We start from the raw sequence: 57,671 nt of genomic DNA, 5'->3' as shown, positions 1-57,671 counted from the left end.
TGCCGGCGCGTCGCCGCTCGGTGGTGATTTCGGGCGCGGGAGATCGTCGCGACGAAGACATTCGCCGTCAGACGGAGATTCTGGGTGACGCGTTCGACGACGTGCTGCTCTATCAGGACCAGTGCCAGCGCGGCCGTGAAGACGGTGAAGTCATCAAGCTCCTGCGCGACGGTCTGGTAGGCGCCACCCGTACCCGCCATATCGACGAGATCAACGGCGAGTTCGTCGCCATCGACACGGCGCTGGCTCGCCTGCAACCGGGCGACCTGTGCCTGATCCTCATCGATCAGGTCGACGAAGCGCTGGCGCACATCGGCCAGCGCGTTGCTGAGGCCAGCGCCCGCTGAGTCTTCTGATACACCGGTCAGTCTGACCCGACCAAGCCTTGTCCGGGAGCCAACGTCGGCTCCCGGCACGTCCGATGCCTTCAGGCACTTGCCATCAGCGCACGCCCCTGGGGAAGTGTCATCGCGTTCCAGCTATCTGAGATGCCGATGCCGACAGCGGGCTGGAGGGTGCTTTCGAACCGGCACCCGACACGACCGATGCGTCGACAGGTCGCGCCGAGAGCAGCAGTTCCAATGCCTGCGCCCCGTCAATGAAGTCCGACGCATCGAGGGGACGCTCACGCTGCGGATGCATCGTCGTATGCGCGAGCATCTCCCGCTTTGCGTGTTCGCTGACGACGTGGTACGTCGTCTCGTCCGTGCCATCGCGGGAGACTCGCAGCAGCAACCACCGACTGTCGAAGGGCTCATTCAGGAACATTGCCTGAGCCGCATCCAGGTGGATGACGTAATTCGGCCCTGCGAGACGCTCCTGCGGCATGAGCGTCTGGACACGCGCGTGAACGACCGAGCGGATCAGCGTCGACACGTTGTCCGGCGCTGCCCCCAAGCCCCCCGATCCGTAATGTTGCCGCACTTGCCTCAAGTGAAACGCCTGTGCGCGCTGCATGGCTTGCACATCGGCATCGATGCCCGACTCAAGCGTGCCCGGCAGGCACGCGACGACGGCGTCATGGATGCTCGCGGCACTGAGCATTCGCCCCTGACTCTCGAATACCGTCGCACAGAACCTTGAGATGCGCTCAATCGCGACGTAGTCTGCGCGGCAGGCGTCGATCAACGGCCTCACGATGTCTCCGACGTCCTGATAACGCGCCGCCCCAAGCACGCTCAGCAGTTGCGCCTCACCGCGCATCATCAGTTCATCGGCAATGGCAGCGTCACCCGCCTCACGCAGACGTATGCCCGCGCTGATGTACTGTATGGCCGCCTCCATCGGCGCGTTGGCATCCCGGAAATGCAGCGCGGCCAGCGAGTGCTGTATGCCGACTTTGTACGAATGCTGCACCCGCATGTCGTCCGGCGCCACGATGTTGCCGTCGTGCACGCGAATGGCTTGTGGGGCAAGGTCGCCTGCCTGGTCGGCGAGAATCCGCGCCATCTCCTTGCGCAGCGCCGCCGCACTTGCATCGTCCCTCAGCCAGTTGAATAGTCGCGCGAAAGGCTCACGAAACGCCACGCTTCTGGCTTCGGGCCTGAGGGTCTCGAGAATCGACGCAACGAGGGGACGAATTTCGGCGGCGTCCAGCTCGGGCAGCAGGCTGCCATCCGCACCGATCACGGCGTGTAGCAACTGCCCTGCGGTGACCGGATTTCGCCCGGCGACGCGGCGCAGCGCCTGCAATACCGTCGTGGCACCGTCACCCAGATGCGCGAGCAGCAGATCCGTCGCCTCGCGCTGCGTCAGACACAGAGCTCCTGGCCCGAACACGTTGCCGATCAGCGCGCAACGAAACCCCGTGCCCGGCACTTCCATGGCGAAGTACTGCTTGTCGGTCACTTCCAACGCGGCCGCGTCTCCCGCGGACCAACGCCCCACGATGCCGTCGCGAACGTCTTGGGTCAATGCGCCGAGCAGACGCGGCGCCAGGGTGCCGAGTTGTGCGCTGAATGCACTGTCCTGCAGATGCTCGACACCGACGGCAAATGTCGCCAGATGCGCCCGTGCCAGATGCTCTGCAATCGATCGCCGTGCTTCACCGTCTTTGAAACCGAGGCGAAGATACCGCCAGTTCTCGGGATGCAGCACCGCCATCTCCAACCAGTCGACGAGTCGCGTCAGTTGCGCCGAGCCCGGTGCGCTTCGCTGCACCTCAGCCTCGAACTCGGCCAATACCGACGTCAACCGCTGCCCCGGCGCAATGCCGCTTGCCGTCTCCGTCGTCGCGCCGATGCGCGACCCACTGATGCCTGGAATCAACGTATTTCTCCTTCACAAGCCTCGTTTGCGTCGGTTACCTCGACAGCAACGCGAGTGCCTCGTCACCATCGATGAAGTCATTGCGCGTCACCGTCCTGTCGAAATAAGGATGTCGACTCCCGGTCTTGCAGAGTTGCTCACGCGTCTCGTCGATCACGAGATGGTAGACACCGGTGCCATCGCCCTGCTCCCCCATGTGCCAAAGCAGCCATTCGGTGTCCGCGTCCGGATCGAACGCCTCGAACAGAATCGGATCCTGCCGGGCGTCGAATCGAATGACGGCGCCGATGACCTTCAGCCCATCCGCCGAACTCAACGCGTGCAGACGTGCCGCGATGGCCGACCGAATGCGCGCCGGGACATCTGACTGGGCGCGCACGAAATGTCGCTCGTAGCACGCCAATGCACCGGCCACGTCGATATCCGCATGCCGTTCAATCCTCTCGCGCATGAACCCGGCTGCCAACGCGTGCGTTTTCGCCGCGGCATGGTGATGACCACGCCGGTCGAACGCCTCGGCACAGCGCGCGCAAATCCGGCTCAGTGCGTCCCAGTCGGCGCCATAAGCCCCAGCGGCATCTTTCAACGTCGACCGAACCTCCGAAAACGCACCGCAACTCGCCAGCTTTTCAGCGGCAGCGGCATACATTGCTGCAGCCAACGGACGCTCTCCGGCGGACGAAAAGCTGCTCGCCGACGCCAGCAGTTCGGTCGCGGCCAGGCGCGGCTCGATCGCCCTGTCATAGTGGAATGCCGCCAGTTGACGCTCGATGGCTGCACGGGTGTGATTGATCCTTGACACCTCGTCTGCCCGCTCCCGTCCGCTCAGGTTCGGGTCAAGCGCGAGTCCGCCGCCCTGCTCGGCGTGCAGGGACCGAACGCTTGCCGTCAGCGCGTGCGCTTGCGCCGCACGTTTTTCGTCTCCCATCCAACGGAAAAATCTGGCGAACGGTGCGCGAAGCTCGACAGTCCCGTCCTCGCACTTCAACTTGTCATGCACGGCCGCCGCCAAGGCATGGATCTCGTCACGATCGAGTTCGGGCGGCAGACTGCCGTCCGGGCCGATGACCGCACCGAGCAGTGTATAAACGACGCCGGGATGGAGGACAGCCATTGCGGGAAGGACCGTGAGCACGGGACCGCTCGCAAAGTCACCGTCGACCTGCGCCAGCAGCAGCCGTGTAGCCTCATGTTGCGTGAGACGCAGCCCGCTCTGCGACAGGCCCTTAGCCGTCAATGCGCAGCGAAAATCGGTGCCGGGCAAGTCCACCGCAAAGAGCCCCTCCCTCGTGACGTACAGCCGAGACCCGTTGGGTTCGGACCAGCGCCGCACGATCTCGTCCCGGACATCCGGCGCCAACACGCCGAACACCTTTTCGTTCAACTCGTCGAACACGCGCATGCTGCACGCCCCCAGCACATGCCGCAGTCCGCCGGGCAACGCGGCCAGATGGCTGCGCGCGAGTTCTCTGACGGTATCCGTACGGTCGACGCCACGCTCAAAGCAAGGCCCGATAACGTTCCATCCATGATCCGCACTCCCGGCCTTCAGGAGTTCCGCACCGGCGACGAACAACTCTCTGGACGTCGCCGAACACGTCTCGGCAAGCGCCGCGATGACGCGCATCGCCTTCGGCAAGCGCGCCTCGGGATTGGCAATAGGGAAGTAAGGCGATATCACGCTCTTGAGCGTGTGCAGCAATTGCGACGTCATTGGACAAGGAAGACGCGGACTGTGTGTCCCCGCACATGGCATGGCGATAGCCCAGTGTCCCACCATGCCTTTGTGCAGGCGTGCACAAATCGCTCAGACCGAAGCGCCTGCAGGTGCCGCTGCGCCGGCGACCGGCGGTTTCGCCGTGAGCAGATCGAGGGCCTCGATCCCTTCAACGAAATCGGTCGCGACCAGTGTGCGATGCATACCGCACATTCACTTGCGCCATATCGACGTCTGCAGGCTTCTTCTCCAGCCAGTCAAGCAGGCGATGCGACGAGATCGTGCGTCATCGCCGCACTGACGTACAGGCCCTGCTTCATCAATGCCTCGGCACATCGCGTGCCGATCCTGCTCACGGCACCCACATCGTTTTCGTACGCGGTGATCGCGTCGGTGAGCGCCTGCGAAATGTCTCTGAAAGTTTCAAAGCCTGCTAGTTTTTCGGCGGCATTCGCGTACATGCTGGCGGCCATCCGATCGTCTCCGGCGCTCGCATAGAGCTATGCCGACGCAAGATACTGCTCGGCGGCCGACTGCGGCGCGGCGTCGCGATCGAGCGCGGGCGACACACCGATCCACGATGTCGGCGCGGATCTCGGGGCGCATTGCCCGCACCAGTTGTGTCGCGAAATTGTCGAGTTGTGCGTTGCCCACGACACGATGCACGTGTGCCATTCCGGTCGAGGTCGTCGTCACGTGATTTCTGACGACAGCCTTGACGAAGGCACTGCGGCCGACATGCCGCTCGAAGCAATGTTTGAGGCACTGCCAGGCGTCATTTTTCGTGAACGCCGCCTCGACCCGCTCGATCGCCCGGGTCAGTTCGGCAGCACCCGGCGAGCAGGTTTGCAGGCACGACTGGAGTGCCTGCATCGCGGCGGCCGCTTGCGCAGACTGCGGCTCGTGAGGACGGCACGATTGAATTGCGCTTCTGAGCGCACCGAGGGCGCCCGAAATCATGATGCGTCTCCGCCTGATGGCGGCACCGAGGGCATCGAGGCATTGTCCGATGTCTCGGCGTCGCTGGCCCGGCGGAACATTTCGACGCAGACGGCCCCCAGCGCAAAGTCCCGGTCGGCGAGCGGGCGCGTCAGGTACGGGTGCCGACGCGTCTGATTCGGCAGTGCCACTCCTCGCTCGTCGGTCACCCGCTTGGTCAGCATGCGCCAGGACGCTTTCGTAATCGGCGTATAGATTTCGACCCCATCGGTGCGCTGACCACTCATCAACAGTAGCCACTCGGTCGGTTCTTCCTTGTCGAAAGTCTCCGCCAGGAACGGATCGGTCAGGTCCTCGAATTTGATGATGTACCCGTCGCCCACCAGCACTTTCCCGGCACCAAGGGACGCGCTGTTCGTTTCGATCGCCCGACGGACCAGCCCGGCGAAGTCACGGTCCTTGGCTGCAGCCGGCAGACCGCCCTTTACGAAACACGCGTCAGCGGTGTCCCGGTGCGTGGAAGCCAGCGTTGCCATGGTCTCGCGATCAATGCGACTGTCCAGACCGGCCATGAGGTAGTCTGCGACCACCTCGTGCGTCGCGGCCGCACTCAAATACAGCCCTCGCGCCTCGAACGCTTCGGCACATAGCGACGCGATACGACTCGACCTCTGCAAATAGGGACCGTAGTTGCCGAAGGCGTTGAACATCGCCTCGCCCACGCTCGGGAACAATGCGAAACCGGCGAGTTTTTCGGCCGCCAGCGCATATTTTCCGGCAGCAGCAAGCGGATCGTGCGCATCTTCAAAAGCTTTCGCCGACGCCAGCAGCGCATCGACCGCCGCGCGTGGTGTGGTCTGGTTCATCGCGCGGACCTGCGCCTGCAAGGTCAGCTCACGCGCGGTAGCGCTCGAAATGGGGGCCGCGCTCGATGCATCGTTCGTCGCCGGGCGGACCACCGTCGACGCGCCGCCGCGCAACCAGTTGGCCGGTATCGTCAGTCTGACGACGCCGCCCGATTGATCCGCACGCTGCGTGTCGCCCATCCGACGAAACAGTCTGGCGAACGGCGCCCGGCCCCGGGCGTCCCCGCGGCTCATCAGCGCATCGTGCGCCGCATTCGCAACGGCACGCACATCCTCCTGATTCAATTCCGGTAACACGTCGCCGTTCGCGTCGATGGCGGCACTCAACAGGGCGTAATTTTCGGCCGATCGGTCCGCGATCCCGTCGCGCAGCGCGCGAAGCACCGTCCCACCGGGTGGCGCCCCTTCCGGTCTCGCGAGCAGCAGTTGCGTGGCTTCGCGCTGCGTCAGCGCAAGCCCCTCGCTACCGAAACACCCCCCAAACAAGGCGCAGCGCAGATCCGTTCCGGGGATCTCCAGGGCGATGAATCCCTGCTCGGTCATATGTACCGCCGTGCTGTCCGGATTCGACCAGCCGTCGACGATGGCATCCCGGACAGTCGGCTTGAGCGCCTTGACGACGCTGGCGGCCTCCGAATCCAGCACCGCGTAGGGAAACGTCTGGCGCACGTGGGCCAGTCCGGTGTCAGTCGTCGCGAGATGCGTTCGTACCAGTCGTTCGACGAACACCTTGCGGCCCGATTCCGGCGAAAAGCGCTGTTTGAGCGCGTGCCAACCGTCGCGCTTCAAACAGGCATTTTCGACGGTCTCGGCGGCTTCGGTGATATCGGAAGCGCCCGGAGAGCCGCCGCGCAAACTGTCATGCAAGACATCCAGCGATTGATTCAGCCGCGCCGAGGAAGACTCGAGATTCCGGCAGGGATGGATGGCGCTTCGCAGCGCATCGAGCGCGCCGGTAATCATTGCGTGCCTCTGTGCGGCGGGTTCGATGCCGTCGACGAGCCGTGGAATTGCGGGAGTTCAGGCCCGCCGGCAGCGCCCGCGCGGCCGAGGCAAAGACAGTGATGAAACGGCAGACGTTGCGTGATCGATATCGTCATGGTGGGGTTGGCGAGAGGCGGTCGGTGCCGCCCCCCTCTGCGCGTGGTGAAAGTGCCCAATTTTTCCATTAGGCCATTTCACACGCGCGCAGAAATCGCTCAAACCACTACTTCCTGCGGTGCCATCTCCGTGCCGTACGTCGCCCAGCGTTGATCCCCGTCGGCCACGGCCACGGTCGGCTTGCACTGCCCGGCGGTCTCGTCGAGTCCCTGCAATAACGGGCAGCGCTCGAAGATTTCGGCGATGAAATCCACAAATACGCGCACCTTCGGAGACAGATGGCGGTTGTGCGGGTACACCGCCGAAATCGGCATGGGAGGCGGCTTCCACTGATGCAGGATCTCGACCAGTTGCCCCGATTGCAGATAGGGCAGCGCCATGAAGCGCGCCAACTGCACAGTTCCGAAGCCTGACAAGCCGAGTTGCAGGTAGGCCTCGGCATCGTTCACGGCGACCGAGCCCTGCATGTGAATTTCGACTTCCTTGCCATCGACGACGAATTGCTCCTCGATGATGCGTCCCGTGCGACTCGAGAAGTAATGCACCGCCGTGTGACGTTGCAGGTCGTCTAGCGTATGGGGCATGCCCATGCGCTCCAGATAGGACGGCGACGCGCACGTCAGGCTTTGAAACATGCCGACCCGGCGCGCGACGAGGCTCGAATCCTGTAGCGTGCCCACGCGCAACACGCAATCGACACCCTCCTGAATCAGATCGACAGGCTTGTCGCCCATGCCGACCATCAGTTCGATTTCCGGATAGCGGTCGTGAAATTCGCACAGCGACGGCAGCACCACCAGTTTGCCGAGCGAGCCCGGCATGTCGATGCGCAATTTGCCGCGCACACGCTGACTGCTCTCGCGGAACGACGATTCCGTCTCCTCGATGTCCGCGAGAATGCGCAGGCATCGCTCGTAATACGCCGCGCCGTCAGGCGTGAGATTGAGCCGACGGGTCGTTCGCTGAAGCAAACGCGTGCCCAGATGCGACTCCAGGTTCTGAATGATCGTGGTCACCGAGGTGCGCGGCAACCCGAGGTTGTCGGCGGCACGCGAGAAGCTGTTCGCCTCGACCACTCGCGTGAAGACCTGCATCGCTTGCAAGCGATCCATGATATTTCCCCATTGAAAACACTGTTGCACTGGCCGGTCCGGCGAAATTTCGCTCCCACCGCAACTGCATATGCTTATTGGTCGGCGGCATAAGCCAATACCTATAAGGCTGAGACCGATTAGTCGAGCTGGCCGAACAGTGTTGCCAAATTATAGGCGTTTATCCCAATGTCCGTGGCCTCTAGACTTCGCTCCATCCAATGTCATCAGAGGGGTATCGCTCGCGCGAGCCCAAAGCCATATGTCAGTCAATGCCAAGTCGAAGCCAGGGCAATCGGGAAAACCGGGGGCAAGCGCCAAGACTTCCCGCACCGAGGACGGACTGCGCATCGAAGAGGTGAGCATCCCGGGCCATGTTGCCCCGGTGACGCTGCGGCTATATCGGCCCGTCGGCCTTAATTTGTCCGGCGCGGCCGCCGAGCACGCAGGCCAGCCCGGCGTGGTCGTGCCGCTCGAAGCCCATCTGCCCGCCGTGCTGTACTTCCATGGCGGCGGCTTTTGCAAGGGCTCACTCGACGACGGCGACGCCGCAGCGCGCTACCTCGCCGCGCACGTGCCGGCACTGGTGGTCTCGGTCGGCTACTCACTCGCGCCCGAGCATCCGTTTCCTGCGGCCCCGGAAGACGCCTGGTGCGCCGCCCTCTGGCTGCATCGCCATGCCCGCCGCTACGGGGCGAGCACGCGCCGGCTGGCCGTCGTGGGTCACGACGCGGGCGGCAACATTGCGGCCGCGCTCACGATGATCGCCCGCGACCGCGGCGAGATCAGCGTGGCCGCGCAGGCGCTGCTCGCACCGTTGCTCGATCCCAGCATGACGCGCCTGGCGGACGGTCGCACGCCGAGCGACATCGAAGCCAGCGAGTGCGCCCGCTGCTATCGCGCCTATCTGCCGCATGCCACACAACGCCTGCATCCGTATGCCGCACCGCTCGAATCACGCCGTCTCGCGGGCCTGCCGCCCACGCTGATCGCCTCCGCCGAACACGACCTGTTGCACGTCGAAGCTGAAAAATACGCTGCCGAGCTCATTGCGGCCGGCGTGCCGACACAAGTGACGCGCCATCGCAGCGCCTCCCATTACGGCCTGGCCGCCCTTCCCGCCGCGCTGCGGGAGGTGGCCACGTTCCTGACACGCCGGCTGGCACCGCCTGTTACCGGCTCTACCCAGTGAGTCCATCCGATCCCGGAGATTTGAAAAAATGACCACCCTCGCTCGCAAACCCGTCCTTATCGCCGCTGCCGCCACCGCCGCGCTGCTGGCCATCGGCACACTCACCGTCGTGCGCGTCGACGCCAGCACACCCGCCGCGCAGGTCATGCCTTCCGTGGAAGTCGACGTTGCCAATGTGCTCTCGCGAACCGTCACCGATTGGCAGAGCTATTCGGGTCGACTCGACGCGGTCGACCACGTCGATATCAAGCCGCTCGTATCAGGCACCATCACCGCCGTGCATTTCAAGGACGGTCAGCTCGTGAAGAAGGGAGATCCGCTCTTCACGATCGACCCGCGTCCGTATGCCGCCGAAGTCGACCGCGCGGCGGCACAGCTCGCGTCCGCGCAGGCCCGCGACGTCTTCACCAGCACCGATCTGGCTCGCGCGCAGCGCCTGATCGCGGATAACGCCATCGCGAAGAAGGACTTCGACCAGAAGGAAAACGCGGCGCGCGAGGCCGTCGCCAACGTGAAGGCCGCCAAGGCCGCGCTGGAAACCGCTCGCATCAATCTCGGCTACACGCAAATCGTGGCGCCGGTGGCGGGTCGCGTCTCGCGTGCGGAAATCACGGTCGGCAACACCGTGTCGGCCGGCGCGCAGTCGCCCGCGCTGACCACGGTGGTGTCCGTCTCGCCGATCTACGCCGCCTTCGACGTCGACGAACAGACCTACCTGCGCTACCTCTCGAAGGACACCGCCAAACCGAACGGCGTGCCGGTCGATCTGGGTCTCGCCAACGAATCCGGGTACTCGCGCAAGGGCACGGTGTACTCGGTCGATAACCGTTTCGACACCACGTCCGGCACGATCCGCGTTCGTGCACGCTTCGACAATGCCGACGGCGCGCTGGTCCCCGGCCTGTATGCCCGCATTCGCGTGGGCGGCGGCGAGCCGCACCCTGCGCTGCTGGTGGACGAAGCCGCGGTCGGTACCGACCAGAGCAAGAAGTACGTGATGGTGGTCGACCAGGCGAACAAGGCGCAATACCGCGAAGTCCAGCTCGGTGAACGCCACGGCGGTCTCGTGGAAATCGCCGGCGGCCTGAAGGACGGCGAGCGCATCATCGTGAACGGCCTGCAACGCGTGCGCCCGGGTGACGTCGTCTCGCCGAAGGTCGTGAAGATGGCCGGAGACACCGGCGAAGGCCACGATGTGGCCACGACAGCCGTCGCGGGCGCAGGGAGCAGTGATGCTGCCAAAGTCTCCGCCCAGTCGGAAGCCAGCGCCAACGGTACCCGCAACGCTGAGGACACCAAAGCGACACAGAAAACTTCGCAAAACGGCAGCAAGACACAGTCGGTTGCGACGAGCACGGCGAAGCAAGCCGCTTCGCGCTCGTGATCGACGTCGTACGTCCGTTGCGCGAAATGCGCGTGCAGGCACACAGCAACATTGCACGCTGAACGACACCCCAGAGTTTCGTCATGAACATCTCAAAATTCTTTATCGACCGGCCCATATTTGCGGGCGTGCTTTCGGTCCTCACGCTGCTGGCCGGCCTGATCGCCGTGTTCCAGCTGCCGATTTCGGAATACCCGGAAGTGGTTCCGCCGTCGGTCGTCGTGCATGCCCAATACCCCGGCGCGAACCCGAAGGTGATCGCCGAGACCGTTGCGTCTCCGCTCGAAGAGCAGATCAACGGCGTGGAGAACATGCTGTACATGCAGTCGCAGGCCAATAGCGACGGCAACCTCACCACGACGGTGACCTTCCGTCTGGGCACCGACCCGGACAAGGCACAGCAGCTCGTGCAGAACCGTGTCTCGCAAGCGCTGCCGCGCCTGCCGGACGACGTGCAGCGCCTGGGTGTGACGACGATCAAGTCCTCGCCCACGCTCACGATGGTGGTGCACCTGATCTCGCCGAACGACCGTTACGACATGACGTACCTGCGCAACTACGCGCTCATCAACGTCAAGGATCGCCTCTCGCGCATTCAGGGCGTCGGCGAAGTGCAGTTGTGGGGCGCGGGCGACTACTCGATGCGCGTCTGGCTCGACCCGGCCAAGGTTGCCCAACGTGGCCTCACGGCATCGGACGTGGTCAGAGCCATTCGCGAGCAAAACGTGCAGGTGGCCGCAGGTGTGATCGGCGCGACGCCGGCCGGCCCGAACACGCCGTTGCAACTGAACGTCAACGCACGTGGCCGTCTGAACACGGAAGAAGAGTTCCGCGACATCATTCTGAAGACGTCGCCGGACGGCGCCGTGACCCATCTGAGCGACGTGGCCCGGGTGCAACTTGACGCTTCGTCCTACAGCCTGCGCTCCTTGCTCGACAACAAGCCGGCCGTCGGCCTCGGTATCAACCAGTCTCCCGGCGCCAACTCCCTGCAAATCTCGGACGACGTCCGCGCAGCGATGGCGGACCTGCAAAAGGATATGCCTCCGGGCGTCGAATACCGCATCGAGTACGACCCGACGCAGTTCGTGCGCTCGTCGATCAAGGCAGTGAGCCACACGCTGCTCGAAGCCATCGCCCTCGTGGTGCTGGTGGTGATCGTGTTCCTGCAAACGTGGCGTGCGTCGATCATTCCACTGCTCGCCGTGCCGGTGTCGATCGTCGGTACGTTCGCCCTGCTGCTCGGCTTCGGTTACTCGATCAACGCGTTGTCGCTGTTCGGGATGGTGCTGGCCATCGGTATCGTGGTGGACGACGCCATCGTGGTGGTCGAGAACGTCGAGCGGAACATTGCGGCGGGACTCACGCCCAAGGAAGCCACTTATCAGGCAATGCGGGAGGTGAGCGGTCCGATCATCGCGATTGCGCTCACGCTCGTGGCCGTGTTCGTGCCGCTCGCGTTCATGTCGGGTCTCACGGGGCAGTTCTACAAGCAGTTCGCCATGACCATCGCCATCTCGACGGTGATCTCGGCCTTCAACTCGCTCACCCTCTCGCCGGCCATGGCCGCCCTGCTGCTCCGCGACCATCACGCCAAGCCGGACTGGCTCACGCGCCAGATGAACCGTTATCTTGGCGGCTTCTTCAACGCCTTCAACCGCGTGTTCCATCGCGGGTCGGAGAAGTATGGCAATGGCGTCACCCGCGTGATCGGCCGCAAGGCCGTCATGATGGCGATCTTTGCCGTGCTGCTCGGTGTCACGGTGTTGCTGGGCAAAGTGGTGCCGGGCGGATTCGTGCCCGCGCAGGACAAGGAATACCTCGTCGCGTTTGCACAGTTGCCCAACGGGGCGTCGCTCGACCGCACGGAGAAGGTCATCCGCGACATGACGGACATTGCGCTGAAGATCCCCGGCGTGAAGAGTTCCGTGGCGTTCCCGGGGTTGTCGGTCAACGGCTTCACCAACTCGTCGTCGGCCGGTATCGCGTTCGTCATGCTCAAGCCGTTCTCCGAGCGTAAGGACAAATCGATGTCGGCCGCCGCCATCGCCGCGAAGCTCAATGCCGAATATGCGAAGAACAAGGATTCGTTCATCGCAGTGTTCCCTCCCCCGCCGGTGATGGGTCTGGGTACGCTCGGCGGCTTCAAGCTGCAAGTGGAAGACCGTGGCGCACTCGGCTACGAGGCCCTGAACGACGCGACGCAGGCGTTCATCAAGAAAGCTTCGCAGACGAAGGAGCTGGGCCCGACGTTCTCGTCGTACCAGATCAACGTACCGCAGTTGAACGTCGATCTCGACCGGGTGAAGGCCAAGCAGTTGGGCGTGCCGATCACCGACGTGTTCGACACCATGCAGATCTACCTCGGCTCGCTGTACGTGAACGACTTCAACAAGTTCGGCCGCGTGTATCAGGTCCGTGTGCAGGCCGACGCGCCGTACCGCGCTCATGCGGAAGACATCGGCCTGCTCAAGACGCGCAATACAAGCGGCGACATGGTTCCGCTCTCGTCTCTGGTGAAGGTCTCGCCGACGTACGGTCCGGAAATGGTGGTTCGCTACAACGGCTATACGGCTGCCGACATCAACGGTGGTCCGGCGCCGGGCTATTCGTCCGGGCAGGCGCAGGCCGCAGTGGAGCGCATTGCTGCCGAAACGCTGCCGCGCGGTGTGAAGTTCGAATGGACGGACCTGACGTATCAGCAGATTCTCGCGGGCGACTCGGCGCTGTGGGTGTTCCCGATCTCGGTGTTGCTGGTGTTCCTGGTGCTCGCCGCGCAGTACGAAAGCCTGACGCTGCCGCTGGCCGTGATCATGATCGTGCCGATGAGCATCATGTCCGCGCTGTTCGGTGTGTGGCTGACCCGGGGCGACAACAACATCTTTACGCAGATCGGTTTGATGGTGCTGGTGGGGCTTTCCGCGAAGAACGCGATTCTGATCGTGGAATTTGCGCGAGAACTGGAAATGCAGGGACGCACCGCGATTGCGGCCGCTATCGAAGCCAGCCGTTTGCGTCTGCGCCCGATTCTGATGACGTCCATCGCGTTCATCATGGGTGTGGTGCCGCTGGTGACCTCGACCGGCGCCGGCTCGGAAATGCGTCACGCGATGGGGGTGGCCGTGTTCTTCGGCATGATCGGTGTGACCGGATTCGGTCTGATCCTCACGCCGGTGTTCTACGTGCTGCTCCGTACGCTGGCTGGCAAGAAGCCGCTGCATAGTGCGCACGCGTCGACCATGCCCGCCAACGTCAAGGCCGAAGTCTGAAGGATGCCAATCATGCAATCGCAATGGATGAAACGCAGTCTGGGTGTGTCGGGGTTGCTCGCCACCCTGCTGGTGGTGGCGGGCTGCTCGATGGCCCCCACGTACGAAGTGCCGAAGGTGACCGACAAGGGAACGCCCACCGCATTCAAGGAAGCGTCCGCTCCCTCGCTCGCCCCGGGTGAATCCGGCACGTGGAAGACCGCCGAGCCGTCGGAAGCCATGGCGCGCGGCGAATGGTGGAAGGTGTTCGGCGATGCCGCACTCGACAAGCTGGAAGAAGACGCCCTGTCGGCCAACCAGAACCTGAAGGCCGCCGCCGCGCGCGTGCAGGAAGCCCGCGGCGTGCAGCGTCAGGCCCGCGCAGCGCTGTTCCCGACGCTCGACGCCGGCTTCGGCCCGTCGCGTCAGAAGGTCTCGCCGGCGTCGCAGATGCAACCGGACGGCACGAACATCGCGCCGTACACGCTGTGGCGTGCGCAGGCGAGCGTCGGCTACGAGGTCGATCTGTTCGGCCGTGTGTCGGATAACGTTGCCGCCGCCCGTGCCGATGCCGAACAGAGCGAAGCCCTGTACCGCTCGGTGCAACTGGCGCTGCAAGCGGACGTCGCGCAGAACTACTTCAATTTGCGCGAACTCGACGCCGAACAGGCGTTGTACACGCAAACGGTCACGCTGCGCGAAGAGGCGCTGAAGCTGGTGCAGCGGCGCTTTACCGAAGGCGATATCGGCGAACTGGACGTGGCACGCGCCAAGGCCGAACTGGCCACCGCGCAGTCCGATGCCCTCGCCGTGGCGCGTCTGCGTGCCGCGTCCGAGCACAGCCTGGCGATTCTGCTTGGCAAAACGCCGGCCGAGTTCACGTTCGCGCCGTCGCCGCTGGTGCCGGTCACGGTCCGCATTCCAGCGGGTCTGCCCTCGGCATTGCTGGAGCGCCGCCCCGACATCGCCGCCGCCGAGCGCGCGATGGCTGCGGCGAACTCGCGCATCGGCGTGGCGAAGGCAGCCTTCTTCCCGTCGCTCTCGCTGACCGGCTCGGGTGGCTTCGAAGCCGCCACGCTGGGCGACCTGTTCAACTGGTCGAGCCGCACGTTCCTGCTCGGCCCGGTGGTCGGTGGCCTGCTCTCGATGCCGATCTTCGACGGCGGCGCGCGCAGCGGCAACCTCTCGCGTGCGCGTGCGCAGTACGAAGAGGATGTGGCGAACTATCGTCAGCAAGTGCTGGTGGCGTTCCAGGAGGTCGAAGACAACCTGTCGAACCTGCGTCTGCTCTCGCAGCAAACGCGGGCGCAAGACGACGCCGTCAAGGCTTCGAGCCGCGCGGCGCAACTCTCACGCACGCAATATCAGGAAGGCTCGATTGCGTATCTGGATGTCATCGACGCCGAACGCACGGTCTTGCAAACGCGCCGCAGCGCCGTGCAACTGGCCGGAGCGCAGGCGGTATCGACGGTCAACCTGATTCGGGCGTTGGGCGGTGGCTGGGGCGACTTGCCCAAGTCGCCCGAAACGACGGCGCCCGGCACGGCCGAAGGTGCCGCCGCCCCGACGGCCAAGGCCTCGACGGTCAACGGCGCCACGGTGGCGGCTCGCTGAGCGTACGTGGGCGCACGTGGGCGCACGTCGTGAACCACGTGAGCCGCAGTACCGAGTTGCCGTGACGGCACGGCAACCGTCGTGACGCCCGCCCCCGAGGGTGTCACGACGAAGTGAATGTCAGGAATGCACCGAGCCGGCGGCCGCGCTCGTACCCCCAAGACGAGTGGCCCGCTGACCTGCCCCCGACGCGGGCCAGGCGAGCCGCCGGTCCCGGTGCACCCGCGCTTCTTTGCGTAAACACGAGATAAGCACGACATAAGCACGAGATAAATACAAGATAGCGAGCGCGCGAGAGCGCGCAGAAGATTTCTTCCCTGCGTCCCTGCTTGCCCGGCGCATGCCTCAGGTCAAAAGACATTGGGCATGTCCGGGCGTTTTTTTTGCCGACGATGGTAGGATGACCGTACGGTTTGCCGCGTTCGTGCACCACAGAGTGGACATGGGCGCGACGACCGTCGCTGGCAAGTCATCTCGAATGCTTCCCCCGCGTTCGGTCTTTCGACCCTACGATAAGGAGTGCAAACAATGAAGATGCGCAAGACACTGTCGCTTTGCCTCGCCGCCGGTCTGGCGGTTTCCTCATCCCTCGCGCTGGCTCAGGGCGGCCCACCGCCGCAAGGGGGGCCGGGCGGTCCACCGGGACACCAACCGGGCGGGCCGCATGGCGGGCCTCCGGGCCATGGCCCTCAGAAAAACAAGCATGGCGGCCCGCCGCCGCGCGCTCAGGGCGGTCCCGGCGACGATTCGTCCTGGCAGCACCCCGACTGGCGCAAGGGCGATCGCGTACCGCAGCAGTATCGCGACGCCCAGTACCGGGTCGACGATTACCGCCAGTACCATCTCGACCCGCCCAAGCGGGGTCACCACTGGGTTGGCGTCGGCGCCGACTTCCTGCTAGTCAATAGTTCGGGCGTCATCGTCCAGATCGTGGGCGGACACTGATCAGCGTCCGGCGTCCATGACATTTGACGTCGCGACGTTCCGCTGATTTGCCAGCCATGCGGCAGGGTACTCCACCCTGCCGCGCCTCATCGACAGCCAACGCCGGTCGCACTTCGCCTCCGTCGTCCCGGCTAGACGACCCTCAGCTTCCCGGCGTAGCAACGTTCCCGCTCTATCCGTCCCGTTTTCCTCGATTTGGTGCATCGCCTCGATATCAGTCGCCGTTGGACGCTGATTTCGCTGCGTTGCAGCATTAAAATCACGCGCTTACTCTGCCCCAATCCATCGATATACGATATATCATGCACAAAATACCAAAGAACCGACCCAATCGGGTACGGCGGGTGCGGCGGATGGAGCGGGATGAGATGGCAACGACACGACGTGATGTGAGGGACTGGATGGCGGGTTTTCTGCCCGCCGTGGCAGCGGTCCACTGGCGCGAGCGGCTTCGCGCCGGTCTGGGTGCCCTGTGCGGCATTGGGATCACCGGTGCGCTGATGCTATGGCTGCTCGGCCCGACCAGCTACATTCCGTGGCTGGTCGCACCGATGGGCGCCTCTGCCGTTTTGCTGTTCGGCGTGCCTGCCAGTCCGCTCGCACAACCCTGGTCGATTCTCGGCGGCAATCTCGTCGCGGCCGTCGTCGGTGTGACTTGTGCCATGTTCATCCCGTCGCCCGTCGTCGCCGCCGCTACGGCGGTGGGCGTGGCGATTGCGTTGATGTTCACGCTGCGCTGCGTGCATCCGCCCTCGGGCGCGGTCGCGCTCACGGCAGTGCTCGGCGGCCCGTCCGTTCACGCCCTCGGCTACGGCTTTGTGCTCGAACCCATCGCGCTGCAATCGGTGCTGCTTCTGAGCTCCGCCATCGGATATCACGCGCTCACCGGCCACCGCTACCCCCACGCGATGCGTGCGCAGGCACCGGTGCGTCCGGTCAATGCCCAGGCAATCCCGGTCACGACAGCGGACGCCGAAAAAGCCCTTGCCCGCCGCAGCGAACTGCTCGACATCTCGGCGGACGATCTGGCCAGCCTGTTGCGCGACACGCAACGCGAGGCATTCGCCCGGCGTGCACGAGAACTGACGGCGGCCGACGTCATGGCGCCGCCGCTGGCCAAGGTGCAGGCGCATGAAGACGTCCCGGCAGCGTGGCGTCTGTTGCAGCGCCACGGGTTGGACGCCCTGCCGGTCGTCGATGGCGACGCGCGCGTCATCGGTCTCGTGACGCGTCATGATTTGCACACCCGCCGCGCCCGCCGACAGCGCTGGCCGCGCTTTGGGATGTCGCTCGTCGCGCGGGGCCAGCGTCCGGCCGTGCGCGATCTGATGCAGGGCGATCTCCCGTCGGCCACCGCCGGCATGCCGCTCTCGGAACTGGTGCCGCTGCTCGTGACGCAACGTCACGGTACGCTGCCCGTACTCGACGACGCCGCGCGGCTCGTCGGCGTTGTCACGCACGCCGAAGTGCTTCGCAAGGTCATGACGGCCTAAGCCGCACTTCGGCACGTCCGAACATCGAAACGTCTGCGATGCCAACCGGCGTCGCAGATCTGCCTCCTTCGCCTTCGCTTCCGCCTTCCCCTCACCTCCGCGTCAGTTCACTCGGCGCTCTGCGCCTTCATGCGCCACGTCACGCCGCACTTGCCCGCGCGCGATACCGCAGCATCCGACGCCCGCTCCCTCGCAGACCTGCGATTGTCAGCTGTGTGGCGATCTGCAAGAATGGCTGCGGCCTAACGAATCAGCGGTCCGAACCAGCAGTTGAGCGCACCAGCGCACCGTCACCACACAGCTTCGATCGACGAAGCGATATTCGCTCAAGGGGAAACATGGAACCGATCACGTTCAGACAGTGTTTCAAAGGCGCCTGGATCGACGGTCTCAACGCGTTGCGCAACCGGCCACTGCTCACCATCACCATTGCCGTGGTCATTCTCGTGACGCTGGCGCTTGGCACGTCGGTCAAGCAACTCGCCGCCGATGCCGCCCAAACCGGCATGCCCGCGGCGTACCGATTGAAACTCGCGCTTGTGTCGCTGGGCATCGGCTTTGTGAACGTCGTGGCGTTCTCGACACTTGCCGTTCACGCCGTGCGCTACGTCGTTCTCGGGCCGGAGGTCGCGCGTGGGACAGCCTGGTATCGCGACGTCGGTCGTTACGTGTGGACGTCGATCCAGATCGGGATTGGCTTCGGCGTGGTCTCGGCAGCGATCATGGTGATCGCCGTGCTGACGATGCGCTTGTCCGGCGAGGGAAACTCGTCGGCCCTTGCGATGACGCTTCTCGTCCTGTTGATATGCCTGGGGATATTCGTCGCGATCCGCCTCTCGCTGATTCTGGCGCAGGTCGGCGCGGGGCGCAGCAAACGCTGGCGAGCTGCGTGGCAAGACACGCGCGGTCACTTCTGGTCGATTTTCGGCACCGGTCTGGCCATCGCCGTGCCTGTCGTCGTCGGCGCGCTCGTGATCCTGGTCGTTGTCGAATTGCTGGTCAGGATGACCGGTAGCACAACGGTGCTGGTGCTCGCCGCGCTGATCCTGCAAGCCGTCATCTCCGTTGTGTGGATGGCTGTCCTCTGTGCGGGCAACGGCTGGATCTACCACCGATATGCGAATCGCCTTCTCGATCTGGAAGGCGCGCCGGACGACGTTTGAACGGATACCGATACAAAAGGGGCGCAGGTATGTGACCTGCGCCCCGTCGTGCCTTCGGCCTTATCGGCGTCTGCCGCTACCGGCATCGTCAGCAATTAATGGCCTCGTTGGCCTCGTTGGCCTCGTTGGCCTCGTTGGCCTCGTTGGCCTTGTTGGCCTTGTTGGCCTCCTCCGCCTCATCCGCCTCCTCGGTCGCGCCCAACCTCAAGCGGCGTTCGCTGCCGCGACACCGGCGTCCAGCGCCCCATAGCGCGCATAGTCGCCGAGACCGTCCGGCCATTGCGTGAGCACCTGAAAGCCCGTCTCGGTGACGGCGACCATGTGTTCCCATTGCGCGGAGAGCGAGCGATCGCGCGTGACAACGGTCCAGCCGTCGGCCAGTTGCTTCGTGTCCGGCTTACCCGCATTGACCATCGGTTCGATGGTAAAGATCATGCCGGGGCGCAGCGTCAGTCCCGTGCCGGGGCGCCCGTAATGCAGCACCTGCGGGTCGTCGTGATACGTGGTGCCGATGCCGTGCCCGCAGTAGTCGCGCACGATGCTGAAGCCTTCGCGGTGTGCGACCGTCTGGATTGCGTAGCCGACATCGCCGAGCGTCGCGCCGGGACGCACGGCACGAATGCCCGCAAGCATCGCCTCGTACGTCGTGTCGACCAGTCGCTTGGCGAGAATGCTCGGCTTGCCCGCGTAATACATGCGGCTCGTGTCGCCGAACCAGCCGTCCTTGATCAGTGCGACGTCGATGTTCACGATGTCGCCATCGTGCAACTTCTTGTCCCCGGGAATACCGTGGCAGACCACATGATTCACCGAAGCACACACCGTCTTCGGATAACCGTGATAGCCGATGTTGGCCGGAATCGCCTTCAACTCGTTGACGATGAAGTCATGGCAGAGCCGGTCGAGCTCGTCGGTCGTGACACCGGGCTTCACATGCTCGCCGATCATCGCCAGCACCTGTGCGGCCAGTTCCCCGGCGCGGCGCGACAGGGCAATTTCTTCGTTCGAGCGGATGACAACGCGTTCGCGCACCATTAGGCCACCTTGTTCAATACGGTGACGGGTGCACCGGTTGCTGGAGAAACGACTGCGTCGGTCTGACCGACCGGCGCGCCTTCGGATTCGATGAGCCGACGGCAAATCTCACCATAACTCATCGTGGGATTCAGTTCGGCAAGCATGCCGACGCGCAGCCAATGTTCGGCTTGCGCATTGATCGAGCGGCTGAGCGCGCCGCTGGTGTTGCGCAGCGCCTCATGCATTTGCTCCGATATCTTCACGATACCCATGGGGCAGGCTCCATATATACGAAATAGCTACGAAACGTATATTACCAGCCTTGCCTCGAATTGTCTTCACCCCAAATCAGGATCCGCCCGCCGATTGTTCCGTCCGCGCAACTTCAAGTTACTGAACCACGTATATTCGCTAAGCGCGCCCGCGGCTATCCTGTCTCGCACATTCAAACGGTCGCGAGCAGACGCAGAGGTATGAACATGGGCAATGGGAACAAGGACAACGGCGCCAACGATTTCATGCGGATTTCCGACGTGGTCACCGGGCATGACATGGCCATTCGCGACGGTTTCCGGGCCAAGCACTTCAGCGAGCAGGCCTTTGGCGGGCTGATGGATCCGGTCGTCATGCTGGACCACTTTCACATGACAGCCCCGACGTTCGCCCCGCACCCGCACGCGGGCATCTCCGCAGTCACCTACATGTTCGAAGACGCCGTGGGCGCACACGTCAACTATGACTCGCTCGGCAACCACGGCCCGATCCTCCCCGGGGCGTTGCACTGGTTCGCCGCCGGACGCGGCGCCGTGCATACGGAACAGCCCGAAGGCGATGGGCATCATGCGCACGCGTTGCAGATCTTCGTCAATCTGCCTGCCTCGCAGAAGTACGACGCGCCTTATGCTTTCGACGTCGCGCCGGCGCAAGTGCCCGAGGTGCGCGGTACCGGCATGCGCGTGCGTGTCGTCTCCGGGCAAAGCCATGGACTGCACGCGCCCGGCAACGCCCGGTTGCCGCAACCCTTCACGCTGCTGGACGGATTTCTCTCGAACGCCGCCGCGTTCGACTATGACCTGCCACGCGGGTGGAACGCGACCGTGTGCGTCATTTCCGGCGTGCTGCATGTCGACGTCGCGGGATCGCAACGCCAGTTGCAGGCCGGAGATGCCGTCGCGGTCGGTCTGCGCGACGACGCGACCGACGCTTGCGTCACGCTCGTCATGCGTGCCGCAAGCGCCGAGGTCGACACGCACTTCGTCGTGCTGTCCGGTCCTGCGCTGAACGAACCCATCGCCAAACACGGCCCCTTCGTCATGAACTCGGTCGAGCAAATCAACGACCGCATCTCGGCGTACCAGCGCGGAGAATTCGGTGAACTGGACGACGACCAGTTCCCGCAGCTGCGCGCCTATCGCGCACAGCCATAACCGTCACCGCCCACGTCACTGCGACGGTTCTTCCCTGCCCTTCGCTCCGGTTCGCTCATATCTGCCTGCTGTGCGCGGCCTGCCCGGTCCGCGCGGATGCGGGCGACGCCGTGTCGTCCTGACGGCCACCCTTGCCGAACGCGACCCCACTCATCAGCGCCAGCCCCCACGCGCCCACGACGCCATACACCATCACCCAACCGAATCCATGCACCAGCGCCGCGTGAACGATCTGCCCTTGCGGATCGGCCGCGGCGAGCGCCACATTGCCTTGCGCCACGGATTCCAGACTGCCGGCTGCCACCTTCTCTGCGAGGGAGCGCAGTGAAGGTGCGTCAAATCCCGATGGCAGCGCCCGGGTGAGATACGCGCCAACGCCCTTGAGCAGAATGAATCCCATCACGGCGATGTTGATGGCAAGGCTGATCAGTCGCGCGCTCATGTCGATCCCCGACGCCATGCCAGCCCGATTCGCCGACACCGCCCCGGTCGCGGTATTCGTGACCGGCGTGTTCGTCAGGCCCAGTCCCACGCCGCAAAGCACACAGCCGGGCAACATCGTGAGCCAGCTTGCGTGCGCCATGCCTGAGCCGATCTTCATCAGCAGAAAACCCAGACCGATGGTGAAGAGGCCCAGCGGGATGACACGGCGGGCGTCGAATCGTAGCGACAACCGTTCAGCAAGCGGTGGCACGACGAGGGTAGGCAGTGTGTAGGCAAGCAGCGACAGCCCGGCATTGACGCTCGTGTAGCCGAGCGCCCCCTGGAAATAGATCGGCAGATAGATCATGAACGACCAGTAGCTGAAGTTCATGCCCATCGAACCGAACATCGCACCGGAAAAGCGTCGAATACGAAACACGGCGAAATCGAACATCGGGCGCGGACTGCGTTTCTCGACCCAGACAAACGCGATGAAGCTCGCCGCCGTTGCAGCAGCGATGGTGATCGCCTGTGCACTGACCATGCCGAGATCGGGTCCCTGCGTAATGAAGTAGACCAGGCCGAACGTGGCAAGCGAGAGCATGACGATGCCTGGCACGTCGAGATAATGCGCATGCGGATCGCGCGACTCCTGCACACCGGTCAACACCAGTGCGATCGCCACGAGCGAGAGCACCACGTGCACCAGAAAAACCCACTGCCAGTCCGCCACGGCAACGATCATGCCGCCGATGATGGGCCCGAAACCCAGACCGATGCCGAAGATGATGCCCCACGCGCCGAACGCCTTGCTGCGCTCGCGCCCTTCGCGAAACTGGTGCGAGAGCACCGCGACCTGACAGATCAGCATGGCGCCGCCGCCCATGCCCTGCAAGAAGCGGCTCGCGATGAGCACCGGGGCACTTTGTGCCAGCCCGCAGGCGAGCGACGTCAACGCGAAAACCACGATGCTGATCAGGTACACACGACGGCGTCCGAAACGGTCGGCGAGCGTGCCGGTGGCCATCAGCACCGTCGTGCAGGCCAGCGTGTAGGCATTCATGATCCATTGGATCTGTCGGAAGTCGGCCTGCAAGACGCGCTCCAGTGTGGAGAGCACCGTCGGCACGCTGGAGATCTCCAGGCCGAACATGAGGGACGTGAGGCACACGGCGGCGAGCGCCACCGCGTTTCTTGATGCGGGTGTGTGAGTCATGGGAATCACCGGATTGGATAACGTCGGAGGTAATATATCGGGAATACTTTTCCCTATTACTGACATTTCGTCCCACAATAAGGGACGCATAAGACCGAATATTTCTCCGGTTGTCTTACAGGAATTCCACATGACGAACGAACTCGACGGCGTCGCGGTCTTCGTGCAGGTCGTCGAAGCGGGAAGCTTTACGCTTGCCGCCGAACGCCTGCACCTGACGCGCTCCGCCATCGGCAAGGTGATTTCACGGCTGGAAGCGCGACTGGGTGTGCGACTGCTGCATCGCACGACACGCAGTCACACGCTGACCGAGGCGGGGCGCGTCTATTACGACCGCTGTGTGAGGGCATTGGCTGAACTGGACGCCGGTGCGGCGGAAGTCGAGAGCGGGCTGAGCGAGCCGCGTGGCAGATTACGCGTGAGCGTGCCGATTGCCTTCGGCCATCAGTGCGTTGCGCCAGTGCTATTCGCGCTCGCGCGTCAGCATCCTAAGCTGCAAATCGACATCTCGTTTTCCGACCGGGCCGTCGATCTTATCGAAGAGCATTTCGATCTCGCCGTGCGCATCGGCGATCTGCGCGATACCACACGGCTGGAGGCGCGACGTCTCGGCACGCAGCACCTGAGCATCGGCGCATCGGCATCGTATCTCGCGCAGTACGGCAAGCCCGTTGCTCTCGAAGACTTCGCCGGGCACACGGGCATTTCGTATTCACGCAACGGTACGGCATCCGCATGGCAGGTGCTCGACGCCGATGGCAGCGAGCGAGAACTGCCAATCACGCGACAGCTGAGTCTGGACGACGTGCAGGCCATCGCCGACGCGGGCATCGCCGGTCTTGGGCTCGTCTACCTGCCTTGCTGGTTGCTGGAGCGACACATCGCGGCCGGTAAGCTGGTTGCCGTGCGAGAACTGTGTGGCCCGCGTCCGCTCCCGATTCATGTGGTGTGGCCGAAGACACCTTACCTGCCCTCGAAAACGCGGTGCGCCGTCGACGCCCTCGTCGCCGAAATTCCGAAGCTCAAGCTCGGCTGATCTACGCCCGATCGCCATGCCTCGCCGGCACGCCATTGCAGGGATTCGCGTGAACTCACCGTAGTCACGCTCGTGACGATGGCCGCTAGCTTCGGTTTGCTATCGGTTTCCATGAAAACCCTCCCGCTTGGCACCGCCTACACGCTCTGGACCGGCATTGGCGCCGTTGGCGCATTCGTCGTGGGCATCGTCATGCTCGGCGAAATCGCGAGTCCGGCCCGCATCGCGGCTGCGTGCTGATCGTCAGCGGACTGACGCTGATGAAACTCTCGGCATAAACGCCAGTCCTCTCGATGGTGTGTCCACCGGCGAGGCGATCACGTTGTCGACGTGCGCGCCCGCCGGCCCTGTCGTGCCTCCAAACGCGCGCGCAACTGACGCCCCCATCCGTGTCACCGGCCGCCTTTCGAACCGGGCCATGCGGATAGTGCGACATCGGCAATGCGTTTTAGCACCGCCTTGCTCGCGCCATCGCAGGCTTGCGCCGACATGCCTTGCACGACTGCGCCGAAAAAGCGCGCCAAGGCTTCGGTGTCGGTATCGCTGGCCAGTTCGCCCTCGGCGACTGCACGATCGAAGCGCGCCCTGATCGTCTTCAACCCGAGATCCCGTCGCGCAGCCACCCATTGCGCCACAGACTCGCTCTTGTCGGCATGCTGGAGCACCGCCGTCGAAATCATGCAACCGCGCGGCCGCCCCGGCGTCGTGAAGCGGGCGGCAGCGTCGTGCAGATAAAACGCCATCGCGTCGTAGGCCGGCAAGTCTCCCTGCAACGCTTCGAGCCACGACTTGTTCTCGCGCGCGCTGATATGGTCGAGCGCCTGTCGGTACAGATCTTCCTTCGATCCGAACGTCGCATAAAGCGATGGCGGCGGGACACCCATCGCCTCCGTCAGATCGGCGATCGAGGTCCCTTCGTAACCATGTTCCCAGAACAATGTCGCCGCCACGTCGAGCCCGGCGTTGCGGTCCAGCAGTCGAGGTCTGCCTCGTTTGCGGATCGGTTGATTCATTTTTGTATCGTTCGCTATAAAAATAGTTGACACGGTGGATCGCCGATTATTATAGTGATCGCTCTGAATTTAGTCGAAGAGGAGTTATCGATGTCAGCAAGATTTGCAGGAAAGACGGCGCTCATCACCGGCGGCTCGCGCGGCATTGGGCGTGCGGTCGCACTCGCTTTTGCGAGACATGGCGCAGCGTTCATCGGCGTGCATTACGGCAACAATGCCGCAGCAGCACAAGCCACGGTGCGCGAGATCGAGTCGCTGGGGTCGAAAGCTGTTGCCGTGCAGGCAGATCTGAGCGCAGGCAAAGACGCCACGGACAGCCTTTGGGCGCAGTTTCAGTCAGCCGCGAAGGAGGTCACCGGGCAGCCATTCATCGACATCCTCGTCAACAACGCCGGTATTGCACCGGCGGTCCCACTGTCGCAGACCGACGCATCCACCTTCGACGACATCATCTCGGTGAACCTCAAGGCGCCCTTCTTCCTGATTCAGGCGGTCGCCGATCACATTCGGGACAACGGAAGGATCATCAATGTTTCGACGGGATTCACGCGGGTGGCGGCGCCGACCCATCCTGCCTACGCTGCATCGAAGGGAGCGCTCGAAACATTGACGCTGGCACTTGCCCCGGAATTCGGTGCGCGGGGCATCACGGTCAACGCCGTCATGCCCGGTGTGACGGAAACCGACATGAACGCTGCGTGGATCACGATTCCGGAAGCGCGCGCCGGTGCGCAAGCGATGTCGGTGTTCTCGCGCGTCGGGCAGCCCGCCGATGTCGCAGACGTGATCGCGTTTCTCGCGTCGGACGAAGCCCGCTGGACGACCGGTCAGTTCATCGACGCCACAGGCGGCGCGCGACTGTGACCGGCTAACGATCCAGCGGTCGTGCGGGCATCGCGCACATTGCGCCTCCTGCACCTCAGGAACGCAATCGGACGCGTGGCGGCGGGGCTACGATGCGCGCCGTCCCACGCGACCGAACGTCGAAATATCCCGCTTGGGCGGCGCACCGAACATGCGCGTGTACTCACGATTGAACTGCGAGGCGCTTTCATAGCCGACACGCGCCGCCGCGCTCTGCACGTTGGCTTCGCCGGCCGCCATCAGACGCCTCGCTTCGAGCAGGCGAATCTGCTTCTGGTATTGCAAGGGCGTGACGCAGGTGAGCGCCTTGAACTTGTGATGAAACGCCGAGGGGCTCAGCTTCGCGAATGCCGCCAGTTCCTCGATCCGGAATGGCTGCGCAAAACGTTCGCGCAAGACATGCATCGCCTTGACAACGCCCACATGCCTCTCGCCGCCGACGATCGCGTTTGCGATGCGTCCCCCGTGCGGACCGCTCAGTAGCCAATAGCAAATTTCGCGCATGAGAAGCGGGTAAAGCACCGGAACCGCGTCCGGCGTCTCCAGCAGTCGGATCGCGCGCGACGCGCAATCGATCAGCTCGCGTTCCAGCGGCATGACGAAAGCGCTTTCCGGCGCGTCGGTGTCGGCAGCGGGCGGCGAATCAAGCTGCGCGAGGACTTCGCGCATCGCCGCCTGATCGAGTTCGATCACGATGCTCAGATACGGTCGATCGGCGCTGCCTTCGATCACCTGGCTCGCCCCCGGCATTTCGAGGTTGACCACCAGCGCCTCACCCGCCCGGTAGACGAGTTTGTGCGCGCCGAATGCGGTCCATTTGGCGCCCTGAACGACGATACACAATGCGGGTTTGTGTATCAATTGCGTCGGATGCCGATGGCATTGCGCGCGCAGAATGATCAGCCCGTCCGCGATCGTGTAGAACGGGCTCTCGCCGGATTGGCGCGCGGTGTAGCGGTTGACTGCGTCGACCAGTGTGGCCATCGACGTCGCGTGTTCGGCTCGGGTGTCCATGTCGCGCAAGCTACCGGAAAAAGCAGGATCGGGCAATAAACAGGATAGTTTCGGCATAGGCGTGGCGCGTTCGCCGCTCTACGCTGAGGGCTCCGTAACGATTTCCCGGAACAGCCCTCATGACTGACACGATCTACACGACATCCCCCAACCCCATTGCCCTCGTGACCGGGGGAAGCCGCGGTCTCGGACGCAGTACCGTACAGAGCCTGGCCTGGCGCGGCATCCGCAGCATCTTCACTTACCACTCTAACCGTGCGCAGGCCGACGAAGTAGTCGCAGAGGTGACAGCCAACGGCGGCCAGGCCATCGCCCTGCAACTCGATGTCGGCAACGTCTCCAGCTTCGAAGCGTTTTCCGCCCAGGTGCGCACGGCGCTGTCGTCGCTCGGCGCGGACAAGCTCGATTTCCTCGTCAACAATGCGGGGACCTCGCATCACAACGCGATAGCGAAGACGACCGAGCAAGAGTTGGATGCCCTCTACAACGTCCATTTCAAGGGCGTTTTCTTCCTCACGCAAACCCTCCTGCCGCTCTTGCGCGACGGCGGGCGCATCGTGAATATCTCGTCGGGTCTCACACGTATCACCATTCCCAACAGTGCGCCGTACGCGAGCATGAAGGGCGCCGTGGAAGTGCTCACGCGCTATCTGGCCGTCGAACTGGGCAAGCGCGGCATCGCGGCGAATACGGTCGCGCCGGGGGCGATCCAGACGGACTTTAGCGGCGGTGCAGTTCGCGACGACCCGGAACTCAACCGTTTCGTCGCGAGCAACACGGCGCTGGGCAGAGCGGGATTGCCCGACGACATCGGGCCGCTGATTGCATCGTTGCTCGCCGAGGACAATCGCTGGATCAATGCGCAGCGCATCGAGGCCTCGGGCGGGATGTTCATCTAGCGGCCGCCGAGGCTTGCCGTCTGGTCTTTCCGCGCGTTTAAGCGTCCTGCCTCTGTGCCTCGTCGAACGCGCGCCGGCAGGCCTCCAGTCGCGGCCAGTTGTCGCGTATCCACGCCGTGAAACCCGCTAAGGCCGGCAGCAGGCTGTCGCCCATCTCCGTGAGTTCGTACTCGACGCGTGGCGGCACTTCTGCATAGCAGTGCCGGGTCAGCAACCCATCCCGTTCGAGATTGCGCAGCGTGAGCGTGAGCATGCGCTGCGTAATTCCTTCGATACCGCGTTTGAGTTCGGAAAAACGCAGACGGTGGCCTTCGGCGACGGCAAGGTGAGACACGACGAGAATCGTCCATTTGTCACCGAGTCGGGCAAGCACGTCATGCGGTGCGCATGGTCGGAATTTCGGCCCCGCTTCCGTTTGTTCGTAAGGTCGACCGTGAATGGTGCGTTGCATTCGTATCATGCTTGTGCCCAAGGTTAATCAATGTGCCGTCTTCCGGCGGATGCTACCGGAGTTTAAATTAGCGGCTCATCACCATGCACGTGAGGGCATACATGTCGGACCCCAAAAAACCTGTTCTTGTCTTTGGTGCTACCGGTCAACAGGGCGGCTCGGTCGCCGCTGCGCTGCTGAAGGCAGGTTGGCCATTGCGCGCGCTGGTGCGAGATCCCGCTTCCGAGAAGGCCATCGCACTTCGCAACGCCGGCGCGGAACTCGTTCAGGGCGCCTACGCCGACACTGATGCCATCCGCACAGCCATGCGCGACGTTCACGGGGTGTTCAGCGTGCAGCAGTCGTCGCCTGGCGGGGATTTGACGGACGAAGACGAAGTTCGCTTCGGAATCTCGATCGCAGACATGGCGGTGGAATGCGGCGTCCGCCACCTGGTCTACAGTTCGGGAGCGGCGGTCGGCGACAAGCCTACCGGCGTTGGTCATTTCGACAGCAAGATGCGCATCGAAGCGCACATTCGGTCTTTGCCGATCATGGCGACCATCGTTCGCCCCGTGACCTTCATGGAGACGCTGGTGATGCCCGGATTCGGGCTCGACGAGGGGCGCTTCAATTTCTTCCTGCGTTCGAAACAGGCAATGCAGTTGCTGGCGGTCGAGGACATCGGCAAGTTCGTCGAACCGGTGTTCGCCGCGGCGCACCGTTTCGGTGGACAGACCTTTGAAATCGCCGGCGACACGGTGACCGGCGAGACGCTCGAGGCGTTGCTCAGCGAGGCGGCGGGGCGCAGGATCGCCTACGCCCGCTTCACGGAGGAGACGCTTGCCGCAAGCCCCTTCCTGAACAAGCTCACTGCGCTGGTCGATGAAGGGCCACTCGCCGGGAATGCGGATCTCGGCGCGCTGCGCTCGATCCATCCTTCGATGCTGTCCGTTCGCGAGTGGCTCGCAGGCCCCGGTCGAGCATCGTTCGCCCGCGCGCTCGGCGCAAACGGTACCTGGGCCTATGATCGGGGTTGAGGCTGTCCGCTGCCGGGCGAGCATCATTGTGTCCACGCGACGCGCGAACCCGCGGGGATCGTCCCTGCGGGTTCGTGCGGGTTCGTGTGGGTTCAGCGAGTTCAGCGCGACTCCACCGGATGCTCGGCCAACGGCGTCACCTTGATTTCATCGAAGAACGGAAACGCAGGCAGCGTCGAAATCATGTCGTGCAGGTCCGTGGCGTCCGCAGCGGACCAGATCCCCATGTTTTCCGGACGACAGGGAACGCGCCAGAGACGAACCAGCCGCCCCGCCTTGCGCAGCCGGTCCGCCGCTTCGCGTTCGGCCTGCACGACCTGCGCCTGTTTCGTTTCGCTCAGTGCAAGCAGAGGACGAAAGCTGATATGAAGCAGAAATTCCATTCCTTAATCTCCATCGTGAGGGTTGGATACACCGAGGACGCCGCAATGCGCCCTCGAACGTGGTAATCGTCCCGCTGCGCTGAGGTCCCAGGCACGGCGCCTGGCGCCCCATCACAACGTCCATGGCGCGGCGTCCCGTCGCTCGATCCCGTATCGCTGGATGGCTTCTGCCCGCTTTTCCGGGTGCGTCGCTGCCAAAGCCGCCAAAACGATGTGCCACCGGTCGACCTCGAAAAAACGACGTAGCGCACCGCGCGTGTCGCTGCGCCCAAAGCCGTCCGTGCCGAGCACAGTCATCGGCGCGCTCAGGTAACACGCGATCATTTGCGGATAGGCGCGCACGTAATCGCTCGCGGCAACAATCGGCGTGGCCCCCGGCAGGCATTGCGCAAGATAGCTGGGCGGCGCGTCCTGCGATGTAAAGAGACCGTCACGCTCGGCCGCCGCGGCCTGCCGTGCCAGCTCCGAATAACTTGTGACGCTCCATATCTCGGAGGCAACGCCCCAGTCGGCGGCCAGCAACTCGGCAGCGGCGATGACTTCGTTCAGGATCGCCCCCGATCCCAGCAGTCTGACGCAGGGCGTTGCGTTGCCCCGCACGCCATACTTGCGCATCCCCTTGATGATCGCTTCGTGGTCCTCGGGCGCTATCGCATCGTGTCGATAATTCTCGTTGGTCACCGTGAGATAAAAGAACTCGTCGCACTGCGCCTCCATCATTCGCCGGGCGCCGTAATCGACGATGACGGCAACCTCCCCCGCAAATGCCGGATCGTATGCACGGCAATTCGGGACAGCAGACGCCATCAGGTGACTCGTACCATCCTGATGCTGAAGCCCCTCGCCGGACAGGGTAGTGCGACCCGATGTGGCACCGATGAGGAAACCACGGGCGCGCTGATCGGCCGCCGCCCAGATCAGATCCCCCACTCGCTGGAATCCGAACATCGAGTAGTAGATGTAAAACGGCAACATGGCGACGCCATTGACCGCGTAGGAGGTCGCCGCCGCCGTCCACGACGCGATTGCACCGGCTTCCGTGATCCCCTCTTCCAGAAGCTGCCCCTCTCTGGACTCGCGGTAGGCTTGTATGGATCCCGCGTCCTCAGGCTCGTACAACTGCCCGAGCGGAGAATAGATGCCGACCTGCCGGAACAGACTCGCCATGCCGAACGTACGCGCCTCGTCCGCGACGATGGGGACGATACGGCTGCCGAGCGCCTTGTCCTTGAGAAGATTGGAAAAGAGACGCACGATGGCCGTCGTCGTCGAGTTCTCGCGTGCGTCCGGATCCAGCGCAAACCGCGCATAGGTCGCAATGTCCGGCACCGGCACGACATCGGCCCGCACCGTACGCCTTGGCAAATACCCACCCAGGGCTTCACGCCGACTGCGCAGGTAGCGCATCTCTTCGCTGTCTTCCGGAGGACGGAAGAACGCCATTTCCTCGACCTGCGCATCGTCGAGCGGCAGACGGAAACGATCGCGGAACGCCTTGAGAGCGTCGACATCGAGCTTCTTCTGCTGATGTGCGACATTGCGGGACTCGCCCACCTGCCCCATGCCATAGCCCTTCTTGGTCTTCGCCAGAATGACCGTGGGTCGACCGCGGTGCGATCTGGCCGCAAGAAACGCCGCATGGAGCTTGCGCAAGTCATGGCCGCCACGCCGCAAACCATCGATCTCGTCGGGCGTCATATGCGACACCAGTGCTTTGATCTGCGGATCGCTGTCGAAAAAATGCGAGCGGTTGTATTCCCCGTCGTTGGCCCCCAACGTCTGATACTGACCATCGACCGTCGCGGCAAGTTTGCGCAGCAGCGCATGATCGGTATCACGTGCGAACAGCGCGTCCCATTCGCTGCCCCACATCACTTTGATGACGTTCCAGCCCGCCCCGGCAAAGAGTGCCTCGAGTTCCTGAATGATTTGTCCGTTCCCGCGGACAGGTCCGTCGAGTCGCTGCAAGTTGCAATTGACGACAAAGGTCACGTTATCGAGCGTTTCACGCGCGGCAAGCGACAACGCAGCGATGGACTCAGGCTCGTCCATCTCGCCGTCCCCAAACACCCCCCAGACTCTGCGCCCGGCCGTCCGGGCGATGCCGCGATGTTCGAGGTACCGCAGAAATCGCGCCTGGTAGATCGCGCTGACGGGGCCGATCCCCATCGAGCCGGTGGGAAACTGCCAGAAGTCCGGCATCAGCCATGGATGCGGGTACGAGCACAAACCGCCGCCCCCGACTTCCTGCCGATACGACGTCAGTTGATCATGCGTGAGCCGGCCCTCCAGCCACGCCCGTGCATACACGCCGGGCGCCGAGTGCGCTTGAAAATAGACCAGATCGCCTTTGCCGCTCTCGCTATCGGCGCGAAAAAAATGATTGAATCCCACCTCGAAGATCTCGGCGGCTGATGCGTAGCTAGCAATGTGCCCGCCGAGTTCTCCATAGGCCTTGTTCGCCCTCGCTACCATCGCCAGGGCGTTCCAGCGAATGATCGAGGTGATGCGCTCTTCAAGCCGGAGGTCGCCGGGGTAGACCGGCTGATCCTCGACGGCAATCGTGTTCTGGTACGACGACAGCGTTTTTGCGACTCGCGAGATGCCCAGAAAGCGCGCGTGCTCGGCGACACGCTCAAGCAGGAAGATCGCACGGTCAACGCCCGCGATTCGCGCGACCCCCTCCAATGCGTCGAGCCACTCCCCCGTTTCCTGAGGGTCCTCGTCGTGCACATCGGCCAGATCGGCGTTCGTCGCAAGCGCCGTAAGAGTCTCGGATTTCATCGATTGCATTCCTTTGCCGTGATTCAGGGACGCCGGCGAATTGCCTGCGGTAGCTTGCGCCAGGGCAGATCCCCGGGGTCTACGGCTGCTGCGCCGCGCGCTTTCGCGACCAGAATGTGTGTCTGCTCGTTGTCCACGAGCGGCGCGAAGTCAGCCCGAAAGTGGTTGCTGCTTTTCACCACAAGAATCTTCATCTGCTCGGGATGAACGCCGACGAAACGGAACAGCTCGCGATCCTGGGCGCCGATCTTGCCGCTTGCCACGACGACAAGCACGCCGTCGATCTCCACACAGGCGCTCGGTCCCAGTTCTGCGACGAAACCGGTCATTTTCGGCCCTTTGAACGTCACACGACCGTTGCTGATGGCCCTGACGACAAATTCACCGTCCACCGGCGGGTCCGTCGGCCCGTCCCACACGGCACTCGCCAGACCAAGGCTTGCCTTGATGCGTGCGCCAACACCTGCAGCAAAAGCTCGCCGTGCGAATTGAGGGTCATTCATCACGGCAAGCGCCACCTTCCCGGGAAAGCGTATGCCTGCGTTCGCGTTCAACAATGCATGCAACATCCCTGTCGTGGAACCCGTGCCGCCTACGCCCGGATTGTCCTGAGTATCCGCAATCACGACCGGCCCCGAGCTTGCGTCTGCTAGCGAGATCGCCTTGTCCGTCGCTCCGTCGGCACTTTCAATGTTCAGTCGCCACTGCGCCGGTTCAGCGGCGATTGCGGCAAGCGAGCGCAGCGCAGGCGCCGCGTTCGCACCAATGCTCCAGATCATCGGCGCACACTCGTTGAAATCGGCGCACGGAAACCCCATGCAGAAGCTCGATACCGTGCCGAACGCCCGGTCGATTTCGACAAGCTGTTCATAAATCGCCTTGGGGTGCCCGAATGTCGTGTTCTGCGAATTCACCGGAATCAGGAAAGGCAACCGTTCGCGCGCGAGCCCTTCGCGATGTCCGCCCTCAAGCCGCCGACGCAGCACCTCGGCGCTCAACGCCCCGGTTTCGACGTAATCGATATGCGGATAGGTCCGGTACGCTACAACACCGTCCGTCAGGTCGAGCATGCGATGCGTGACGTTGGCGTGCAGATCCACACTCGCGACGATTGGCATGTCGTCACCCACCAGCGCACGAATGCGCGAGAGCAGCTCGCCTTCGGCGTCATCAAAGCCTTCGGCCATGGCGGCACCGTGCAGATCGAGATAGATCGCGTCGAACGTGCCGCGGCTAACGTCGTCGCAAATGGTTTCGCAGATGTGTTCGAACGCATCTGACGTCACGCAATTCGACGGCGCTGCGCCACACCACAGACTGGGCACCGGCTCCCATCCTTGCGCGCGGGCGTATCGAAGAAATCCTGTGGCAGACACCGCGACGCGATCGAGCATCTTCAGCATCGCAGCCCCGCGCACCGGGGCGGGCAAAATCTCACCTCGTTCGAACGCAGACCAATCAGCCTTGTCCGGCGCAAAGCTATTGGTTTCGTGCTTGAATCCCGCAATCAGCACTCTCATGACGAAAACTCCGTTGTTTGTGAGGACATGTCGCGTTGCCGCCAGACACGGTCTTTGATGATGAGACTTCCAAACGCGTGAACCTCGGCGAACTGGTCCGGCAACATCAGCGTTGTCGTATCGAGCTGCACGAATATCGCGGGGCCCTCGACGATGACACCTGCCGCGAGGCGGCTGCGGTCGTAAATTGGCGTAGTGCGCGTGCCGTCTGCGAAATGCACGGCCTGTTCACCGATCACCGCTTCGACGGCCTCGCCACCGCCCGTGAGCTGCGGCCACTCGGGCGGTTGCAACGTCCCACTCGCCTCCACATGCAGCGTCACGATTTCGACAGGCATGTCCTCCTGTGCAAACGTGTAGAGCGACTCATGTTGTCTATGAAACGATCGCACGACCTCGGCAATCGACGCTTCATCGACATCGCTGTCCGGCCACGGCACGCGAAGCTCGGCGCCCTGATGCTGGTAATGCATGCTGGCCTTTCGCACAATCTGGCGACCTTCTTCCGGCACGCCTTCGCTATCGAGCCAAGCACGCGCTTCACGCGCCATCTCATCGAAAACGCTGGCGATCGCGTCGTAATCGAAGCGTCCGGCACGGTGCACCGACGTTCGCGAAAAGTCGGATTTGAGCTTGGACGTGAGCAGTCCTATGGTGGAAAGCACCCCGGGCGACGGCGGCACCAGCACCGCCGGAATGCCGAGCAAGCGGGCAAGCGACGCGCCGTGAAGCGGCCCTGCCCCGCCGAACGGCACCAACGCAAAATCCCGAGGATCATGTCCGCGCTGCACCGAGACCACGCGGATCGCGTTGACCATCGCGTTGTCCGCGAGCGCCAGAATGCCGCGTGCGGCCTCCTCGATCGTGAGCCCGAGCGGACGTGCGATTCTCTCGTCGATCGCGCGGCGCGCCGCGTCGACGTCAAGTGACATCGCCCCATTGAGCAGACTCGCGGGCACGTGCCCCAGCGCGGCATGCGCATCCGTCACCGTAGGTTCTGTCCCGCCTCGCCGGTAGCACACCGGCCCGGGTTGTGCACCTGCGCTCTCCGGGCCAACGCTCAGCACCTTGTCTGCGGAGACCCTCGCGATCGAACCTCCACCTGCGCCAATCGTATTGATGTCGACCATCGGCAGGTTCAACGGCCATGCACCGATGCTGCCTTCCGTCGTCGTTCCCGGCACGCCATTTCTGATCAGGCTGATGTCGGCCGATGTGCCCCCGATGTCGACGCCGATCACATTGGCGAAGCCCGCGAGGTTTGCCGTTACCTGTGCGCCGACAACGCCGGCGGCAGGTCCGCTCAAGGCGGTCTGAACCGGCTCGCGCTTGACCACCGTGGCACCCGCCACCCCGCCGTTCGATTTCATCAGCAACAAGGGAGCGCGCACGCCCATCTCGCGAAGACGCGCTTCCAGACGATGTACGTAAGTTGACACGGCAGGACAAACATAGGCGTTGAGAATCGTCGCGACACTGCGCTCGTACTCACGCATTACGGGCAAGACTTCGCTCGACACCGACACCAGGGCGTCCGGCCACTGTTCGAGAATGAGTTCCCGCGCACGGTGTTCATGGGCGGGGTTCAGATAGGCGTGGAGAAAACAGATGGCGACGGCCTCGACACCGGTGTCGCGAAGCCGGCGTGCAACATCTGACACGGCAGCCTCATCGAGCGCGTCGAGCTCCGTACCGTCAGCGGCAAGCATGCCCGGAATTTCAAATATGCGCTCGGGTGGCACCGGACGGTCCGGCTTTATCCATGAATAAAGGTTCGCGTCGCGCGGCACATCGTGACGCCCGATTTCCAGGACATGCCGGAATCCCTTGTTCGTCAGCAGCGCCGCTTTCGCTCCCTTGCCTTCGAGTATCAGATTGGTCGCTACGGTCGTGCCGTGCAACACCTGTACGAGATCGCCCGGCGAATGGCCGGACAACGCCAACGCCTGCGCAACCCCGGTGACGAAACCCAGGGAGGGATCCGAAGGCGTCGAAGGTGTCTTTACTGTCCACGAACGCCCGGTCGCGCGCTCGAACAACGTGACGTCGGTAAAGGTGCCGCCAATGTCGATCGCCACCGACAGGGCGCGGTCTTGTGTACTTGTACGATTCATGATGTCAGATCCGGTCTACGTAGGTCTCGCGATGGAACAGGCGCGTCTCGGTGCGGGTCGCACGCAATCGCGCGGTTTGCGCTTCGTCGATGACGAAGCCATCGCGCGCTTCGGCCAGCGCAACGCCATAGTCGAGGCGCGCACGTTCGGGGGATACAAAACCGCGCATCACGTCGAGCTGCACCGATTCGGCGGGACGGTCGTACGGGTGGCCGTGACCACCGCCGCCGCCGGTCTCCAGGCGCACGATGTCATGCTTGCGCAAGCGAATTTGATCGGCGAGCGGATCGAGTCGGCGCTCGTCGGGACGCCCGGGATTGATCGTCGCCCTGCCCACCCGACCGCTCATGCCACCGGCGACCCCCCACGGCGCTTTCCTCGTACTGTCGAGTCGAATGGACATCGTGACGTCGTCGGCGAGAACTTCCAGTTCACGCACGACCCCGCATCCGCCGCGCCAACGGCCGGGTCCGCCGGTATCGGTGTTGATGCCGTAATGCCGCAGGCGTACCGGGTAGGTGGTGTTGACGAATTCCGCCGGATAGTTTTTCTGCGCAACGAAGTAGACGGCATCGAGCCCATCGGAAAACGGGCGTGCCGCGTAGCCCACGGCGCAGCCGTCCGCCGCGAGAAACGGCTCGGCGGACGCCGGATCGGTGCCTCGAAGCATCGAAATGCTGTAGGCCGGACTCGCAGCAAGTGCGTTGCCTTCCGAGGCGATGTTGAAGAGTCCCATGAACGCGCTTTGCAGACGCAACCACGTCAGACTTCGCAAACCTACCGGCGCAGGGAACACCGGTTGCAACAGACTGCCTTCACGCACGCGCACTTCGTCGACGAGACGCATCAGGCCATCATTGAGCGGTTGCAGCGGGTCGCGCGACGTCAGGTAAATGCCGAGTATCAGCGACGGCACCACCGGATTCATGATGTAGTTGATCGGCCCCGGCGACTGATCGGCAGTCTTTGTGGTGTCCACAATGACCTTGCCTTCGTTGGTAATTTCAAGGCGCACATTGATTGCATATGGCCCACCACCGGCACCATCGTTGTCGACGTAATCTTCGAATTCATAGCTTCCCGGGCGGAACGTTTCCTTCATGAGGGCGCGCGCCCGTCTTTCGGAACGATCCTGAATCTGCGCGAACGCATCGGCCACGACATCCCGGCCGAAGCGACCGAGCAACTCGGTGAACCGACGCTCGCCAAGCCGCAGCGCGGCGACCAGCGCTCGCATATCACCTCGCACGGTGACGGGAAAGCGCGTATTGCGCTCGAACACACGCAAAAGTTCTTCGTTCGCAACGCCTTCCCGATAAAGCCGAACCGGCGGGACGATGATGCCTTCCTGAAAATGGCTGGTCGCCTGAGGTGACAGCGAACCGGGCGTCGCGCCGCCAATGTCCGTCAAGTGCGCCCAGCTCTGGACGAACCCGCACAATTCGCCATCCACAAAGACAGGCGAGAGCAGCAACTGATCGGGACTGTGTGTGATGGCCCCTCGCGACCCGTAGCAGTCGTTGTACCAGTAGATGTCTCCCGGCCTCATCGATTCGACCGGATAGTGCGCCAGAATTGGCTCGAGGACACGGCCGAAAAGCGGCAGGAGCGTGCCCGCCACCATGCGGCCCTGCGCATCATAGAGCGCCGTCCAGTAGTCCTTCTTCTCGCGAATCATCGGCGACATCGCGGTGCGTTCGAGCAAGGCGCCCATTTCGTCCTGTGCCGCATTGACGGCACCCGCAATGATCTCCAGCGTAATCGCGTCGGCGCCTGTCACACGCGCGCCATCATCCTCTTTGCGTTTCATCGGATCTCCTCCTGAAAGCCAACGATGGCAATCGCCATCAGAAAACGTGATAAACGCCCACACTCGTACCGACCTGGCCGGCGCCGGTCAGCGTTTGCGTCTGCGTATCGATGCCCATGTTGCTCAGTTTTGTATTCCAGACTTTCCCGACGTTCGCGTAGAGCGTGGTGGTCTTCGACAAAAGGTATTGCGTCTGCAATGCAGCGAGCGTTGGGCGCGCGTCGACGCCTGCGACGCGCTCGTGATAGAGCCCCAGCGTCCCTATCCATACCGGCGAGAACCGCTCGGTGACGCCCGTCCAGAAAATGTTCGCGTCGTGGTTGTCCGTCGACGACGTCGTTCGGAGATGGCGGACACCGGCAAAGATCGACGTATCGCGCCATGTGTAGCGCAACGCAACGGCGATGCGTTGCGCGCGCGTCGGCATCGTCGCGGCAGTAGGGACAAGCGACGGGACGAATTGGCCCAGCCCGTACTGCGCAGCCGTCATTGGCCCGTGGATGTTGTCGTACACAACGGCAGCCATCACCGCGTCCGTCGTGTAGTCGACCGATGCGGCAAACTCTTTGGATTTGCCAGCCCCGCCCGGCTCGCCGTCGAGCGTCGCGCCGACGCTGTCGCTGCCCAGGCTATAGAGCACATTGACGTGAAGCGGTCCCTGCGTGCGTGTGTAGCGCACGGCGTTATCCATGCGCGACGCGAAGCCGCTATCCATCGTCCAGAGACCGACATTGGATCCCTGTAACGGATCCAGGTATCCGATGACGTTGTAGAGCGGCGTGTAGACGCGACCGAATATCAGCTTGTTGTGCTCGTTCTCGACGCCGATCCAGGCGGAGCGACCGAAGAGCCGACCGCCTTGCAGGAGTCCTCCATTGATCGGATTGAAGCCCGTCTCCAGACGAAAGATGGCCTTCAGTCCCCCACCAAGATCCTCACTTCCCGTGATGCCGATATCGTTGCCGATGACCTCCGACGAACCGGCCTTGAATTGCGAGTTGGAGGTACCGCCGGCATTCGTCAGATATTCGATGCCGGCATCCAAGGCACCAAACAGCGTGACACCGCTTTGTGCCTTCGCCGTCGTGGAGCCCAGCGCCACCATGCAGCACGCGATGGTGCCTTTCAGGCAGCGCGACGATGCGCGCGCGCACGCCGACCGGCCACCGGATTCGATTCGGGTTTTCATCAGTGTCTCCTCAACTGCGGCAGTTCTTGTGTTGGGACGTCGGCGAAGTCGGCGAACTCGGCGAAGTGGGCGAAGTGGGCGAACGCGCCGCACGATCCGATTACGAATTTCGCGCAACGGCGTCCGACGGCAGGGTTTCGGGCCAATGTGAATGCGCCCGGCGAGTCGACGAGAGATACATGAGCAGCGTGGCCGCGACCGCCGACACGCCAAGGACGGTCACGAACGCCACCGTTAGCCCTTGAGGATTGCCTTTCATCCGGTCGCTCAACATCCCGACCGCAGCGGGACCGAGGCTCGCGCCCAATACGTTGTTGGAGAGGAGAAACATGCCCGTCACCCGGCCGCGCATGCGATTCGGAACGGCTAACTGGATGGGGCTGGCCATGAACGTGGTGACGATTGCGAAGCTCGCTACCTCGCAGGCGTAGAACCAATAAGCAGCGTCTTTCGTGTTGAACTGTGCATATAGCGCGATAAAGAGAAGCTGAATAGCGAGCACTGCCGACAGACGTCTGAGCAAAGGACTCAACAGGTCGCGGTTGTCGAGTTTTCGCACGAGGCACTGCGCCAGGATGCACCCGGCAAGGCCACAGGCGAGGAAGAGCGAGCCAAGCGGACGGCCGATCGTGGCGGCGGTCCCCATTCCCCCACGGATCATCACACTGGGAAACCAGGTCAGAAGGACGTAGAAACCGGACGTGACGAAGAGAAAGGCCGCAAAGTAAAGCTTGAGTTGCGACGACCCGAACAACACCCGTAATGTCGCCCGCGTCGAGACATCGGTCTCGTCGCTACCCGCGGCGCGCCGTGCCGGCTCGCGAAGCATGAAGATGAGCACACCGAGTATCAGCCCGGGGAGCCCGGCCGCAAGAAATACGGCTTGCCACGGGTCGAGGTGTCCAACTCCGGGGACGGTTGCGCCGCCTGCGGCAGCAAAATAGTGAAGCGCGAGGCTACCCAGAATGAGCGCCATGCCGCCGCCAATATAGGGACCGGCGTTGTAGAACGCGGTCGCGCGCAACAGGCGGCGGCCCGAGAGCATGTCGGACAGCAGCGAGTAAGACGCTGGCGAACACCCGGCTTCTCCCACCGCCGTCACGGTGCGCGCGACGAGTAACTGGCCGTAGTTCGCACAGAGGCCGCACGCGGCCGTGGCAAGTCCCCAGACAAACACGCACACGCCAGCAATGCTAAATCGTCGGTAACGATCCACCATCCAGCCAAGCGGGATACCGGCGCATGCGTAAAAGCCGCTGAATGCCAGGCCTTGCAACATGCCGATTTCGGTGTCGCTCATTGCAAACGCCGCGCGCACCGGTTCGAGCAGCAGCGGCAGAATCTGCCGGTCCATGAAGGAGAACGAAAACGCCAGGGCGAGCAACCCGGTAGCGACAATCGCTTCTCCTGTCGGCGTTGCCGCCTCTTTTCCTTGTTCCGAATGCTTCATTTGTCTCCTCCTTGTTCGTTGTGTCCGAACTCGTGATCGAAGTCAGTGCCATGACAACGTTCGGAACGAGACCCACTGTAGAAGCGTCGATTTTTTTTCAATTGACAATCCGGGACACGCGTTTTTCAATTTGGGACAGACGCGACTTGATGAGGAAATATGCGGACCACCGTCGTCAGGAGTGCGACGCTGCTGGGTTATCTGAGCGCCGCGAAGGACGTCGGCATCGACGGCCGGGCGTTGCTCGCGAGCGTCGGTTTGCGCGCCGATTTCGCAGACAACCCTGACCGCCTGATCCCGGTCGACACGTTCATTCGCTTGCTGGATCTTTCGTGTGCAGCGTCAGGGGTGTCGGATTTCGGCGCTCGCGCCGCCATTGCCCGAGGCGTGCCCGACTATGGGCCGGTCAGTCTGCTGCTGCGTGAAGAAGAAACGCTGGGCGACGCGTTGCGCACCATCTCCGCACGCCAGCATCACCACAGCGACGGCGTGCACCTGGAACTCGATCTGCGGTTCGGCAAGCCGTTCATGGTGTTTCGGATCGTGTCGAATCTGCCCGCCGTTCAGGCGTCGGAGTTTTGTGCGTGCGGACTGGTGCAAATGATTCGCTGGCTGATCGGCCCGGACTGGAATCCCGATGCGGTGTGCTTCGAGCATTCGCCGCCGACGCAAACGTCCGTGCTGCGCAATTTCATGCGCTGCGAGCTACGCTATAGCCAGGTAATGAGCGGCATCCTCCTCGATCGGGAAGCGCTCAGTCGCCAGGTAGTGACCTCTTCGGCCGTGCTGCGTCGTCATGCGAAGCGTCTGGTCGAGCACGCCCTCTCCGGCGCCCCCGATCACTTCGAGGTTCAGGTCGCCCGCCTCATCAGCCAGCAACTCCGTGAATCGACGGGCAGTGCGGACCGGGTCGCGGCGAGCCTCGGGATGAATCGCCGGACCTTGCACCGACGCCTGACCGACAAGGGACTGTCCTATTCGATCTTGTTGCAGGAGGTGCGCTGCGATACGGCGCGTCGCTTGGTCGAGGCCGGCAACGTGCCTTTATCCGAGGTCGCCGACGCGACAGGCTTCGCGAGTCTCAGCGCTTTCTCGCGCTGGTTCCGGACCAGTTTCGGGTGCAGCGCTTCCGATTGGAAACACAATGGCCGCGTCGCACAATAGCGCGACACGGCCAGGGACCCATGGGCACATCTTGGGGGGGAATGTCAGAGGCGGCGAGGCTGAATGGGCAGCATCAGATGAGATGGGCGGCTCGCGTCGTGATAGATCGTCTGCGTGGCTTTGATCGTGTGAGTATCCAGCCCCATCGGTTCGCCGGTGTTCGGATTGACGTCGTACTGCGGGAAACTTGAACTGGATATTTGCAGACGAATGCGATGGCCTTTCTTGAATACGTTGCTCGTCGGCGTCAGTTCGATGGCGACTTCGTACACATCACCCGGCGTGAGCAGCGACTGCGTCGTTAGCCCATTGCGGTAACGCATTCGGATCACGCCCTCTGTAATCAGCAGCGGATATTCGTCCTGTTGCAACGCACCGGGCGGATAAACGTCCACAAGTTGCACGGCGAAATCCGTATCGCGGGCCGTTGTCGAAACCCACAGCTTCAGTTCGACGGGCCCCGTGACTTCTACCGCTTCGTCGAGAACCGGCGTATCGAATACCAGCATATCGGCACGCTCCTTTAGCGGCCGGTCGCTCCCGCGACACGCAGCCAGTCCAGGCAAACAGCGCTGCTCCTGCGGCCCCGACAAGATGAACGACGCATAGCCGTCGAGCTGCACGCTGGTGCTGCCAATGCCCGGACACGGGTCTTGCGGATCAAATGTGTAACGGGAAACCCCACCGGCGCCTGTGTCCTTGTCCGTGTGCAACCGCCCATCGGCGTCCAGGTAATAGGGTGTAAAACGCGTCTCGGGCAGCGGCCATTCGCGGGAAGTCCGCCATTCGCCACCGTGATAGCGTCGTCCTTCGTCGGTAAGATGACCGTCGCCCGTGCCCATGACGAAATACCTGAGCAGCGTTTTTTCGTCCGTACCGTTGTCCTCATCGCGCACCCAGCGGTCCATCCAGCACAGCCATGTTTCGTTGATGGGCCCCTCCTGCGCAGCGACCGGCCCGAACTCGGCGATACCGGCGTGCGTCGCTTCCAACATCGTCGGGCTATGGATCCAGGGACCAACGATCATCTGGACGGGCCGCTTCAGGCGTGAGCGCAACGCGTTGAATTTCTCGAAGTTGGCAGCCGCGTGCGTTGCGAACCATCCCGACACCAGCATGACGGCAACGTCCTGCGGATAGCGATCCCAATGTCCTTCGATGCGAAGGCCGGTGCTCTGCCAGAATGACTCGTCATCAGACGTTTCCAGCATCTTGAAGTACAACGCCTCGTACTCGGGCGCGTGCGCAATCGGCGACTTTCCTCGCCGAAGCGGCAACCGGTGGGTCCAGGAAGCCAGATCGGCCTTCATCGCCTCCAACTCGGCTCTCACCCGTGGATCACGTTGCGCTTCCTTGCCTGCGGAGCATTGATCCACAATCCAGGCGAGGGTATTACCGACATTGAAGGTGCCGTGCTTTCGGAACGAACGCTGGTAGTAGTTGGTGCCGGCGTCGCGCAATACCTGTGCCCGAAGACCCGCCGGATGATGCAGCGCGGCGGCCTGTTGATTCGCGGCGCTGTATGACCCGCCGACGGTGCCGATTCTTCCGTCGCACCAAGCTTGTTCGTGGACCCACGCCAGCGTCTGCGCGCCATCGCGTCCTTCGTCGTGGCGATTTGTCATCATCTCGAAGTGTCCGTCCGAATCGCCACGCCCGCGCACATCCTGAATCACGAACACGTAGCCACGCTGCGCGGCGAGCTGACCGAACTGCATGAAGCGTTGCAACGTGCGACCGTAGGGCGTTCGCTCGACCAATACGGCAAATGGTCCGTCGAGCGGCACCCCGCCACTGGCGGGACGATAGATGTCGGCGATCAGCCGGCAACCGTCGCTCATCGTTACCGGCACGGCACGCTCGACGACGACACCATTCACATCGGGTTTGTCTGACTGTGTGTGACTCAACATCGGCTCTCCCATCGTTCGATTCGCGCGAACCATGACGCGCGAGATCTCGGTACCTGGTAAAGCGCTCATGCTAAAGCGCGCGGCATCGCACGGTCCAATCAGCAGATTTTCGGGATTCCCATAGAAATCACTTAACTGTCGCCGACAATCGCGTCGCCAATACGGCGGTAAATTTCGGAGATCAAGGGCTCGTCGTCAGCCCGACGCATGACGAGAAGAAACTCGATGGGTGCCGGTGCCACAGGAACATCGACCGTCACAAGTCGATCGGCATCGGGTCGCGTCTTCACCAATGCCGTGGGCAGGATGCCGACGCCCGCCCCGCTCGCCACAATGTCGATCAGTGTCCGCACGTTATTGCAGGTGTTGACGTTGTTCGTCCCCAGACCGGCATCCCTCAGATAGTCAACCATTACCTGGTAAAGATGCGACGGTTTCGACAGGCACCATGCGGCAGACGCGAGCACGTCCTGCCCGCTCGGGCGACCAGCCTCCAGCGTCCTGGCCGAATACCAGGCCATCTCCAGCTTGCCAAGCGAGCGGCGGATCAAACGCGGACTATCCGCCGGGCCGACCAGCAGACAGACGTCGAGCAATCCGGCTTCCACCTTCTGATATAGGTCGATCGTCAGGTCAACGGACACTTCCAGTGTCACCCTCGGTAGCTCGCGCTTGAGCATGGCAATGATGTCGGGCAGCCAGAGGGCCGCAGCGATTTCCCCGCAACCGATGCGCACAATGCCCGATGCGCTGGCAAAACCCTCCGCCGCGAGCAGCGTCGTGCGCAACTCATTCCACAACGGCTCGCACCGCTGAACCAGTTCACGGCCGCGCAATGTCAGCAACATGCGCCGGCCTTCACGACGGAAAAGCTTGGCGCCCACGTGCTCTTCGAGTTCCCGCACCCGGGCGGAAACCGCGGGCTGGGTAGTATTCAGACGCTCCGCAGCGGCGCCGAACGTCCCCAGTCGGGAGATCCACAGCAACGTTTCAAGGTGGTAAAGCGCTATTCGACTCATGTGAAATATTTATCGAAAACACCAAAAACCTATGATTGGACGCGCGCCGCAGCGCCGCACTACGATGCGCCTATCTTAAGCGAAGAGGTATGCCTTGACAGTCAACCTTGAAAGCGCGGAAGGCGTTGCGGTGATCACGATCGATCGCCAGGCACGGCGCAATGCGCTGTCGCCGGCGGCCATGGTTCGCTTGCGTGAGTTGCTTGTGACCTTCGATCAGGACCCGCAAAGCCGGGTCGCCATCATCGTCGGTGCGGGCGAGCAGGCATTTTGCGCGGGCGCCGACATACACGAAACGTTGCCCGGCGACCGCAGCTTCATCGAAGGCTATTTCGATCGGGATATCGACGCGCACCATCCTCTCTACGTCCGCAACATTTCTTTTGCGCGACTTGCCATCAGCAAGCCGGTCATCGCGGCTGTCAACGGTGTGGCAATCGGAGGGGGCATGGAAATTGCCCTGAACTGCGACCTGTGCATCGCATCCACGAATGCGCGGTTCGGCTTGACGGAAGTTCGCATCGGTTCGATTCCGGCGGTTGCCGGCATTCAGCAACTGATGCACTCGCTTCCACGGCCCGTCGCCATGCAACTCCTGTTGACAGGACAGATTGTCGATGCGGAGTGGGCGCTGCGTTGGGGCCTGGTCAGCGAAGTCGTCAAACCGGAAGCCTTGATGCCACGTGCGCTCGACATCGCGCATGCCATCGCAGCGAATGCGCCCTTGGCAGTGCGTGCGGCAAAGCGACTCGCACAAAAAAGCCACGCGTTGCCGTTTGGCGAGGCCGCGGAAATTGAGGAATTGCTATGGGGGCACCTATACGCGAGCGAGGACCGCATCGAAGGCCGCCGCGCGTTCGCGCAGAAACGTGCCCCCGTCTACCGCGGCAAGTAGACCTCCCTCATGACTCGTATGGAGCACGCATGATCAGAGAGAGCCTCTCAGGGTTGAATGTCGTCGACTTCACCTGGATCGGCGCGGGGCCGACCTGCTCGATGTTACTGGGCGACCTGGGCGCAGACGTTGTCAAGGTCGAGCCGCCCGACGGAGACCATGGCCGCCGTCTCGGGCCTCCATGGGTCAACGGGGACACCAGTGCGGTATATGCGGGATTCAACCGCAATAAGCGGAGCATCTGCCTGGACCTGAAGTCCACGGCGGGGTTCAACGTCGCGATGCGTCTCGCAAGCCGTGCCGATGTCGTACTCGAGAGCTTCCGACCTGGCGTCGCGGATCGGCTCGGACTGGGCTATGACGCCGTCCGCGCGCAAAATCCGCGGGTCGTCTATGGTTCGGTATCCGCCTACGGGGCGACAGGAGAATACGCATCGCGCGCAGGTGTGGACGGTATTCTGCAAGCCGCGTCCGGCCTCATGATGCTCATGGGGGAAGCCGGGCAGGCGCCGGGCAAGGTCCAGACGCCGATCGTCGATATCGCCACCGGCTACATGGCGACCGTTGGGGTCCTCGCGCAACTCATGGAACGAGAGCGCACGGGCAATGGCGGCTACCTGGATATCAGTTTGTTCGGCACTGCCGTCGCCTTGCAACAACCCTCCCTGACGGGCTACCTGGGGGACGGCGACCAGCCATTGCGCACCGGCAGCGCCGCCCCCTATTCGGCCCCGAATGAAGCGTTCGCGGCGCGCGACGGCTGGATCATGGTCGCCGCCTATCTCGGCGACCAGTGGCAGCGACTGTGCAAACTGCTGGACCGCCAGGAACTGATCGACGACCCGCGATTCGCCACGTCGAGTCTTCGGGTAAAACATCGACCGGCAATGCGTGACGAGCTCAACCGGACGTTCGGCACACGCGATTGCGCATTCTGGCTCGATGCATTGGTCGCGAACGATATTCTGTGCAGCAAGGTCTGCGGCTACGACGACCTGATGGAAAATCCGGCACTCGCGCATCTGCAGTTGATCGCGGAAATGCGCGACGGCGCCGGCAGACGGTTTCGCACCCCCGGCTTGCCGCTCAATAGCCGGGAGAGTCAGTCACGGGCACATCGGGCGCCACCGGATTTGGGCGAGCATACCGAAGCCATTCTTGCCGAACTGGGTTATGACCCACGTGAAGCAAGTGCCTTGCTGCAGAGCGGCGCTGCGAGGGGGCGGCGGATGCAAGGGGCATCGGTATGAACGACGAGGTCCGCGGCCTGTCGCGATGCGCGGCAATCGTCGGCATCGGGCACACGGACTGGCGTGCCGACTACCAATGCACCCGTCGCGGCGAGAAGCCAAATGACGCAACAGGCTACGGCGCGCTCGCGTTCAAAGCCGCGTTGGCCGATGCCGGACTCACACGGGAAGACATCGACGGTCTGATCGTCGGCCCGACCACGGCGTACGAGCGCATGGCGGAAGTCCTCGGACTCGACGTACGCTGGGGCGGCGCCGCCGACGCCGCTCAGGCCGTGATGCAAGCCTGTCTGGTGATTTACGCTGGTCTCGCGGAAACCATTGCGCTCGTCTACGGCAACGATCAACGCTCAGCCGCCGTGAGTTATGGCGGATCCGACGCCGCGTATGGTGCGGAATACCTGTCGTACATCTATCACGCGCCCTGGGGATTGACGTCGCAAGGCGCACTCTATGCAATGACATTCCAGCGCTACATGCAGGAGCGCAATTTCTCCGCGCGCGATCTCGGGCAAGTCGCCGTCGCGCAGCGGCAATTCGCCAGCCTGAATCCGAACGCGATCATGCGCGAGCCGATCCACATCGACGATTATCTGGCGTCGCGATACATCTGCGAACCGCTGCGTCTGCTGGACTATTGCCTCGTCAACGACGGCGGCGTTGCGCTGATCATCACCCATTCCGACAAGGCGCGCCGATCGCCCCACCCGCCCGCCTTCATACACGGCATCGGACGTTACGACCTTAACGTCGGGGCGACAAGTCTCGAGCCCCGACTGACGAACTTCTACCTGAGCGCACAGCAAGAAGCCGCAAGACGAATGTTCGATATGGCATCGGTATCCCCGAGCGAGGTCGATGCGCTGCAGGTCTACGACAGCTTTTCCTGTCATGTGCCGATGGCGCTGGAAGGGTATGGTTATTGCGCCCCCGGCGACGCGGCCCGCTTCATGCAAGTCGATGGCATTGGTCCTGGTTCGCGCCTGCCCGTCAATACCAGCGGCGGCCACCTCTCGGAGTCGTACATGCAAGGCTGGAATCACCAGATCGAGGCTGTGCGGCAGTTACGCGGCGAATGCGGCAAGCGGCAAATTGCAGGCTGCCGCTTCGTACATTACTGCGCGGATGTCGCTGGTAAGGCGATGTCGGTGCTATACGGCCACTGACGGGAGCCGACGTGGGACATTCGAGACCGGTGCAGGGGCTGCACGATCTGCCGATGTGGGAAGCCATGCGCCACGGCGAAATCCGGTTACAGCGATGCCGGCACTGCAACCGCCTGCGCTATCCTCCGGCACCGATTTGCCCGAATTGTCTCGGGGAGCATGCCGAGTGGGACACGTTGCGCCCATTCGGGACCATCATTTCCTGGGTCGTGTTTCACCGGCAGTATTTCGACGATTTTCCGCCTCCGCACCGATGCGTCGCAGTGCGCCTCGACGAAGGGCCGATCATCGTCACGACGCTCGCACACGACACTCCGCCGCGTCAATTGACGGGCTGCCGCGTGGCACTTCACGTCGGAGAACACGTCGGCAGATGCCAGCATTTCGCTCGACTGGTCTAATGCCGACGCCCGGTTCGCGCGGGTGCTTTTTCGGCATCACGATGCCTGCGCCGCTGCATCGGCATTGCGACCTCGGGAACTCGTCTCGCGCGGACCTCATGCATGATCAGCGACTTCCGCGTTCGATGACGTCCCTAGCGGCAAGGTCATCTCCTCGATTCTGCGAAAGCGTCCATCGGCGTCGCGCTCGGCAAACATGTACACCTCCTGAACGAACCTCTCGCCTTGTTGCGTGAGCAGGTCGATGACATGGCGCTCCGCGTATCGCTCGCCGTCGGAAAACTCGTCCAGCACCGTGACGCACGCACGCACAACGCGTCGCCGAAATTGATCGATGTGGGCGACGAACGCGTCGAAGTCGCTCCACTCACCGTTGACACGTTGCTCAAACGAGGGCGTGAAGTGTCGCCCTACGGCGTCTCGCGTCGTCAGATGCGGCTTGTTGAACAGGTCATCGACGACCTCTTGCATGAGGGCCATGTGAGTTTCCCCGGGATGAGTCGCGCGTCCCCTGCGGTGAACGCCGGCGCACAAACGTTTCGGACTTGGTGAATGAGAACGGAGGTGTGGGTCGCAACCGCGGCTACCGAACCGTAAGGACAAGCTTGCCCTGAATGTGCCCCCGGCTCGCCCGCTCGTGCGCCAGCTGCGCATCAGCCAGCGCGTAAGTGCTGTCGATCACGACGCGAATCGTTCCGGCGTCCAGCAAACCCGCAAGCACTTCAAGTTGTGCGCCACTGGATCGCACCTGCGTTGTCGTCACCGTGACGCCCGCCTTTGCGGCCGCTTCGGCATCGGAAAATCCCAGGGGGAACACCGGAAAAAGCGCGCCGCCCCGACGCAGGGCCGGAATGAATCGGCCGGTGCCGGGCCCGCCCACCGAATCGACAACGAGATCGACATCGCGAATCAAGGTTTCGGGCGTCGCCTTTGTGTAGTCCAGCACGTCGTCCGCACCAAGCTCACGCAGCATTGCCTCATGCCTGCCGGACGCCACGGCAATCACTCGGGCCCCTTTCCATTTGGCCAACTGCACCGCGAAATGCCCCACGCCGCCGGCAGCCCCATTCACCAGTACTGTCCTGCCTTCGAGCGGCACCGGTACGTGCCGATGCGGCTGTAACGGATTCGGTTCCTCGTGCCCGAGATCGACCAGAAACTGCCAGGCCGTGAGCAAGGACATCGGTGCCGCCGCCGCATGCACATGGTCGATACCGCGAGGCTTTCGCGCGAGTTCCAACGCCGGCACGCTGACATACTCGGCATACGCCCGACTGTCACCCGCCATCCCGCTGGGAAACCGCACCATCGAATAGACTTCGTCGCCGACGGCGAACGCTTTGACGTCATCGGCGACCGACGCGACCACGCCCGAAATGTCGGTCCCGAGAATCAGCGGAAACGACAACTGCGGTCGCCACTCCGGCGGCAGCATCTTGTACCCCTCGCGAAGATACCAATCGGGCGGATTGATACCGATCGCGTGAACCCGAACCAGCACTTCGCCAGACTTCGGCACGGGCATCGGCGCGTCTTCATAACGCAATACCTCCGGGCCACCAAAGGCATGTTGCCTGACAGCCTTCATCGTATCGACGGGCATGACTTTCCTCTTTCGCAGAAATGCGTTAACTTGAGCGGAGCACTGCTCCAAATATATGGAGCAGTGCTCCGCTTGTCAAGAACGCTTTCAAGAACACTTCCAAGAACATTTATGCGAGCTGATGCTCAGAAGAACTACGACCAATTGTTGGTGACGGCGCGGGAGGTCTTTGCCGATCAGGGCGCGGAAGCGTCATTGCGCGATATTGCGCGACGAGCCGGCGTGGGATTGGGCACGCTATACCGCCACTTTCCGACGCGTGAGGCGTTGCTGGAAGCATTGCTGGCGTCGAGTTTCGACATGTTGGCTGCGAGGGCGAGAGACCTCGAGACGTCGGGCGCCGCCGACGATGCCCTGCTGTCATGGCTGCAGGAGACCATTGCGTTTACCCATGCGCACCGCGGCATCATTGCACCGATGATGGCTGCGATCGAAGACCCTGAGTCCGCGCTTCATGCGTCGTGCGTCAAGCTCAGAGCCGCAGGGGCATCGCTTCTCGCTCACGCGCAAACGCAGGGCGTTGCGCGAAACGACCTCGATGGCGCAGAACTGTTCGATCTGATCGCGGCGCTCGCCTGGCTTCGCGAACAACCGTCACACGCCACTCGCGCCGATCGGATCATGCGCGTGATTGCCGACGCAATTCTGGCGAACGCCACTCGGTGACCACCGGTGAACAGACGTTATTTCAGCCCGCAGAAGCGGTGCTTGTCAGACATGAGGTTACGTTTTTGTGGCGCGCCGGGCTCTGGGCTTGCGGGGCCCGCATGCCGCCCGCAGGCCCGCCGCCGAAAATCTGACGAGCTCATCCAGCGCTTCGGCCGCTTCCGAAGCGCCCAGCGTTCCCTGCTGTGGTGATCCGAGGGGTCTTGGCGAGATCATCGTGTAGACCATTGCGCCGAGCATGAAGTGAAACCGCCAGCCCAGATCGTTTTTGGGCACTTCCGGCAGTGCCTCCGAAAGGATCTCGATGAACGTTTGCGTGGATTCGTCGAACGCTCTGCCGAGCAGGTTCTGACGAAAGTGGGCCGGCTGAAACGTGATCCAGGCCCGAAGTCTGACGAATGCAGCGGCAGAATCGTCTGCACACACCTCAAGCGCGGGTTGCAGAAACGCGCGCAGCACATCCTCGAGAACAGGACGCCCGTTTTCCCGACGCACTTTCGACAACAGCTCGGCGCGGCGCACACCAATCGGTCGGGCGCGTGCGAGGAAAAGCTCGTCGAGCAAAACTTCCTTTGAGCCGAAGTGATAGTGGAGCGCCGCAGAATTCACACCGGCAGCCGCCGTGATTTCCCGCAGGCTCACAGCGTCCACCCCCCTTTCACCAAACAGCAGTTCCGCTGCCTTGAGTATGCGCTCGCGCGTGGTCTGCGGTTCGCAACGAACCGGCGGGTGTTCCGGGGACTGTGTGCTCATGTTGGACGTATTCAAGGACTTGAAGGTCTTGTGTGGCCTGCGGCATTGTATCAACCCGGCGCCCGCCCTCAACCATTCGATTTAATCAACCACTTGATTAAAGCAACTGCTTGACACTGGCATTTGTCTGACCTAGGCTGTTTCGGAGCGCCCTGCCATGCGCGGGGCTTCAGCGAGCGATGTGCGCGCACGTCGCCCACGCCTGCCGTGGGCCGACGCCTGCGCGGTCGCTCGTCAAATCTTTCCAGACAGGACACGGCCATGCGCAACGGCGACAACGGCGGCAACGGCGTAGCGAATACGGAAGTTCTCACCCGAGAAACCCGCGCGGACGGGATGCGCATTATCTGGGACGCGGCGATCCCGATGGACGACGGCGTCATCTTGCGCGCCGACGTCTTTCTTCCGGTGGAACCGGGACGCTACGCGACGATCCTGAGCTGCGGCCCCTACGCGAAAGGACTAGCGTTCCAGAGCGGCTACAAGGCGGCATGGGACGAAATGGTGTCCGCGTGCGCAGAGGTCGCCTCGGGCACGACCAACAGGTATCAGAACTGGGAGGTCGTGGATCCTGAAAAATGGGTGCCGGACGGCTTTGTCTGTGTCCGCGTGGACAGCCGCGGGTCCGGAAACTCGCAGGGCACCCTCGACCTCCTGTCGGTGCGTCAGGCGCGCGATCTGCACGACTGCATCGAGTGGGCGGCCTCGCAAACGTGGAGTAATGCCAAAGTGGGCCTGAACGGTATTTCCTATTACGCGATGATGCAGTGGGCCGCTGCCGCGCTGCGCCCGCCGCACCTGGCGGCGATTTGCGTATGGGAAGGCGGTATCGACTTCTATCGGGATGTCGCTCGTCACGGAGGGATTTATTGCCAGTTTCTCTCGTCGTGGTTTGCACATCAGATCGTGCCGTTACAGCACGGTTATGGCGAACGCGGCGCACGAAGTGCCGTGACCGGCGAGCTGGTGGCCGGCGCCATTACGCTGGACGGAACCGAGTTGGCGGCCAATCGCATCGACCCCGGCAAGGCGACACTAGAAACACCACTGGACGGCGATCTGTATCGCCAACACAGCCCGGATCCTGCGCAGGTCATCGCGCCCTTGTTGTCCTCCGGGAACTGGGGCGGGATGGGCTTGCATCTTCGCGGCAACTTCGAAGGCTATCTGGCCGCGGCGTCGCCCCAGAAGTGGCTCGAGGTCCACGGCGACACGCATTACACGCCCTTCTATCGCAACGAAGGCCTCACCTTACAGAAACGCTTCTTCGGCCACTTCCTTCAAGCGCGGGATACGGGTTGGCACAACCAGCCACCGGTGCAACTGCAGATCCGCCATCCGGGAGAACACTTCACGATGCGCGCCGAGCAGGAGTGGCCACTCGCCCGAACGCAATGGACGCGTTTCTATCTCGATCCGAACGGACAGCACCTCGTGACCGAGCCCGTGTCAGGTAAGCCCCTTTCCTATGAGACTCGCGGCGAGGGCCTCTTCTTCTCCTTGCCCCCGGCGTCGGAACCGCTGGAAATCACCGGCCCCATCGCCGCACGACTGGTCGTGTCGTCCGACACCACGGACGCGGATCTTTTCCTGGCGCTTCGACTTTATGCGCCCGACGGCGAAGAGGTGCTGTTTATTGGTTCGAACGATCCGCAGGTGCCCGTGGCGCTTGGCTGGTTGCGCGCCTCGCAGCGCAAGCTCGATCCGCAACGCAGCCTTCCCTATCGTCCGTATCACACCCACGATGAGACTCAGCGTTTGACGCCGGGTGAAAAGGTGGTGCTCGACATCGAGATCTGGCCCACATGCATTGTCGTGCCTCCCGGTTACACATTGACATTGAACGTGCGCGGTCGCGACTACGACCACGGACGCGGAACTGGGCAGGCCGCCCACGGGGCGCACCGGATGACCGGCGTCGGGCCGTTCCGGCACAACGCCGCCGAAGATCGGCCCGCAGATATTTTCGACACCACGAATACGCTTCACTTCGATAGCGGCGCGGAACCGTTTCTTCTGCTCCCCGTCATCCCACCCAATACGAAATGACGCGCGACCTTGCCGCCGTCGTCGATCGTTCTGTTCCGTTCCGTTCCGTTCCGTTCCGACTTCGGCACGGTACAAAGGAGATTGAATCATGCGCGTTTTTCTCACTGGCGCCACCGGACTCATCGGGTCTGCGGTGATTCCTCAACTGCGCAACGCCGGACATCAGGTGCTTGGACTGGTTCGCTCGGAGGCCGGTGCGAATTATTTGCGATCGATGGGCGCACAGCCCCATCCCGGCAGTCTTCAGGACATGGACAGCATTCGCGCTGGCGTGATGGCCGCCGACGCTGTGATCCACTGTGCTTTCGACCACGACTTCTCGAGGTTTCGCGAGAATGCCGAGCTCGACGCGCGCGTCATCGCGGTCTTTGGCGAGCTGTTGGCAGGCACCGATCGCGCCCTCATCGTCAGTACCGGCTTGCCCGTGGACGCCCGCACCACGCCGATTACCGAGGTGACGCTTGCACCTTCGATCCCTTCGACACCGCGGGTCTCCGAACAAACGGCCCTGTCGTTGAGGGAGCACGGGGTCCATGTGAACGTCATCCGTCTGCCGCAGGTTCACAGCACCGTGAGACAAGGTCTGGTGACGTTCCTGATCGATATTGCGAAGCGGTTAAAGGTTTCTGCCTACGTCGACGAGGGGCAGAACCGATGGTCCGCGTGCCATGTCGACGACGTGGCACGCGTGTACGTTCGCGCATTGGAGACACACCGCGATGGCGCCATCTACCACGCCATAGGCGAGCAAGGGATTGCGCTCAGAACGATAGCGCAGACCATCGGGCAAGGCCTGAACGTTCCGGTCGTCTCCATCCCTGCCGCCCAAGCCGACGCCCATTTCGGTTTTCTCGGCAAGCTCGTTCAGCGCGACCTCTGCGCGACGAGCGTCATCACGCGGCAACAGCTGGACTGGGCGCCCGTCGGGCCCGGCCTCATCGATGACATCGAATCGCATCTGCGAGGCCAGACGCCCCCGACACGTCCTACCAACGCCGCCTAGAGGGTCCGACGGCGGCATGCCGCGCGTCAGCCCAGCCGCGCGCGCAGGTACGCCTCCACATCGACGGTGGGAAGCCCCTCGCGCGCGTTGTATGTGGCGGACCGGTCCCACCACATGCCGTCTCCGGCGGCAAACGCCGCCCGATAACGCGTCATGACGTCGCCGGGAGCAGCGCTCAGGTCCGCGCGCAGCTTTTCGAGGCTCCACGCCGTCTTCTCAAACGTGCGGCCGGTGACCCGCTCCACCACCTCGGCCAGCCGACCATAAGAGATGGTGTCGCCTGCGACATACACGACTTCGTCGACGATGCGCGGTTCGGCGAGCAGGATATGCGTGGTGAGCTTGCCGACGTCTTCGGGAGTCGTCACAGTCACCTTTGTCTCCCAACTGCCCAGCCCGTGCATCGTGCCATGCTCGAGATTGACCACGTCGAACGCAGGCTCGAACAGGAAGCTGGTAAACATGCCCGTCGACACAATGACCCACTCGGTCTTCGATTGCGCGCGAAGCAACTGACGCACTTCGTACTGTTCGTCGAACACAGGCTGTCCGCTGCCGCGACCGACCACGTCATAGTCGACGCCGAACTGCCATGGGAAATAGCGCTCGACGCCCGCGTCCAGGGCCGCCCGGGTGATTTTCAGTTGAGTGCCAGGGCCAGCCACGAATCCCGTGCAGTTGACGACCGTCCGGAATCGCTTGAACAGGTCCGTGAGCGCATCGCCCTCGGCCGCGAGATCGAAGGCGACGATCTCCACACCGAGTTGGCGAAGCGCCGACAAGTTCTCGCTATCCTGCGACGACGGTGCATGGATCATCTGCGGCGAGACCAATACCGTAATCGGCGTTTTGGGGGTTTGCCGTTGCGAACGTGCCGGTACAAGGGCGCGCAGCACGGCCATGCCGAGTTGGCCCGCCCCGAGGACGATCATGTTTTCAATGTTGACCTTCGTGTCGTTCATCGTGAAATTCCTTGTTTGATAACCTTCGTCATTCGTCGGTGTAATGGGTTGACGCGCTGGCGCATTTCGCGCCCAGGATCGGCCGGCGACGTTCTTATGGTGGCGACATTCGGTCGCCGCGATAAGACCGCAAGCGTGGTTTTCAGAATTCATGATGCACGAATGGTCTGGACGGGTTGACGAACGCCGGACAGAATCGCTGGCGCCGAAATGCCGATATAGCGATGTGGCGATGTGGCGATATGGCGATGTGGCGATATGGCGATGTGCCGATATCGAGCGCACGAGCCGAAAAACAGGGAGAGCGAGCGTGGTGGACAGATTGCAGGCGATGGAAATTTTCACGCGGGTGGTCGAAGCCCATGGGTTCAAGAAGGCTGCCGGAACGTTGTCGCTCCCGCCCGCCACGGTGACGAAGACGATCAAGGACCTCGAAGCGCATCTCGGCACGCGACTTCTGAACAGGACCACTCGCGCGCTGAGCCTCACCGATGCGGGTCAACGCTACTACGAGAGCTGCAAGCTGATCCTGCATGAGGTACAAAGCGCCGAGGAGGCCATCGCCGGGCCCGAGCGGGAGGTTCGCGGGTCCATCCGCGTGAGCACCACGCCTTCGTTGGCAAGCCGCATCATCATTCCGGCGCTTCCCCAATTCACCGCACGACACCCCCACATCGAGGTCGGACTGCGGCTGAGCGATTCGGTCTCGGACCTCGTCCAGGAAGGCCTCGACTGCGTCATCCGAGCCGGAGAACCCCAACCGTCAGCCACGCTCGTCGCGCGTCGGCTGACGACCTTTCGATGGCTCATCTGCGCATCCCCGGCCTATCTCGCCAATCACGGCGAACCCATGTCGCTGGAAGATCTTCGCCAGCATCACGCCGTGGGTTACACGTCCAGCAGAACAGGCCGGTCATCCGAATGGGTCTTCCGGGAAGCGGGACAATTGCACGCGATCGCCATGTCGGAGCAAGTGTCCGTCGACGACACCGAGGCGTATGTCGCGAGCGGCGTGGCAGGACTGGGCCTGATCCGAAGCGCGGACTACATGGTGCACGCCCTGATCGCCGAAGGCCGCCTGAAACAGGTCCTGCAAGACCACACCGCACCTGCCGAACCCATCTCCCTCCTGTATCCACAAAGTCGCTACCGATCGGCTGCGCTGCGCACCTTTGTCGACTGGTGCGTGCAGATCTTCAGCGGGCAAGGCGCGGCTTGATGGGCACGCAGACGCATGGCATCACGGCGTGGGCCTTTCGATTGCCGTGGTTCGAAGCGCAGAAGTCAACGACTCACCGGATGCAACGACCGACGGCTGCACAGGTCGCCCCGCATCGTCCTCGGATGGCGCGAGCACGCCTTCCCATTTGGCGACCGCCGCCGACGCCACCGCGTTGCCCAGCACATTGGTTGCGGTACGCCCCATGTCGAGGAAGTGATCGACGCCCATGATCAGCAGCAATCCTGCCTCCGGAATATTGAACTGACTCAGCGTGGCCGCAATGACGACAAGGGAGGCGCGCGGCACGGCCGCCATGCCTTTGCTCGTGAGCATCAGAATCGCGAGCATTGACAATTGCTCGCCAAACGACAGATTCACGCCGTACGCCTGGGCAATGAAGAGCGTGGCAAACGTGCAATACATCATGGTGCCGTCAAGATTGAACGAGTACCCGATGGGCAGCACGAAGCTCGCGATCCGGTTGGGCACACCGAATCGCTCCAGTTGCTCCAGCGTTTTCGGATAGACCGATTCACTGCTTGCGGTGCTGAATCCAAGCAGCATCGGCACGCGCATGCAGCCCACGAGCGAGAAGACACGCCTGCCCAGCATGGCACCCCCGGCCAGCACCAACAGCAACCAGAGCATCGCCAGCGCAACGTAAAATTCCCCCATGAAGCGGCCGTAGGTGATCAGCACCGACAGCCCGCGCGTGGCCACCACGTTCGCCAACGCGCCAAACACGGCGAACGGTGCGGCAGCCATCACGTACGACGTCACGCGCAGCATGACGTGCGAGATTTCGTCGAGCAATTGGACGACCCCGTCCCCCTTCTTCCCCAGCGCGGTCAGACCGACGCTAAAGAATGCAGCGAACACGACGATCTGGAGAATCTCGTTGGTCGACATCGCAGCGACAATACTGCTCGGCACGAGATGAACGACGAATTGTTCC

The 57,671-nt window shown here is 63.0% G+C and carries 47 protein-coding genes and 1 pseudogene (2 of these 48 cut by a window edge); 23 read left to right on the top strand and 25 right to left on the bottom strand.

The annotated features are described in order from the left end of the window. A protein-coding gene (cphA, locus tag PCA31118_RS02745) for a cyanophycin synthetase (RefSeq protein ID WP_150622724.1) crosses the window boundary here: on the top strand, window positions 1–347 show its 3' end. It extends 2,233 nt beyond the left edge of the window; the window shows 347 of its 2,580 coding nt (coding positions 2,234–2,580); its start codon lies beyond the left edge, outside the window; its stop codon occupies window positions 345–347. A 118-nt stretch (window positions 348–465) separates the two neighbouring features. Here the strand turns inward: cphA and PCA31118_RS02740 are convergent, their stop codons facing one another. The 5 genes from PCA31118_RS02740 to PCA31118_RS02720 all read right to left on the bottom strand — a co-directional run bounded on the left by PCA31118_RS02740 (window position 466) and on the right by PCA31118_RS02720 (window position 8,003). Beyond that, window positions 466–2,268, bottom strand: a complete 1,803-nt coding sequence (locus PCA31118_RS02740; protein ID WP_150622723.1) for a hypothetical protein — start codon at window positions 2,266–2,268, stop codon at window positions 466–468. A 34-nt stretch (window positions 2,269–2,302) separates the two neighbouring features. Continuing rightward, complete coding sequence (locus tag PCA31118_RS02735; RefSeq protein WP_150622721.1) at window positions 2,303–3,982, bottom strand: hypothetical protein; 1,680 nt, start codon at window positions 3,980–3,982, stop codon at window positions 2,303–2,305. Between the two features lie 260 nt (window positions 3,983–4,242). Then, on the bottom strand, window positions 4,243–4,458 hold the full coding sequence (locus PCA31118_RS02730) for a hypothetical protein (RefSeq protein WP_150622719.1): 216 nt from the start codon (window positions 4,456–4,458) through the stop codon (window positions 4,243–4,245). Window positions 4,459–4,941: 483 nt separating this feature from the next. Beyond that, window positions 4,942–6,753, bottom strand: a complete 1,812-nt coding sequence (locus PCA31118_RS02725) for a hypothetical protein (RefSeq protein ID WP_150622717.1) — start codon at window positions 6,751–6,753, stop codon at window positions 4,942–4,944. A 236-nt stretch (window positions 6,754–6,989) separates the two neighbouring features. Beyond that, complete coding sequence (locus PCA31118_RS02720) at window positions 6,990–8,003, bottom strand: LysR family transcriptional regulator (protein ID WP_150622715.1); 1,014 nt, start codon at window positions 8,001–8,003, stop codon at window positions 6,990–6,992. Window positions 8,004–8,244: 241 nt separating this feature from the next. Here PCA31118_RS02720 and PCA31118_RS02715 point away from each other — a divergent pair, with 241 nt between their 5' ends. The 7 genes from PCA31118_RS02715 (at window position 8,245) to PCA31118_RS02685 (ending at window position 19,021) form a co-directional block, all read left to right on the top strand. Then, a complete protein-coding gene (locus PCA31118_RS02715) occupies window positions 8,245–9,174 on the top strand; it encodes an alpha/beta hydrolase (RefSeq protein WP_150622713.1) in 930 nt (309 codons plus the stop codon). Between the two features lie 28 nt (window positions 9,175–9,202). Then, a complete protein-coding gene (locus PCA31118_RS02710; RefSeq protein ID WP_150622711.1) occupies window positions 9,203–10,558 on the top strand; it encodes an efflux RND transporter periplasmic adaptor subunit in 1,356 nt (451 codons plus the stop codon). A gap of 83 nt (window positions 10,559–10,641) precedes the next feature. Beyond that, window positions 10,642–13,827, top strand: a complete 3,186-nt coding sequence (locus PCA31118_RS02705; protein WP_150622709.1) for an efflux RND transporter permease subunit — start codon at window positions 10,642–10,644, stop codon at window positions 13,825–13,827. A gap of 12 nt (window positions 13,828–13,839) precedes the next feature. Continuing rightward, window positions 13,840–15,420 carry an efflux transporter outer membrane subunit gene (locus tag PCA31118_RS02700; RefSeq protein ID WP_150622707.1) on the top strand — a complete coding sequence of 527 codons (1,581 nt, stop codon included), beginning with the start codon at window positions 13,840–13,842 and terminating at the stop codon, window positions 15,418–15,420. Window positions 15,421–15,948: 528 nt separating this feature from the next. Then, window positions 15,949–16,365, top strand: a complete 417-nt coding sequence (locus PCA31118_RS02695; protein ID WP_150622705.1) for an RcnB family protein — start codon at window positions 15,949–15,951, stop codon at window positions 16,363–16,365. A gap of 368 nt (window positions 16,366–16,733) precedes the next feature. Then, entirely contained in the window at window positions 16,734–17,858 is a 1,125-nt protein-coding gene (locus PCA31118_RS02690) for an HPP family protein (protein WP_150622703.1), read from the top strand. A gap of 338 nt (window positions 17,859–18,196) precedes the next feature. Next, complete coding sequence (locus PCA31118_RS02685; protein WP_150622701.1) at window positions 18,197–19,021, top strand: hypothetical protein; 825 nt, start codon at window positions 18,197–18,199, stop codon at window positions 19,019–19,021. 204 nt (window positions 19,022–19,225) lie between these two features. On the opposite strand, the gene map is transcribed toward PCA31118_RS02685, so the two are convergent. Both map and PCA31118_RS02675 read right to left on the bottom strand, forming a co-directional pair. Next, window positions 19,226–20,056, bottom strand: a complete 831-nt coding sequence (map, locus tag PCA31118_RS02680; RefSeq protein WP_174990307.1) for a type I methionyl aminopeptidase — start codon at window positions 20,054–20,056, stop codon at window positions 19,226–19,228. Beyond that, window positions 20,056–20,310 (bottom strand): ParD-like family protein, encoded by a 255-nt coding sequence (locus PCA31118_RS02675; protein WP_150622699.1) that lies wholly within the window; start codon window positions 20,308–20,310, stop codon window positions 20,056–20,058. Before PCA31118_RS02675 ends, map begins: the two co-directional genes overlap by 1 nt. Before the next feature lie 201 nt (window positions 20,311–20,511). On the opposite strand from PCA31118_RS02675, the gene PCA31118_RS02670 reads away from it, so the two are divergent. Beyond that, window positions 20,512–21,465, top strand: coding sequence for a pirin family protein (locus PCA31118_RS02670; RefSeq protein WP_246190021.1), 954 nt, complete (start codon window positions 20,512–20,514; stop codon window positions 21,463–21,465). A gap of 55 nt (window positions 21,466–21,520) precedes the next feature. Here PCA31118_RS02670 and PCA31118_RS02665 read toward each other — a convergent pair whose 3' ends face one another. Then, window positions 21,521–23,104: an MFS transporter gene (locus tag PCA31118_RS02665; RefSeq protein WP_150622697.1), complete on the bottom strand. Its 1,584-nt coding sequence runs from the start codon at window positions 23,102–23,104 to the stop codon at window positions 21,521–21,523. Between the two features lie 130 nt (window positions 23,105–23,234). On the opposite strand from PCA31118_RS02665, the gene PCA31118_RS02660 reads away from it, so the two are divergent. Both PCA31118_RS02660 and PCA31118_RS02655 read left to right on the top strand, forming a co-directional pair. Continuing rightward, window positions 23,235–24,140: a LysR family transcriptional regulator gene (locus PCA31118_RS02660; protein ID WP_150622696.1), complete on the top strand. Its 906-nt coding sequence runs from the start codon at window positions 23,235–23,237 to the stop codon at window positions 24,138–24,140. Between the two features lie 57 nt (window positions 24,141–24,197). Continuing rightward, a pseudogene (locus PCA31118_RS02655) lies at window positions 24,198–24,418 on the top strand (DMT family transporter); the annotation flags it as partial. Between the two features lie 114 nt (window positions 24,419–24,532). Here the strand turns inward: PCA31118_RS02655 and PCA31118_RS02650 are convergent. Next, the gene (locus tag PCA31118_RS02650) at window positions 24,533–25,153 is read right to left on the bottom strand and encodes a TetR/AcrR family transcriptional regulator (protein ID WP_150622694.1); all 621 of its coding nucleotides are present in this window, start codon (window positions 25,151–25,153) and stop codon (window positions 24,533–24,535) included. Between the two features lie 90 nt (window positions 25,154–25,243). On the opposite strand from PCA31118_RS02650, the gene PCA31118_RS02645 reads away from it, so the two are divergent. Further along, window positions 25,244–26,017: an SDR family oxidoreductase gene (locus tag PCA31118_RS02645; protein ID WP_150622691.1), complete on the top strand. Its 774-nt coding sequence runs from the start codon at window positions 25,244–25,246 to the stop codon at window positions 26,015–26,017. A gap of 87 nt (window positions 26,018–26,104) precedes the next feature. Here the strand turns inward: PCA31118_RS02645 and PCA31118_RS02640 are convergent, their stop codons facing one another. Continuing rightward, window positions 26,105–27,031, bottom strand: a complete 927-nt coding sequence (locus PCA31118_RS02640; protein WP_246190020.1) for an AraC family transcriptional regulator — start codon at window positions 27,029–27,031, stop codon at window positions 26,105–26,107. 119 nt (window positions 27,032–27,150) lie between these two features. Here PCA31118_RS02640 and PCA31118_RS02635 point away from each other — a divergent pair, with 119 nt between their 5' ends. Next, a complete protein-coding gene (locus tag PCA31118_RS02635; RefSeq protein ID WP_150622688.1) occupies window positions 27,151–27,930 on the top strand; it encodes an SDR family oxidoreductase in 780 nt (259 codons plus the stop codon). Window positions 27,931–27,967: 37 nt separating this feature from the next. Here PCA31118_RS02635 and PCA31118_RS02630 read toward each other — a convergent pair whose 3' ends face one another. Next, the gene (locus PCA31118_RS02630) at window positions 27,968–28,381 is read right to left on the bottom strand and encodes a winged helix-turn-helix transcriptional regulator (protein ID WP_150622686.1); all 414 of its coding nucleotides are present in this window, start codon (window positions 28,379–28,381) and stop codon (window positions 27,968–27,970) included. Window positions 28,382–28,482: 101 nt separating this feature from the next. On the opposite strand from PCA31118_RS02630, the gene PCA31118_RS02625 reads away from it, so the two are divergent. Continuing rightward, the gene (locus tag PCA31118_RS02625) at window positions 28,483–29,400 is read left to right on the top strand and encodes an NmrA/HSCARG family protein (RefSeq protein ID WP_150622684.1); all 918 of its coding nucleotides are present in this window, start codon (window positions 28,483–28,485) and stop codon (window positions 29,398–29,400) included. A gap of 101 nt (window positions 29,401–29,501) precedes the next feature. Here PCA31118_RS02625 and PCA31118_RS02620 read toward each other — a convergent pair whose 3' ends face one another. The 7 genes from PCA31118_RS02620 to PCA31118_RS02590 all read right to left on the bottom strand — a co-directional run bounded on the left by PCA31118_RS02620 (window position 29,502) and on the right by PCA31118_RS02590 (window position 40,650). Continuing rightward, the gene (locus PCA31118_RS02620) at window positions 29,502–29,783 is read right to left on the bottom strand and encodes a muconolactone Delta-isomerase (RefSeq protein WP_150622681.1); all 282 of its coding nucleotides are present in this window, start codon (window positions 29,781–29,783) and stop codon (window positions 29,502–29,504) included. Between the two features lie 111 nt (window positions 29,784–29,894). Continuing rightward, on the bottom strand, window positions 29,895–32,567 hold the full coding sequence (gene mdeB / locus PCA31118_RS02615; protein ID WP_150622679.1) for an alpha-ketoglutarate dehydrogenase: 2,673 nt from the start codon (window positions 32,565–32,567) through the stop codon (window positions 29,895–29,897). A 23-nt stretch (window positions 32,568–32,590) separates the two neighbouring features. Next, window positions 32,591–34,087, bottom strand: coding sequence for a M81 family metallopeptidase (locus tag PCA31118_RS02610; RefSeq protein WP_150622677.1), 1,497 nt, complete (start codon window positions 34,085–34,087; stop codon window positions 32,591–32,593). Continuing rightward, complete coding sequence (locus PCA31118_RS02605) at window positions 34,084–36,201, bottom strand: hydantoinase/oxoprolinase family protein (protein ID WP_150622675.1); 2,118 nt, start codon at window positions 36,199–36,201, stop codon at window positions 34,084–34,086. The genes PCA31118_RS02610 and PCA31118_RS02605 overlap by 4 nt, the downstream gene beginning before the upstream one ends. A 4-nt stretch (window positions 36,202–36,205) precedes the next feature. Further along, window positions 36,206–38,011, bottom strand: a complete 1,806-nt coding sequence (locus PCA31118_RS02600; RefSeq protein WP_150622673.1) for a hydantoinase B/oxoprolinase family protein — start codon at window positions 38,009–38,011, stop codon at window positions 36,206–36,208. A gap of 37 nt (window positions 38,012–38,048) precedes the next feature. Then, complete coding sequence (locus tag PCA31118_RS02595) at window positions 38,049–39,200, bottom strand: porin (RefSeq protein WP_150622671.1); 1,152 nt, start codon at window positions 39,198–39,200, stop codon at window positions 38,049–38,051. A 100-nt stretch (window positions 39,201–39,300) separates the two neighbouring features. Continuing rightward, complete coding sequence (locus PCA31118_RS02590; RefSeq protein WP_150622669.1) at window positions 39,301–40,650, bottom strand: MFS transporter; 1,350 nt, start codon at window positions 40,648–40,650, stop codon at window positions 39,301–39,303. Between the two features lie 159 nt (window positions 40,651–40,809). Here PCA31118_RS02590 and PCA31118_RS02585 point away from each other — a divergent pair, with 159 nt between their 5' ends. Then, the gene (locus tag PCA31118_RS02585; RefSeq protein ID WP_150622667.1) at window positions 40,810–41,814 is read left to right on the top strand and encodes an AraC family transcriptional regulator; all 1,005 of its coding nucleotides are present in this window, start codon (window positions 40,810–40,812) and stop codon (window positions 41,812–41,814) included. A 44-nt stretch (window positions 41,815–41,858) separates the two neighbouring features. Here PCA31118_RS02585 and PCA31118_RS02580 read toward each other — a convergent pair whose 3' ends face one another. Both PCA31118_RS02580 and PCA31118_RS02575 read right to left on the bottom strand, forming a co-directional pair. Continuing rightward, window positions 41,859–43,727, bottom strand: coding sequence for a CocE/NonD family hydrolase (locus PCA31118_RS02580; RefSeq protein WP_174990306.1), 1,869 nt, complete (start codon window positions 43,725–43,727; stop codon window positions 41,859–41,861). 131 nt (window positions 43,728–43,858) lie between these two features. Then, window positions 43,859–44,746 (bottom strand): LysR family transcriptional regulator, encoded by an 888-nt coding sequence (locus PCA31118_RS02575; protein ID WP_150622663.1) that lies wholly within the window; start codon window positions 44,744–44,746, stop codon window positions 43,859–43,861. A 94-nt stretch (window positions 44,747–44,840) separates the two neighbouring features. Between PCA31118_RS02575 and PCA31118_RS02570 the strand changes: the two genes are divergently transcribed. Genes PCA31118_RS02570 through PCA31118_RS27580 form a run of 4 tightly spaced genes read left to right on the top strand, consistent with a single transcriptional unit; the run spans window position 44,841 to window position 48,458 of the window. Continuing rightward, window positions 44,841–45,641, top strand: a complete 801-nt coding sequence (locus PCA31118_RS02570; RefSeq protein WP_150622661.1) for an enoyl-CoA hydratase/isomerase family protein — start codon at window positions 44,841–44,843, stop codon at window positions 45,639–45,641. Between the two features lie 29 nt (window positions 45,642–45,670). Further along, entirely contained in the window at window positions 45,671–46,891 is a 1,221-nt protein-coding gene (locus PCA31118_RS02565; protein WP_150622659.1) for a CaiB/BaiF CoA transferase family protein, read from the top strand. Then, window positions 46,888–48,057: a thiolase family protein gene (locus PCA31118_RS02560; RefSeq protein ID WP_150622657.1), complete on the top strand. Its 1,170-nt coding sequence runs from the start codon at window positions 46,888–46,890 to the stop codon at window positions 48,055–48,057. The genes PCA31118_RS02565 and PCA31118_RS02560 overlap by 4 nt, the downstream gene beginning before the upstream one ends. A 53-nt stretch (window positions 48,058–48,110) precedes the next feature. Further along, entirely contained in the window at window positions 48,111–48,458 is a 348-nt protein-coding gene (locus tag PCA31118_RS27580) for a Zn-ribbon domain-containing OB-fold protein (RefSeq protein WP_425495319.1), read from the top strand. A 96-nt stretch (window positions 48,459–48,554) separates the two neighbouring features. Here PCA31118_RS27580 and PCA31118_RS02550 read toward each other — a convergent pair whose 3' ends face one another. Together PCA31118_RS02550 and PCA31118_RS02545 are read right to left on the bottom strand one after the other, a co-directional pair. Then, the gene (locus PCA31118_RS02550) at window positions 48,555–48,938 is read right to left on the bottom strand and encodes a nuclear transport factor 2 family protein (RefSeq protein ID WP_150622654.1); all 384 of its coding nucleotides are present in this window, start codon (window positions 48,936–48,938) and stop codon (window positions 48,555–48,557) included. Between the two features lie 103 nt (window positions 48,939–49,041). After that, window positions 49,042–50,061, bottom strand: a complete 1,020-nt coding sequence (locus PCA31118_RS02545) for an NADP-dependent oxidoreductase (protein WP_150622652.1) — start codon at window positions 50,059–50,061, stop codon at window positions 49,042–49,044. A 111-nt stretch (window positions 50,062–50,172) separates the two neighbouring features. Between PCA31118_RS02545 and PCA31118_RS02540 the strand changes: the two genes are divergently transcribed. Then, window positions 50,173–50,727, top strand: coding sequence for a TetR/AcrR family transcriptional regulator (locus PCA31118_RS02540; protein WP_150622650.1), 555 nt, complete (start codon window positions 50,173–50,175; stop codon window positions 50,725–50,727). Window positions 50,728–50,784: 57 nt separating this feature from the next. Here PCA31118_RS02540 and PCA31118_RS02535 read toward each other — a convergent pair whose 3' ends face one another. Next, window positions 50,785–51,480, bottom strand: coding sequence for a TetR/AcrR family transcriptional regulator (locus PCA31118_RS02535; protein WP_150622648.1), 696 nt, complete (start codon window positions 51,478–51,480; stop codon window positions 50,785–50,787). Between the two features lie 261 nt (window positions 51,481–51,741). Between PCA31118_RS02535 and PCA31118_RS02530 the strand changes: the two genes are divergently transcribed. Continuing rightward, window positions 51,742–53,529 (top strand): CocE/NonD family hydrolase, encoded by a 1,788-nt coding sequence (locus PCA31118_RS02530; RefSeq protein WP_150622646.1) that lies wholly within the window; start codon window positions 51,742–51,744, stop codon window positions 53,527–53,529. A gap of 88 nt (window positions 53,530–53,617) precedes the next feature. Further along, the gene (locus PCA31118_RS02525) at window positions 53,618–54,532 is read left to right on the top strand and encodes an SDR family oxidoreductase (protein ID WP_150622644.1); all 915 of its coding nucleotides are present in this window, start codon (window positions 53,618–53,620) and stop codon (window positions 54,530–54,532) included. 26 nt (window positions 54,533–54,558) lie between these two features. On the opposite strand, the gene PCA31118_RS02520 is transcribed toward PCA31118_RS02525, so the two are convergent. Beyond that, complete coding sequence (locus PCA31118_RS02520; protein WP_150622642.1) at window positions 54,559–55,494, bottom strand: aromatic alcohol reductase; 936 nt, start codon at window positions 55,492–55,494, stop codon at window positions 54,559–54,561. Between the two features lie 310 nt (window positions 55,495–55,804). Here PCA31118_RS02520 and PCA31118_RS02515 point away from each other — a divergent pair, with 310 nt between their 5' ends. After that, window positions 55,805–56,713, top strand: a complete 909-nt coding sequence (locus tag PCA31118_RS02515; protein WP_217431231.1) for a LysR family transcriptional regulator — start codon at window positions 55,805–55,807, stop codon at window positions 56,711–56,713. A gap of 21 nt (window positions 56,714–56,734) precedes the next feature. Here the strand turns inward: PCA31118_RS02515 and PCA31118_RS02510 are convergent, their stop codons facing one another. Continuing rightward, window positions 56,735–57,671, bottom strand: partial view of a dicarboxylate/amino acid:cation symporter gene (locus PCA31118_RS02510; protein ID WP_150622640.1) — the 3' portion only. It continues 389 nt past the right edge of the window; 937 of the gene's 1,326 nt are visible here — the last part of the coding sequence; its start codon lies beyond the right edge, outside the window — the gene reads right to left on this strand; the stop codon is at window positions 56,735–56,737.

Origin of the sequence: Pandoraea captiosa, assembly GCF_902459775.1 — a bacterium.
Classification (GTDB): domain Bacteria; phylum Pseudomonadota; class Gammaproteobacteria; order Burkholderiales; family Burkholderiaceae; genus Pandoraea; species Pandoraea captiosa.
The sequence above is the reverse complement of the archived record's forward strand: the minus strand, read 5'-3'. Positions and strand labels throughout refer to the sequence as shown.

What these genes read in the sequence shown, in the direction of transcription:
- PCA31118_RS02560 (WP_150622657.1), top strand. Translation starts at nt 46,888, where the DNA reads ATGAACGACGAGGTCCGCGGCCTGTCGCGATGCGCGGCAATCGTCGGC.
- PCA31118_RS02705 (WP_150622709.1), top strand. Translation starts at nt 10,642, where the DNA reads ATGAACATCTCAAAATTCTTTATCGACCGGCCCATATTTGCGGGCGTG.
- PCA31118_RS02640 (WP_246190020.1), bottom strand. Translation starts at nt 27,031, where the DNA reads ATGGACACCCGAGCCGAACACGCGACGTCGATGGCCACACTGGTCGAC.
- PCA31118_RS02695 (WP_150622705.1), top strand. Translation starts at nt 15,949, where the DNA reads ATGAAGATGCGCAAGACACTGTCGCTTTGCCTCGCCGCCGGTCTGGCG.
- PCA31118_RS02625 (WP_150622684.1), top strand. Translation starts at nt 28,483, where the DNA reads ATGTCGGACCCCAAAAAACCTGTTCTTGTCTTTGGTGCTACCGGTCAA.
- PCA31118_RS02575 (WP_150622663.1), bottom strand. Translation starts at nt 44,746, where the DNA reads ATGAGTCGAATAGCGCTTTACCACCTTGAAACGTTGCTGTGGATCTCC.
- PCA31118_RS02580 (WP_174990306.1), bottom strand. Translation starts at nt 43,727, where the DNA reads ATGTTGAGTCACACACAGTCAGACAAACCCGATGTGAATGGTGTCGTC.
- mdeB (WP_150622679.1), bottom strand. Translation starts at nt 32,567, where the DNA reads ATGAAATCCGAGACTCTTACGGCGCTTGCGACGAACGCCGATCTGGCC.
- PCA31118_RS02710 (WP_150622711.1), top strand. Translation starts at nt 9,203, where the DNA reads ATGACCACCCTCGCTCGCAAACCCGTCCTTATCGCCGCTGCCGCCACC.
- PCA31118_RS02550 (WP_150622654.1), bottom strand. Translation starts at nt 48,938, where the DNA reads ATGGCCCTCATGCAAGAGGTCGTCGATGACCTGTTCAACAAGCCGCAT.
- PCA31118_RS02590 (WP_150622669.1), bottom strand. Translation starts at nt 40,650, where the DNA reads ATGAAGCATTCGGAACAAGGAAAAGAGGCGGCAACGCCGACAGGAGAA.
- PCA31118_RS02520 (WP_150622642.1), bottom strand. Translation starts at nt 55,494, where the DNA reads ATGAACGACACGAAGGTCAACATTGAAAACATGATCGTCCTCGGGGCG.
- PCA31118_RS02720 (WP_150622715.1), bottom strand. Translation starts at nt 8,003, where the DNA reads ATGGATCGCTTGCAAGCGATGCAGGTCTTCACGCGAGTGGTCGAGGCG.
- PCA31118_RS02690 (WP_150622703.1), top strand. Translation starts at nt 16,734, where the DNA reads ATGGCAACGACACGACGTGATGTGAGGGACTGGATGGCGGGTTTTCTG.
- PCA31118_RS02675 (WP_150622699.1), bottom strand. Translation starts at nt 20,310, where the DNA reads ATGGGTATCGTGAAGATATCGGAGCAAATGCATGAGGCGCTGCGCAAC.
- PCA31118_RS02730 (WP_150622719.1), bottom strand. Translation starts at nt 4,458, where the DNA reads ATGGCCGCCAGCATGTACGCGAATGCCGCCGAAAAACTAGCAGGCTTT.
- PCA31118_RS02650 (WP_150622694.1), bottom strand. Translation starts at nt 25,153, where the DNA reads ATGAATCAACCGATCCGCAAACGAGGCAGACCTCGACTGCTGGACCGC.
- PCA31118_RS02670 (WP_246190021.1), top strand. Translation starts at nt 20,512, where the DNA reads ATGAACATGGGCAATGGGAACAAGGACAACGGCGCCAACGATTTCATG.
- PCA31118_RS02715 (WP_150622713.1), top strand. Translation starts at nt 8,245, where the DNA reads ATGTCAGTCAATGCCAAGTCGAAGCCAGGGCAATCGGGAAAACCGGGG.
- PCA31118_RS02530 (WP_150622646.1), top strand. Translation starts at nt 51,742, where the DNA reads ATGCGCAACGGCGACAACGGCGGCAACGGCGTAGCGAATACGGAAGTT.
- PCA31118_RS02660 (WP_150622696.1), top strand. Translation starts at nt 23,235, where the DNA reads ATGACGAACGAACTCGACGGCGTCGCGGTCTTCGTGCAGGTCGTCGAA.
- PCA31118_RS02635 (WP_150622688.1), top strand. Translation starts at nt 27,151, where the DNA reads ATGACTGACACGATCTACACGACATCCCCCAACCCCATTGCCCTCGTG.
- PCA31118_RS02540 (WP_150622650.1), top strand. Translation starts at nt 50,173, where the DNA reads ATGCGAGCTGATGCTCAGAAGAACTACGACCAATTGTTGGTGACGGCG.
- PCA31118_RS02685 (WP_150622701.1), top strand. Translation starts at nt 18,197, where the DNA reads ATGGAACCGATCACGTTCAGACAGTGTTTCAAAGGCGCCTGGATCGAC.
- PCA31118_RS02610 (WP_150622677.1), bottom strand. Translation starts at nt 34,087, where the DNA reads ATGAGAGTGCTGATTGCGGGATTCAAGCACGAAACCAATAGCTTTGCG.
- PCA31118_RS02595 (WP_150622671.1), bottom strand. Translation starts at nt 39,200, where the DNA reads ATGAAAACCCGAATCGAATCCGGTGGCCGGTCGGCGTGCGCGCGCGCA.
- PCA31118_RS02620 (WP_150622681.1), bottom strand. Translation starts at nt 29,783, where the DNA reads ATGGAATTTCTGCTTCATATCAGCTTTCGTCCTCTGCTTGCACTGAGC.
- PCA31118_RS02700 (WP_150622707.1), top strand. Translation starts at nt 13,840, where the DNA reads ATGCAATCGCAATGGATGAAACGCAGTCTGGGTGTGTCGGGGTTGCTC.
- PCA31118_RS02605 (WP_150622675.1), bottom strand. Translation starts at nt 36,201, where the DNA reads ATGAATCGTACAAGTACACAAGACCGCGCCCTGTCGGTGGCGATCGAC.
- PCA31118_RS02535 (WP_150622648.1), bottom strand. Translation starts at nt 51,480, where the DNA reads ATGAGCACACAGTCCCCGGAACACCCGCCGGTTCGTTGCGAACCGCAG.
- PCA31118_RS02725 (WP_150622717.1), bottom strand. Translation starts at nt 6,753, where the DNA reads ATGATTACCGGCGCGCTCGATGCGCTGCGAAGCGCCATCCATCCCTGC.
- PCA31118_RS02645 (WP_150622691.1), top strand. Translation starts at nt 25,244, where the DNA reads ATGTCAGCAAGATTTGCAGGAAAGACGGCGCTCATCACCGGCGGCTCG.
- PCA31118_RS02585 (WP_150622667.1), top strand. Translation starts at nt 40,810, where the DNA reads ATGCGGACCACCGTCGTCAGGAGTGCGACGCTGCTGGGTTATCTGAGC.
- PCA31118_RS02525 (WP_150622644.1), top strand. Translation starts at nt 53,618, where the DNA reads ATGCGCGTTTTTCTCACTGGCGCCACCGGACTCATCGGGTCTGCGGTG.
- PCA31118_RS02600 (WP_150622673.1), bottom strand. Translation starts at nt 38,011, where the DNA reads ATGAAACGCAAAGAGGATGATGGCGCGCGTGTGACAGGCGCCGACGCG.
- PCA31118_RS02545 (WP_150622652.1), bottom strand. Translation starts at nt 50,061, where the DNA reads ATGCCCGTCGATACGATGAAGGCTGTCAGGCAACATGCCTTTGGTGGC.
- PCA31118_RS27580 (WP_425495319.1), top strand. Translation starts at nt 48,111, where the DNA reads ATGTGGGAAGCCATGCGCCACGGCGAAATCCGGTTACAGCGATGCCGG.
- PCA31118_RS02565 (WP_150622659.1), top strand. Translation starts at nt 45,671, where the DNA reads ATGATCAGAGAGAGCCTCTCAGGGTTGAATGTCGTCGACTTCACCTGG.
- PCA31118_RS02665 (WP_150622697.1), bottom strand. Translation starts at nt 23,104, where the DNA reads ATGACTCACACACCCGCATCAAGAAACGCGGTGGCGCTCGCCGCCGTG.
- map (WP_174990307.1), bottom strand. Translation starts at nt 20,056, where the DNA reads ATGGTGCGCGAACGCGTTGTCATCCGCTCGAACGAAGAAATTGCCCTG.
- PCA31118_RS02735 (WP_150622721.1), bottom strand. Translation starts at nt 3,982, where the DNA reads ATGACGTCGCAATTGCTGCACACGCTCAAGAGCGTGATATCGCCTTAC.
- PCA31118_RS02630 (WP_150622686.1), bottom strand. Translation starts at nt 28,381, where the DNA reads ATGCAACGCACCATTCACGGTCGACCTTACGAACAAACGGAAGCGGGG.